We start from the raw sequence: 56984 nt of genomic DNA, 5'->3' as shown, positions 1-56984 counted from the left end.
CACCGCTGCGCCTCCAGCCCGGTCAGCGGCCCGCGCTCGGTGTCGTGGCTCTCGACGGTCACCCGGTAGAGGTGGCGGTCGGCGCCCCGCCAGTAGTACCGCAGCGTGCCCGCACCACCGGCCCGCCTGGCGTGGTCCACGAGGGCCTGGTTGTCCGTGAAGAAGGCGCCGGCGCCGGTGAGCACGCGCCCACCGGCGTCCACCGTGAGCCTGGCCCTGAACGGAGGCTCGGCTTCCAGACGTTTCCCCATTCAGCGACGATACCGGGCGAAGTGTCTCAGAAGGGATAGCGGGCGATGTCCCCCTGCATGGTGACCCACTGCGTCTCGGTGAAGGCGCCGGCGTTGGCCCCGGTCCCGCCGAACCGCGCGCCCGTCCCCGACGCGCCCATCCCGCCGAACGGGGCCACGGCCTCGTCGTCCACCGTCTGGTCGTTGATGTGCACGACGCCCGTAGGCACCAGGTCCGCCAGGGCCAGCCCCTTCATCACGTCCCGGGTGAGTATCCCCAGCGACAGCCCGTACGGCGAGCCGGCGGCCAGCGCCGCCGCCTCCTCCAGCGTGGAGAACGTCGTCACGGGCGCCACGGGCCCGAACACCTCCTCCGCGTACGCCGGCGCGCCGACCGGCACCTCCGCCAGCACCGTCGGCCGGTAGAACAGCCCCTCGTACGTCCCTCCGCACGCCAGCCGCGCCCCGGCCGACACGCTGTCGGTGACCAGCCGGTGCACCCGGTCCCGCTGCCCCGCGTCGATGAGCGGCCCGAGCGCGACCTGCCCGGTGGCCGGGTCGCCCACCGGCAGGGCGCTCGCCTTCGCGGCCAGGCGCGCGACGTACTCCTCGGCCACGGCGGCGTGCACCAGGTGCCGGCCCGAGGTCATGCAGATCTGCCCCTGGTGGAAGAACGACGCCCAGGCGCCCGCCGACACGGCCGGGTCGAGGTCGGCGTCGTCGAAGACGACCAGCGCGGAGTTGCCGCCCAGCTCCAGGTGCACCCGCTTGAGCGAGCGTGCGGCCAGCTCGCCGACCCTGCGCCCGGCGGCGGTCGAGCCGGTGAAGGAGATCACGGGGACGTTCGGGTCGGCGACCAGGGCCTGGCCGGCCTCGGGGCCGCCGGGCAGCACGTGCAGCAGGCCGCCGGGCAGCCCGGCCTCCTCGAAGACGCGGGCGATGGCGTACCCGCCGCAGACGGCGGTGCGCTGGTCCGGCTTGAACACCACCGCGTTGCCCAGCGCCAGAGCCGGGGCGACGGACCTGGTGCCGAGGATGAGCGGGAAGTTGAACGGCGCGATCACGCCCACGACGCCGACGGGCACCCGCCGGGCGAAGCTGAGCCGCTTGCGCGCCGTCGGCAGCACCTCGCCGAGCGGCTGCGAGGCCAGCGCCGCCGCCTCGTAGCACTCCTGCGCCGCCACGTGCGTCTCGAAGGCGGCCTTGCCCGGCACGCCGCCCGACTCGCGCACGATCCAGTCCTGGATCTCCTGCGCGTGCTCCTCGAACAGGCGCCCGGCCCGCCGCAGCAGCGCCGCCCGCTCCTCGTACGGGGTCGCCGCCCAGGCCGGCTGCTCCTGCCTGGCGCGTACGGCGGCGGCCGCCACGTCCGCGGCGCCGGCCGTGCCCGCGCGGCCCAGCTCGGCGCCGGTGGCGGGCTCGACGACGGGGACGTCACCGGTCCGCGAGGCGGTCCAGCCGCCGTCGAAGAGCGATCCCGTCCAGATCTTGGGGTCCAGGAACGTCATGATGAGCCTCCTCGGCACTAGGGATCCACGGTCACGACCACGTCGAGCAGCAGGGGGGTCTCGCGTGCGGCGAGCGTGGGCAGGACCTCGTCAAGGGCGCCGGTCAGGCCGGCGTACGTCTCGATCCGCTGCGCGGGGCAGCCGAGCGACCTGGCCAGCGCGCCCATGTCCACCTCGTCGAACGGCGGCCACGGGCCCTTGCCGCCGCCGTGCTTGTCGGCCAGGCCGTCCATGACGGCGTACCGGCCGTTGGCGAGCACCACGAACAGCGCGCCCACCCGGTAGTGGGCCGCGCTCCAGAGGGCCTGCACGCCGTACAGCGCCGAGCCGTCGCCGACGACGGCGACCACGGGCCGGCCGGGCTGCGCCATCCGCAGGCCCACCGCGGCGGGCACGCCGAACCCGAGCCCGCCGTTGGCCGCCGAGATGAAGCCGAACGAGGTCCTGGCCGGCACCATCGCGTGCAGGTCGGGACGCGCGGAAGGCGCCTCCTCGATGAGCGCGACGTCGTGCGGGAGCCGCGCGGCCAGCTCCCGCAGCACGTCCGTGGGCCGTAGCGGCCCGCCCGAGTACGGCTCGTGTCCTGACACCCGTGCCCAGACGCCGCCACGCCCGGGAGGGGGCAGCAGGTCGGCCAGGCGGGCGCAGACGGCCTCGGGAGCGGCCAGGTACGCCAGGTCGGCGGGGCTGCGATGCGCCACCGCGGGGTCGTCCGTCACCAGCGCGATCGTCGTGCCGGGCTCGACCAGCGCGCCCGGCTCGTAGGAGTACTGCCGGAACACCGGCGCCCCCACCGCCAGCACCACGTCGTGGGGCCGCAGCCGCTCCCGCAGCCCGCTCCGTCCCCCGGGCAGCACCCCTCCGTACTGCGGATGGTCCTGCGGGAACCCGGCCCGCCCGCCGAACGACTCCTGGTACACCGGGCACCCCAGCCGCTCGGCCAGCGCCACGAGCGCGAACCAGCCCGGCCCCACGCCCGCGCCCGACACGATCGCCGGGCTGCGCGCTCCGGCCAGCAGCTCCACCAGCGGCACGAGGTCGGCGTCGGCCACGGCGGCCGGGCGCAGCAGCCGCGCCGGAGCCGCCACGGTCTCCCCGTCGAAGGGCGCCTGCCAGTCGTCCATCGGCACCAGGACCAGCGCGGGCCCCCTGGACGTGGTCGCCTCGTGGACGGCCCTGGCCACGGCGCCCGGCACGTCCTGGGGCCGCACCGGCTGATCGGTGCGTACCGGGTAGTCGCCGGCCAGCCCCGCCAGCCGCCCGGCCAGGAACGGCTCCAGCGCCAGGTGCCGCCGGTCCTGCTGGCCGACGACGATCACCAGCGGCACCCGGTTCTCCCTGGCGGTGGCGATGGCGCTGACGGCGTTGCCCAGCCCGGCCACGCTGTGCAGGAGGGCCAGCGCTGGAGCCTCCCGCCCGATCGCCCAGCCGGTCGCCATGCCGACCACCGAGCCCTCGTGCAGGGCCAGCACGAACCGCAGGTCGTCGGGCAGCCCGGCGAGCAGCGGCACCTCGGTCGAGCCGGGATTGGCGAAGATCGTGGTCAGTTCGTGCTGCCGCAGGATGTCGAAGACGGCGTCCCTAACGGTCCTCACTGTGCCCCCTTGCTCGCTGGATCTGCCGGTAGACGTGCCCGCGCAGCTCCCCGAAGCGGGGCAGCGACCGCGTCGTGAGCTGGTCGCGCTCGGCGGGCAGGTCGATCTTCAGGTCCTCCATGACCGTGGTCGGCGAGGAGGACAGCACCACGACCCGCCGGCCGAGGTAGACGGCCTCGTCGATGTCGTGGGTGACGAACAGCGTGGTGATCTCGAAGTTCCGCCACAGCCGCAGGATCAGGTCCTCCAGGTCCGCCCTGGTCTGGGCGTCCACGGCGGCGAACGGCTCGTCCATCAGCAGCACCTGCGGCTCGTACGCCACCGCGCGGGCGATCGCGACCCGCTGCTGCATCCCGCCGGAGAGCTGCCAGGGATGGGCGTCGGCGGCGTCGGAGAGCCCGACGGCGCGCAGGGAGTCGGCCACGCACCGCAGTAGCGTGGTCTTGCCGCAGCCCGACGGGCCCACGACGCAGACCAGCTCGCCGGCGCGGACGCTCAGCGTGATCGAGCCGATGGCCTCGACCCGGCGGCCCGGGCTCTCGTACACCTTGCGCAGGTCGTGGATCTCAAGCACGGGCGGCTCCACTGCCGTAGTACCAGGCCAGCACCCGCCGCTCCACGCGGCGGAAGAGCAGCGACAGCCCGAGCCCGAGCAGGCCGAGCAGGAGGATCCCGCTCCACATCTCGGCGATCTGGAACTGCCGCTGGAACAGCACGATCGTGAACCCCAAGCCGCTGGAGCTGGCGAACATCTCGCTGATGACCATGAGGATGATCCCGATGGACAGCGCCTGCCGCAGCCCGGTCATGATCTGCGGGCTCGCGCCGCGCAGCACGAACCGCCGCATCCTGGACGCGCCCCTGATGCCGTACATGCGGCAGGTGTCGGCCAGCACCTCGTCCAGCGCCCGCACGCCCTCCACGGTGTTGAGCAGGATAGGCCAGAGGCAGCCCGAGACGATGACCAGCACCTTCATCGGGGTGTCGATGCCCGCCAGCAGCATGATCAGCGGGACCAGCACGGGCGGCGGGATGGCCCTGAAGAACTCCAGCACCGGCTCCAGCGTCGCCCGCAGCCGCCGCGACAGCCCGATCGGCACGCCCAGCGCCACGCCGAGCAGCCCGGCCACCGCGTAGCCCGCCAGCAGCCGGCCCACGCTGGGCAGCACGTCGTCCACGAGCCGCTCGGAGAACCACGTCTCGGCGAACGCCCGCCCCACGGCCGCCGGGCTCGGCAGGTAGAACGAGCTCCCGCTGACGGCCCACCAGACCAGCACCAGCAGCACCGGAAGGGCGAGCAGCCTGACCGCCTTCACGCCGCCACCTCCGAGCGCACCGCCGGATGCCAGGCCAGCACCCTGCGCTCCAGCAGCCGCACGGCCGCGTTCACCGCGATCCCGACCAGCCCCGCCAGCACGATCAGCGCGTACACGGCGGGCACCGCGCCGCTGCTCTGCGCCACCTGGATCTCCGCGCCCAGCCCCGGGCTGCCGATGACCAGCTCCGCGGTCACCGCCAGGATGAACGCGACCGCCGCCGCCAGCCGCAGCCCGGTCATCACGTACGGCAGCGCCGCCGGCCACACCAGGTGCCTGACCCGCGACCAGGCCGACAGCCGGTACGACCTGGCGGTGTCGAAGGCCACGGAGTCCACGGCCGCCACGCCGTACAGGACCTGGATGAGCACCTGCCAGAACGACGCGTAGCCGACCAGCATCAGCGTCGAGCCCAGCGACGGCCCGAACAGCAGCGTGGCCAGCGGCACCAGCGCCACCGACGGGATGGGCCGCAGGAACTCGACGGTCGAGCTCGTCAGCGCGCGCAGCCCCGGCACGATCCCGATGACCACCCCGGTCACGACCGCCGCGCAGAACGCCAGCGCCAGGCCGATCGCCCAGCCGCGCAGCGTCTCGCCCAGCGCGATCCACAACTCCGCCGTGCCGAGCTGCGCCCCCAGCGTGGCGAGGATCTCCGAGGCGGGCGGCAGGAACCGCTCGTCCACCAGGCCGAGCCGGGGCACGGCCTCCATCAGCAGCACCAGGCCGCCGAGCCCGGCGGCGCCGTACCCCAGCCGGGCGGCGCCGTCCCGCAGCCTGGGCGGCAGCCCGTCGCGTCGGATCACGGCACCAGCGCCGACACGTCGATCTTCTCCTTGAGCACCCCGTCCGCCACCGCCAGGTCGGCGGTGGTCTGCACGGACGCCTTGTTCACCTCGGCCGGCCACTTCGGCAGGTAGATCTTGGCGATCACGTCGGGCGCGATCTTCGTGTACGTCTTCAGCACCTCGCGCACCTCGTCCGGATGCGCGTCGGCGTACTCCAGCGACTTGCGGATCGCCGCAGTGAACCGCCGGGTCAGGTCGGCGTCCGTCCTGCCGGTGGTGAAGTACATGGCCACGGTCAGGTCGGAGGTGGCGTCGGCGAAGTTCCAGGCCACGGGGCGGGCGCCCTGGCTGATGGCCTGGCTGACGAACGGCTCCACCACCCAGATCGCGTCCACCCGGCCGCTCTGCAGCGCGGCGGGCGCGTCGGGGAAGGGCAGCTCGACGAACTCGATGCCGGTCGGATCGCCTCCGGCGTTGCGCACGGAGGCGCGTACGGTCGTGTCGCCGATGTTCCTGAGCTGGTTGACCGAGATCTTCCTGCCCGCCAGGTCCTTGGCCGCCCTGATCGGGCTGTCCGGCTTGACCAGCACCGCGCTGAAGTCCTTGCCCTGCTCGCCGGTCGAGGAGACGCCGTTGGCGACCACCTTCACGTCCAGCCCCTGCTGCTTGGCGGTCAGCAGCGAGGTGGTGTTGGCGAAGGCGAACTGGAACTGCCCGCTCACCGCGCCCGAGACGGCCGCCGCGCCGCCCTGGACCGGGGTGATGGTCAGGTCGATCCGCTGTTCGGTGAAGAATCCCTTGGCCTTGCCGAGGTGGATCGGCGCGGTGTCCACGATGGCGATCACCCCGGCGTTGACCTTGGTCAGGCCGGAACCGCCCTGGGCGGGCGCGCCGGGCTGGGTGCCGCCGCCGCAGGCGGTCACGAGTAGAGCGGCGAGGACCACGAGAGCGCGACGCACGGCATGCTCCTAGTTGTTCGCTCTGCGCACATGTATTCTCGGATCGAACAACCCCGTATCGCGGAAGCTACGCTCTTGTCGGCTCCTGTCAAGGGGATCACCATGGTGGACCACGTGCAGTCGCTGGCCCGCGGGCTCGCGGTGATCCGGGCGTTCAGCGCCGCCGAGCCCGAGCAGACGCTCAGCCAGGTGGCCCGCGCCACCGGGCTCAGCCGGGCGGCGGCCAGGCGGTTCCTCCTCACGCTGACCGAGCTCGGGTACGTGCGCAACGACGGGCGGCTGTTCGCGCTCACACCCCGGGTGCTGGAGCTGGGGTACGCCTACCTGTCCGGCCTGTCGCTGCCCGAGGTGGCCGACCCGCACCTCGAACGGCTGGCCGCCGAGGTGCGCGAGTCGGCGTCGGTGGCGGTGCTGGACGGGGAGGACGTCGTGTACGTGGCGCGGGTGGCCACGGCGCGGATCATGCGGGTCAGCATCAGCATCGGCACCCGGTTCCCGGCACACTGCACGTCGATGGGGCGGGTGCTGCTGTCCGCGCTGCCGCCGGAGGCGCTGGAGGCGTACCTTTCGCGGGCCTGCCTGCGGCGGCTCACCTCCCGCACGATCGTGCTGCCCGCCGCCCTGCGGGCCGAGCTGGACGAGGTGCGGGTGCGCGGGTGGGCGATGGTGGACCAGGAGCTGGAGGAGGGGCTGCGCTCGATCGCCGCCCCCATCCGGGACCGGACGGGGCGGACGGTGGCGGCGGTCAACGTCTCGACGCACGCCACCCGTACGAGCCTGGAGGCAGCCGAGCGCGACCTGCTGCCGCCGCTGCTGGCCACGGCGGGCAGGATCGAGGCCGACCTCGCCTCGCTGTCACCCGCCCGCAACTGAGCCACCCCTCTTCTTTCCGGCCTCTTCTCTCCGGAAGGACCCGACGGCGGGTCACCGGTTGCGGTATCGGTCCGTGGCCAGGCGCGTGGCCCGGATGGCCGCGTCCGCCGTGTCGTAGCGCCGCTGCGCCAGCCCCACGAAGATGCAGTCCACGATCAGCAGCTGGCTGATCCGGCTGGCCAGCGCCCCGGGCCGGAAGGCCGTCTCGCGTCCCGCCGACACCAGCGTGTGATCCGCCAGCGCGGCCAGCGACGACCGCGGGTTGTTCGTGATCCCCACGACCAGCGCCCCCGCCTCCGCCGCCGTACGCGCCGGCACCAGCACGTCGGGCGTCTCCCCGGTGCAGCTGATCGCCACCGCCACGTCCCCGGCCTTGAGCAGCGCCGCGCTGGTCAACGCCAGGTGGGCATCGCTGAACGGATGGCTGGACAGCCCGATCCGCAGCAGCTTCTGCGACATGTCGGCCGCCACCAGCCCCGACGCGGCCACGCCGTACACGTCCACCCGCCGTGCCTCCGAGATCGCGGTCACGACCTCCCCGAGCTGGTCGGGATCGAGCTGGGCGGCCGTGTCCGCCAGTGCCTCGGACTCGGCCCTGGCCACCTTGGCGATCACGTCCGTCAGCGGGTCGTCGGGGCCGAGGTCGCCGGGCACCAGCCGCTCGGGCTCCTTGGCCACGGCCGCCGCCAGCGCGAAGCGGAGCTGCGAGTACCCGGAGAAGCCCAGCGCCCGCGCCGTACGCACGACCGTCGCCTCGCTCGTCCCCGACACCACGCTGAACTCGGTGATCGTGCTCCGCACGACCAGCCCGGGGTCGTCCAGGATGAGCCGCGCGATGGACTGCGCCGCGGGCGTCAGCGAGGGCAGCACGGCGCGTACGGCCGCGACCGGGTTCGCGGGTTCGACGCTCATGCGAGCAACCATTCGGCCGCGGCGAGCGCGGAGACGCGGGAGATGCCGTGGGTGGCGACGTGGGTGGCGCCAGGGGGCGGGGCCGGGATGCCGGTGTCCACGATGATCGCGTCGGGCCGGGCGGTGAGGGCCTTGGCCACGATGTCGCGTACCCAGGGGTGCCGGGCGGCGTCGTGCACCACGAGCACGACGGGCCGGTCATCGAAGGCGGGCAGCTCCCCGTCGGGGCCGAGCCGGACGCTGCCGGTGTTCGGCAGCAGGGAGGCCAGCGCGGCCGTGACGCCGGTCTGCGTGGCGGGGTCCACGGCCTGGTTGAGCCGCGTGTTGATCTCGACGACCAGCGGCCCGCGGTCGAGCCCGGCGGTGCCCGTCGTGGTGAGCGCCCTGCGGGCGGCCCGCATGCCGACGCCCTCGTCGGCGTCGTCGTGGGCCTGCGCCCGCGCCTTGGCCTGGTCGGCGTACCAGCCGGACAGCGCGCGCACCCGGGCGGCGGCCTCCGCCAGCCGCTCCTCGGGCAGCCGGCCGTCGTGGACGGCGGCCACGATCGCGTCGCGCAGCTCCCGCAGCTCGTCCTCGGTGGTCAGCCCGGCGCAGATGGCGTCCACGCCGGCGGCGAGCGCGCGCACCGCGACCTCGCCGGGGCCGAACATGGCGGCCACCGCCCGCATCTCGATCGCGTCGGTGACGAGCATCCCGTCGAACCCGAGCTCGCCCCTGAGGAGTTCGGTCAGGACGGTACGGCTGAGCGTCGCCGGCATCGACGGATCGAGCGCGGGCACGAGCAGGTGGCCGGACATGATCGAGCGCACCCCGGCGTCGATCGCGGCCAGGAACGGCGGCAGGTCGCGCTCGGCCAGCACCTCCCGCGAGGCGTGCACGGTGGGCAGCGCCAGGTGCGAGTCGGTGACCGTGTCGCCGTGCCCGGGGAAGTGCTTGGCACAGGCGGCCACGCCCGCGCCCTGCACGCCGCGCACGTAGGCGGCGGTGTGGCGGGCGACGAGCTCCGGTTCCGGGCCGAACGAGCGCACGCCGATGACAGGGTTGGCGGGGTTCGCGTTCACGTCGGCGGAGGGCGCGTAGTTGAGCGTGATGTCGAGATCTGCGAGCATCCTGCCGATCTGGCGGCCCACCTGCTCGGTGAGCGCCACGTCGTCCACCACGCCCAGCGCCCGGTTGCCGGGAAAGGAGCTGCCGGCCATGACCTCCAGCCGGGTGACCGTGCCGCCTTCCTCGTCGATGGCGATCACGGTGCCGGGATGTTCCGCGCGTAGTTGCCGGACGAGCCGCGCGCTGACGGCGTTGCGGGCGAACAGCACCACGCCGCCGAGACCCTCGCCCAGCGCGCGGCGCAGCCAGTCGGGGGCGGAGGTCCCCTCGAACCCCGGATGCAGCACCGTCATCGCCAGTCTGTACAGGTCACCGCTCATCGGCATTTTCCTTCACAGTTGTTGATCTGAAGGTAATTTTCTGTCATCGTCGGCCTCGACACAACCACTTCCGAGAGGCCACCCCCCATGCCCAGCAGAAGGACTCTCCTGAAGGGTCTCGCCCTCGCCGCCGCTGCTTCCGCCGTTCCGCTGCCTGCGTTCGCTGAATCCGGATATGTCCCGCCGTTACGGCAGATGAGGGGCATGTGGATCGCGTCCGTGGTCAACATCAACTGGCCGTCCAAGCCCGGGCTGAGCGCCGAGGAGCAGAAGGCCGAGTACCTCGCCTGGCTGGACGTGGCCGTCCAGAGGAAGCTCAACTCGGTGTTCGTGCAGATCAGGCCGACCGCCGACGCGTTCTGGCCGTCACCGTACGAGCCGTGGTCGCAGTACCTGACCGGCACCCAGGGGCAGGACCCCGGCTACGACCCGCTCGGGTTCGCCGTGGAGGAGACGCACAAGCGCGGCCTGGCCTTCCACGCCTGGTTCAACCCGTACCGCGTCTCGATGCAGGCCGACCCGGCCAAGCTGCACCCCGACCACCCCGGCCGCAAGAACCCCGACTGGATCCTGCCGTTCGGCGGCAAGCTCTACTACAACCCGGGCATGCCGGAGGTCCGCAAGTTCTGCCAGGACGCGATGATGGACGCGGTCACCCGCTACGACATCGACGGCCTGCACTTCGACGACTACTTCTACCCGACCAACACCACGGCCTTCGACGACGCCGAGGAGTTCGCCAAGTACGGCGCCGGCTTCCCCGACCTGGCCGCCTGGCGGCGCAACAACGTCGACCTCATGGTGCAGGAGATGCAGCAGCGGGTGCTCGCCGAGAAGCCGGAGATCGCCTGGGGCATCAGCCCGTCCGGCATCTGGCGCAACAGGGGCACCGACCCGCTCGGCTCCGAGACCAACGGCGGGCAGTCGTACGACAACCTGCACGCCGACACCCGCGGCTGGGTCAAGAAGGGCTGGCTGGACTACATCGCGCCGCAGCTCTACTGGTACATCGGGCAGCCGCCGGCCGACTACTCCAAGCTCGTGCCGTGGTGGTCGGACGTGGCGAGCGGCACGAACACGCTGCTGTGGATCGGGCAGGCCGCGTACAAGGCGGGCGACCCCGCGCAGGCGCCCGAGTGGCAGGTGCCGGGCGAGCTGTCCAGGCACCTGACGCTCAACCGCGAGCACCCCGAGATCGGCGGCGACATCTGGTACAACGCCAACGACGTCAAGGTGGACCGGATCGGCTCCGTCTCCACCGCGGTCAACGACCACTACCAGCGGCCCGCGCTCGCGCCCGTGCTGCCCAGGCTGGCGGGCGGCGAGCCGCCGCGGCGGCCGGTGCTGGCCTACGCCAAGCGCGTGCACTCGGGCGGTGTCGAGGTGCGGGCGGTGGCCACCGGCAGGGACGAGCCGTTCCTGTTCGCCATCTTCCGCTTCGACCGGCACGCCGGCCCGGGAGACTTCGCCGACGCCCGCAACCTCGTCGCGGTCGTGCCGGGCGACCGGCAGATCCGCTGGACCGACCCCGACGGCAGGCGCGGCCACCACTACTACGCGGTGGCGGTCGACCGGGCCAACCGGACGAGCAGGCCGAGCAACGGTTTCCGGGCGATCTGATAGGTGCTACCCGGATGATTTGATCCGGGCGATTTGAGGAGTGCTGCCCGGATGAGCTGATCCGGGCGGCGACCTGATGGGTGCTGCCCGGATGATCTGAGAGGTCTGAGGGCGTGCTGCGCCTGCGCGCGTCGCCGGCCGGTTTCCTGACCGGCGACGAGCCCGGCACACGCCCTCCGGACGTGTCACCGCTGCTCGAATCCGTGCCGTGACCGGCACGGCGGGGGCTTGAGGGTCCGACGCTGCCGGAACCCCTCGCCGAAGCCCCGGTCGCGATCTCAGAAGCCCTGTTAAGACGCCCTGCGCCCAGCCGCCGAAGGCTGCTCGGCCGTGGCGGCCCCAGCCGCGCGCTGTGGCGGGACCACCGGGGTCGGGCGCACGAGTCCGAGCGCGACGACCTCGTTGGCCAGCCGGGTGCGCCGGTTGGTGCCTTCGGGGATCCTGAACTTCTGGTAGAGCCGCAGCAGATGCTGCTTGACCGCGGCCTCGGTCACGACCAGGTCGTCGGCGATCTCGCGTGCGGTCGCCGGAGCGACGAACGCCTCGTCCGACAGCGCCGGCCTGCAGAGCGAGGTCAGCACGTCGACCTCGCGCCTGGTCAGCTCGGGCGCGGCCGCCCTGCGCAGCTCGACCTCGGGGGTGAAGTCCTCTCGGGGGACTCCACCGATGCGACCCCGCGCCGCGCCGAACGAGACGACGTCGCCGTCGTCAAGGACCCTCCGGGCGATCGGCCTGCCGTTCACCCGTGTGCCGTTCCTGGACAAGCCCAGGTCCACGACGTACAGGTAGGGTCCTCGTCTGACGAACTCGGCATGGAGTCGAGACACGCTGGGGTCGGTGAGCCGGATGTCTACACCCCGGCCCCTTCCGACCGTCGTGATCTCGGGGCGCAACGGGACCACCTCGCCAGTGTCCTCGATGCGTATGAACGGCCCCTCCACGGCAGTTCCTCCCCAGGTAGCCCGCCGTAACTATTACTACAGCTCCGGCTTACCCAACCGAGGGGATGCGGAATCTCCTTTGCCGAAAGGAGAATCCGACGTGAAATTGGTCTGGACCTTTGCGGTCGGTTTTGCCTGCTCACGGGTAGACTTCGGACGACGATAAGCGGAGGAAACACTCATGGCGGACAAGCCCACGAAAGGTCTGGCCGATGTCGTCGCGGCGTCCACAGCGCTGAGTGACATCGACGGAAAGGCCGGTCGCCTCTTCTACCGTGGATACGACATCCACGACCTGGCCGGCCGCGCGACGTTCGAGGAGACCGCACACCTGCTCCAGCGTGGCAAGCTGCCCACCCGCTCCGAGCTCGACGCGTACGGCGACGAGCTGGCACGCGGCCGGGAGCTGGGCGCCCTGGTGTCCGCGAACATCGCCGAGATCGCCGAGAAACAGAAACCCATGGAGGCGCTGCGCTCGCTGGTCTCGCTGTCGGGCGCCGACGACCCCGACAAGGACTCCATCGCCCCCGACGCCAACCTGCGCAAGGCGGCCAGGCTGGTCGCCCAGCAGCCGCTGCTCGTCGCCCGCTACCACGCCGCCCGCACCGGCGCCGAGGCCCCCGAGCCTGACCCGTCGCTGAGCATCGCCGCGAACTTCCTGCTTCAGGTCACCGGCCGCACGCCCGGCCCGCGCGAGGTCGAGATCTTCGACGAGTGCCTGGTCCTGCACGCCGACCACACCATGAACGCCTCCACCTTCGCCGCCCGGGTGTGCGCCGCGACCCTGTCGGACATGCACTCCGCCATCGTCGCCGCCATCGGCACCCTCAAGGGCCCGCTGCACGGCGGGGCGAACGAGCAGGTCATGAAGACCCTGGAGTCGCTGTCGCCGGGAGGCGTGGCCCAGGCCGTACGCGACAAGCTGGCCGCCGGCGAGAAGATCATGGGCTTCGGTCACCGCGTCTACAAGACGGAGGACCCGCGCGCCACGCACCTGCGCAGGATGTCGGCCGAGCTGGGCGAGTCCAGCGGCGACGACACCTACTACCGGATGTCCAAGGAGATGGAGGAAGTCGTCTTCGAGACCAAGGGTCTCTACCCCAACGTCGACTTCTACGCCGCCTCGGTCTACCACTACCTGGGCATCCCGACCGACCTGTTCACGCCGGTCTTCTCCATCAGCCGCATGTCCGGCTGGACCGCTCACGTGATCGAGCAGCACGCCGACAACCGGCTGATCCGCCCCGACAGTGAGTACATCGGTGAGACCGACCAGAAGTGGAAGCCGATCGAAGAGCGTTGAGCAACCAAGGGACTGAGCAGCGCGAGACCTGGGGGCCGTATCCGCTGATCCTGGCGGGTGCGGCCGTCGGCGTGCTCGTGGTCTTCATCGTGAACCCGCGCTGGGGCGGGTTCGTGCTGGGCGCCGCCATCATGATCGCCGCCGCGCTGCGCTTCGCCGGGTACGGCGGGCAGCTCGCGCTGAGGAGCAAGAGGATCGACGTCATCACGCTGTCCGTGTTCGGATTCGTGCTGGTCCTGACCTCGCTCCTGCTTTACAACAACGAGCTGAAGGCGCTCATCCTGTCCCTTTTCGCACCGTGACCTGGCGGTCCGATAGCCTCAACGCATCCATTCATTGAAGGGGAACCATTCGCATGCCCAAGATCAAGGTGGAGGGCCCCGTCGTCGAGCTTGACGGCGACGAGATGACCCGGATCATCTGGCAGTTCATCAAGGACCAGCTGATCCTTCCCTACCTCGACGTCGACCTGAAGTACTACGACCTCGGCATCGAACACCGGGACGCCACGGACGACCAGGTCACCATCGACGCCGCGAACGCCATCAAGAAGTACGGCGTCGGTGTGAAGTGCGCCACCATCACCCCGGACGAGGCGCGCGTCGAGGAGTTCGGCCTCAAGAAGATGTGGAAGTCCCCCAACGGGACCATCCGCAACATCCTCGGCGGCGTGATCTTCCGCGAGCCGATTATCATGTCGAACGTGCCGCGGCTCGTCCCCGGCTGGACCAAGCCGATCGTCGTCGGCCGTCACGCCTTCGGCGACCAGTACCGCGCCACCGACCTGAAGATCCCCGGCGAGGGCACGCTGACCCTGACGTACACGCCGAAGGACGGCTCCGAGCCGATCGAGCTCGACGTGTACGACTTCCCCGGCAGCGGCATCGCGATGGCGATGTACAACCTGGACGAGTCGATCCGCGACTTCGCCCGCGCGTCGATGCGTTACGGCCTCAACCGCGGCTACCCGGTCTACCTCTCCACGAAGAACACGATCCTCAAGGCCTACGACGGCCGCTTCAAGGACATCTTCGCCGAGGTCTTCGAGACCGAGTTCAAGGACGAGTTCGACAAGGCCGGCCTGACCTACGAGCACCGCCTCATCGACGACATGGTCGCCGCGGCGCTGAAGTGGGAGGGCGGCTACGTCTGGGCCGCGAAGAACTACGACGGCGACGTCCAGTCCGACACGGTCGCCCAGGGCTTCGGCTCGCTCGGCCTGATGACCTCGGTCCTGATGACCCCCGACGGCCAGACCGTCGAGGCCGAGGCCGCGCACGGCACCGTGACCCGCCACTACCGCCAGCACCAGCAGGGCAACCCCACCTCCACCAACCCGATCGCCTCGATCTTCGCGTGGACGCGTGGCCTGGCGCACCGCGGCAAGCTCGACAACACCCCGGCGGTGACCGAGTTCGCCAACAAGCTGGAGCAGGTCTGCGTGGAGACCGTCGAGGGCGGTCAGATGACCAAGGACCTCGCGCTCCTCGTCGGCGGCGACGCCAAGTGGCTGACCACCCAGGACTTCCTGGCGGCTCTCGACGAGAACCTCAAGAAGAAGATGTCGGCTTAACCGCCGCTGAACACGGCCTCTACCTGCGGTTACCCCGCCTGGTAGAGGTCGTTCGGCTGTCTGCCGCCGCCTCGGGCGTGGTCAACTTTTTGGTGGTTTCCCACAAATCGGGCCGCGTAGCGTGCGCTGTGTACGACATGGGCGCCGCCGGTCGGCAGACGGGAGAGTTGATACTGCACGGGGCTGTCGTGCCGCAGGGCACATCGTTGGTCTACAGGAGGGCTCGGTCGGGTGTTCAGTCGTGTCGCCATCGTCAATCGTGGTGAGGCCGCCATGCGGCTCATCCACGCCGTACGGGACCTCGCCGCGGAGACCGGGACACGGATGGAGACCGTCGCCCTGTACACCGACGTCGACCGTACGTCGACCTTCGTCCGCGAGGCGGACCTGTCCTACGATCTCGGCCCCGCCTCGGCGCGCCCCTACCTCGACCTGAAGGTGCTGGAGCGCGCCCTGGTGGAGACGGGGGCCGACGCCGCGTGGGTCGGGTGGGGCTTCGTCGCCGAGGATCCCGCGTTCGCGGAGCTGTGCGAGCGGATCGGGGTCACCTTCGTCGGGCCTGGCCCGGACGCCATGCGCAAGCTGGGCGACAAGATCGGTGCCAAGCTGATCGCCGAGGAGGTCGGCGTGCCGGTCGCGCCGTGGAGCCGCGGCGCCGTCGAGAGCCTCGACGCCGCCAGGACGGCCGCGGCCGAGATCGGTTACCCGCTGATGCTGAAGGCCACCGCGGGCGGCGGCGGGCGCGGCATCCGCGTGATCACCAGCGAGGCCGAGCTGGACGACGCCTACGAGCGCACCAGCCAGGAGGCCGCGCGGGCGTTCGGCAGCGGCGTCGTGTTCCTGGAGCGGCTGGTCACCGGAGCCAGGCACGTCGAGGTGCAGGTGATCGCCGACGGCCAGGGCACCGCGTGGGCGCTCGGCGTCCGCGACTGCTCGGTGCAGCGGCGCAACCAGAAGGTCATCGAGGAGTCGGCCTCGCCGGTGCTCGCCCCCGAGCAGGCGGCCGAGCTCAAGGCGTCGGCCGAGCGGCTGGCCGTGGCGGTCGGCTACCGCGGCGCGGCGACCGTCGAGTTCCTCTACCACCCCGGCGAGCGGCTGTTCGCGTTCCTGGAGGTCAACACGCGCCTCCAGGTCGAGCACCCGATCACCGAGATCACGACCGGGTTCGACCTGGTCAAGGCGCAGCTGCACGTGGCGTCGGGCGGCCGGCTGGAAGGGGAGCCGCCGGCGGAGCGCGGCCACGCCATCGAGGCCCGGCTGAACGCCGAGGACCCCGACCGCGACTTCGCGCCGTCCCCCGGCCGCATCGCCCGGCTGGACCTGCCCGCCGGGCCGGGCATCCGGGTCGACACCGGCGTCAGCGAGGGCGACACCATCCCCGCCGACTTCGACTCCATGATCGCCAAGATCATCGCCTACGGCCGCGACCGCGAGGAGGCCCTCGGCAGGCTGCGCCGGGCGATGGCCCGCACCTCGGTGATCATCGAGGGCGGCGCCACGAACAAGAGCTTCGTGCTCGACCTGCTCGACCAGCCCGAGGTGATCGACGCCGGCGCCGACACCGGCTGGATCGACCGCGTCCGCGGCGAGGGCAGGCTGGTCTCGCACCGCCACTCCGGTGTCGCGCTGGCGGCCGCCGCCATCGAGGCGTACGAGGAGGAGGAGCGCGCCGAGCGGCAGCGGCTGCTCGCGACCGCGTTCGGCGGGCGCCCGCAGGTGCAGCACAAGAGCAGCCGGCCGCTGGACCTCAAGCTGCGTGGCGCCGGCTACCGCGTGCGCGTCGCGCGGGTCGGCGCGCACCGGTTCCGCGTCGCCGTCGAGGCGGGCGGCGAGATGCGTACCGCCGACGTCGAGCTCGACCGCTTCGACCGCTACACCGGGCAGATCGTCGTCAACGGCTGCCGCTACCGCCTGCTCATCGGCACGCACGGGGCCACCCACCTGATCGAGGTGGACGGCGTGGCACACCGCGTCAGCCGCGACGAGGGCGGCGTCGTCCGCTCGCCCGCGCCCGCCCTGGTCGTCGCCACGCCGCTGGCGGTCGGCGCCGAGGTCGAGGCGGGCGCGCCGGTCCTGGTGCTGGAGTCCATGAAGATGGAGACGGTGCTGCGGGCGCCGTTCAAGGCCCGGCTGAAGGAGATCTCCGTCTCCGTGGGCAGCCAGGTGGAGACGGGCGCGCCGCTGCTGCGGCTGGAGCCGCTGGCCGACGACTCCGCCGCCACGCTCGACGAGGCGGTCGGCGCCGCCGAGCTGGACCTGCCCCCGGCGCCCGGCGAGCTGCCGGCGCGGGAGCGCGCCAGGCGCGGCCAGGAGGGCCTGCGCAGCCTGCTGCTGGGCTACGACCTCGACCCGCACGACGAGCGCCGGGTGCTCGACGACTACCTGGCCGCGCGCCGTACGGTCATCGAGGACGGTCACCGGCCGCTGGCCGAGGAGCTGGAGCTCTTCGAGGCGTTCGCCGACCTGGCCGAGCTGAGCCGCAACCGGCCCGCGGGCGAGGACGGCGACGAGCACGTGCACAGCCCGCGCGAGTACTTCCACACCTACCTGCAGAGCCTCGACGTCGAGCGGGCCGGGCTGCCGGACTCGTTCCAGGCCAAGCTCGCCAAGGCGCTGCGGCACTACGGGGTCGCCGAGCTGGAGCGCACCGGCGAGCTGGAAGGGGCGGTGTTCCGCATCTTCCTGGCCCAGCAGCGCGCCTCCGCCGATGTCGCGGTGCTGGCAACCCTGCTGCGCTCCTGGCTGCGCGAGCCGCCGCCGGACGAGGCGCTGCGCGAGCCAGCCGGGCTCGTGCTGGAGCGGCTGCTGGCCGCCACGCAGGTCCGCTACCCGGTGATCTCCGACCTGGCGCGGGGCGTGGTGTTCGCCTGGTTCGGGCAGCCGCTGCTGCGCCGCAACCGCGCCCGCGTCTACGCCGGCGTGCGCAGGCACCTGCGCCACCTCGACGCGCACCCCGGCTCGCCCGACCGCGCCGAGCGCATCGCCGAGATGGTCCGCAGCACCGAGCCGCTGGTGCGGCTGCTCGGCCAGCGCCTGGTCCGCGAGAACCTGGACAACGCGGTCATGCTGGAGGTGCTGACCCGGCGGTACTACGGCAACAAGCCGCTCATCGCCGTCCGCACCAGCGAGGTGGCGGGCTGCACGTTCGTCATCGCCGAGCGCGCGGGGTCGAGCGTGGTCTCCGCCGCGGTGAGCTTCGAGGCGCTGGGCAGCGCGCTGCGCGGCCTGGCCGAGCTGGCCGGCGCCGGCGAGGACGTCGTGGACGCCGACATCTACCTCGTCTGGGAGGGCCAGCCCGAGGACTCCGACGCGGCCGCGGCAGCGCTGCACGAGGTCGTCGCCGCGCACCCGCTGCCCGCGCAGGTACGCAGGATCACCGCCACCGTCGCCGGGCGCGGCGGCGCGGTCATGCACCACCACTTCACCTTCCGCCCGTCGGCCGAGGGCATGGCGGAGGAGCGGCTGATTCGGGGCCTGCACCCGTACATCGCCGAGCGCATGCAGCTGGAGCGGCTGAACAAGTTCGACCTCACCCGGCTCCCGTCGTCGGACGAGGAGGTCTACCTCTTCCAGTGCGTGGCGCGGGAGAACCCGTCCGACGACAGGCTCATCGCCTTCGCCCAGGTACGCGACCTGACCGAGCTGCGCGAGCACGACGGCAGGCTCGTCGCGCTACCAACAGCCGAGGACATCATCGCCGCCTGCGTCGACTCCATCCGCCGCGCCCAGGCCAGGCGGCCGTCGAAGAAGCGGCTCAACACCAACCGGATCGTGATCTACGTCTGGCCGCCCAGCAACCTCACCCGCGCCGAGATCGAGATGCTCGCCCGGCGCGTGCTGCCGACGACCGCGGGGGCCGGGCTGGAGGAGACGCTGTTCATCGCGCGGCAGCGCGACCCGGAGACCGGCGCGCTGACCAAGGTCGCCGTGCGCATCTCCCTGGACGCCACCGGCGCCCCCAAGCTGACCATCAGCCAGCCGTCGGACGCGCCGATCGAGCCGCTGGACGACTACCGGCAGAAGGTGCTGCGCGCCAGCAGCCGCAACACCGTCTACCCGTACGAGCTGACCGGCATGCTCGGCGACTTCGCCGAGCACGACCTCGACGACGACCACCGGCTAGTGCCGGTCGAGCGGCCGAAGGGCCGCAACACCGCGGCGCTCGTCGCGGGCGTGGTCACCACGCGGACCAGGCGGCACCCCGAGGGCATCACCAGGGTCGTGCTGCTCGGCGACCCGACCAAGTCGCTCGGCGCGCTGTCGGAGCCCGAGTGCCGCCGCGTGATCGCCGCGCTGGACCTGGCCGAGCGGATGCGGGTGCCGCTGGAGTGGTACGCGCTGTCGGCCGGCGCCCGGATCTCCATGGAGTCGGGCACGGAGAACATGGACTGGGTGGCCGCGGCGCTCAAGCGCATCGTGGAGTTCACCCAGGACGGCGGCGAGATCAACATCGTGGTCGCGGGCATCAACGTCGGCGCGCAGCCGTACTGGAACGCCGAGGCGACGATGCTCATGCACACCAAGGGCATCCTGGTGATGACGCCGGACTCGGCGATGGTGCTCACCGGCAAGCAGTCGCTCGACTTCTCCGGCGGCGTCTCGGCGGAGGACAACTTCGGCATCGGCGGCTACGACCGGGTGATGGGCCCGAACGGGCAGGCCCAGTACTGGGCGCCGAACCTGTCCGCCGCCCGCGACGTGCTGATGTCGCACTACGACCACACCTACGTCGCCCCCGGCGAATCGGGGCCGCGGCGGGTGCGGACCAGCGACCCCGTCGACCGCGACATCTCCGACTTCCCGCACATCGTGGAGGGCAGCGACTTCTCCACGGTCGGCGAGATCTTCTCCAGCACGGCCAACCCCGACCGCAAGAAGCCGTTCGACATCCGCACGGTGATGCGGGCGCTGTCCGACCAGGACCACCCGGTGCTGGAGCGCTGGGCGGGCATGGCCGACGCGGAGACCGCGGTGGTGCAGGACGTGCACCTCGGCGGCATGCCGGTGTGCCTGCTCGGCATCGAGTCGCGGTCGGTGCCGCGGCGCGGCTTCCCGCCCACCGACGGCCCCGACACCTACACGGCCGGCACGCTGTTCCCGCGCTCGTCGAAGAAGGCCGCGCGGGCGATCAACGCGGCCAGCGGCAACCGGCCGCTGGTGGTGCTGGCGAACCTGTCCGGCTTCGACGGCTCGCCGGAGTCGATGCGGAAGCTGCAGCTCGAGTACGGCGCCGAGATCGGCCGCGCGATCGTGAACTTCCAAGGGCCCATCGTGTTCTGCGTGATCTCGCGGTATCACGGTGGCGCGTTCGTGGTGTTCTCCAAGGCGCTGAACCCGAACATGACCGTGCTGGCGCTGGAGGGCTCGTTCGCCTCGGTGCTCGGTGGCGCTCCGGCCGCCGCGGTCGTCTTCTCCGGCGAGGTCAATGCCAGGACGGCGGCCGACGCGCGCGTACAGGACCTGGAGGCGCGCGTGGCGGCGGCGGCCGGGGCCGACCGTGCGGCGCTGACCGCCGAGCTGGACGAGCTGCGCGCGTCGGTGCGGGCGGAGAAGCTCGGCGAGGTGGCCGCGGAGTTCGACCGGGTGCACAACATCCGGCGCGCGGTCGAGGTCGGCTCCGTGGACGCCGTCATCCGCGCCGCGGAGCTGCGGCCGAAGGTGATCGAGGCCATCGAGGCGCGCCTGAAGTAGCCGGAGGAGGGCCGTCCCGTCCCCGGGGACGGCCCTTTCCCATGTCTTGACGTGTACGGCGGCGTGGCACTGTTGATCACGTGGGTATGAGGCAGCTCAGAACAGTCGTACGCGTTTCGGGGGGTTCGGATGCGACTGAGAATTCTGAGTGGGCTGGGGGCGCTCACCGCCGCCGCGATCCTGTCCGGCTGCGACTCTCAGCCGGACACCACCAAGCTGGCCGACACCAAGGTCGACGCCGCCACGAAGCTCAAGGCGACCAAGGCGGCCAAGGTCAAGAACGCCGCCAAGGTGAGGGCGAACGAGCTCGGGCAGATCCCGGTGCTGATGTTCCACCGGATCGTGCCGAAGCCGCAGACGACGGACGACAGGTCGCCGCAGCAGTTCAGGGCCGACCTGGAGCGGCTGGTGAAGGAGGACTACGTGCCGATCACGGCCGCCGAGATGGTGGCCGGCAAGATCGACATCCCTGCCGGCAAGCACCCCGTGGTGCTGACGTTCGACGACTCCTCGCCCTCGCAGCTCACGCTGAACCAGATGGGCGAGCCGCAGAAGGACACCGCGGTCGCGATACTCAAGGAGGTCGCCGCCGCGAACCCGGGCTGGAAGCCCAAGGCCACGTTCTACGTGACGCGCGACATGTTCGGCAAGACCACGCGCGAGGAGCAGGCGCAGATGCTGCTCTGGCTCAAGGACAACGGCTTCGAGATCGGCAACCACACCAGCGACCACCTGAACCTGCGGGGCCGCTCGCACAAGGAGGTCGAGGAGCAGATCGGCAAGATCGCCGCGCAGATCAACTCCTTGTCCTACACCAAGCCCACCACCATCGCCCTGCCGTACGGCAACCAGCCGAACAAGAAGGACTGGGCGATGCGCGGCAAGCTCTACAACCACCAGGGCGCCTTCCTGGCCGGCTACACGCCCGCGCCGGCGCCCTTCAGCAAGTCGTACGACCCGGCCGGCATCCCGCGGATCAAGGCCATGGAGAAGAAGGGCGACTGCGCGCAGTTCTGCTCGCACGCCTGGCTCGACTGGCTCAAGAAGAACCCGGACATGCGTTACACCTCGGACGGGGACGTCAGCACGGTGGCCTATCCCAAGTACAAGGCGCCGTACCTGCGCAAGTCCTTCACCACCTGGAGCCTGCCCTACTGATCGAGCACCCTGAAGGTGATCCCCGCGCGGTGCAGGCGGTCGATGAGGGGCTGCCCCATGGCCGAGGCCGTGGTGAGCTGGCCCGCGCGGCCGGGGACGTCGTCGAAGGCCAGGCAGAGGGCCGACTCGGCGAGCATCTTGGCGGTCTCGTCGTAGCCGGGGTCGCCGCCCGCGACCTGCGTGACCACGCGCTCGCCGCCGCCCTCGCCCAGGAACGTGACCTTGAACCAGCTCCTGGCCCGCCGCGCGGGTGACGGCCCCTCGCCGGGTCGCACCCGGCTCTGCATCCAGCGGCGCGCCGGCGGGAGCTGGGCCAGAGCCGCGAACGCGCCCGCGCCCGCCACCGTGGCCAGCGCCCGCGGCAGGGTGCGGACCGCGTAGTGCTGGCGGTAGGCGAAGTCGGGGCCGTAGCGGTCGAGCAGGCGGGCGGAGTAGCCGACGACGTGCGGGTCGATGCTGGGCATGGGCAGGGCCCAGCCGCCCACGTAACGCAGCCCGCCGGGCCCGGAGCTGACCGTGCGGCCCTTGGGCCTGGGCTCGGCCGAGCGGCGCTGGGTGCCCTGCGCGACGGCCTGGCGGGCGCGGCCCATGACGGCCAGCACGGTGGCCGCCGTGCCGCCCGACGGGCGCCCGCTGACCCGCAGGAAGCCGCTGACCCTGAGCGGGACGCCCTCGGGGAGCCGGCCGACCGTGTGCAGGACGCCGAGGTCGTACGGGATCGAGTCGAAGCCGCAGGCGTGCACCAGCTTGGCGCCGCTCCTGACCGCCCGGTCGTGGTAGTACACGTACACGCGGTCCATGAACTCCTGCTCGCCCGTGAGGTCGAGGTAGTGGGTGCCGGCGTCGGCGCAGGCGGCGACCAGGGGCTCGCCGCGCAGGACGTACGGGCCGACCGTGGTGGCCAGGACCCGCGTCTGGCGGACGAGCGCCGCGAGCGAGGCCGCGTCGGTGGCGTCAGCGGTGAGGACCGGCACGTCGAGCCCGAGGCGTTCCAGCTTGGCCCGGTCGCGTCCGGCCAGCGCCCAGCGGGTGCCGGGGCCCGCGGCCCTGGCGAGGTAGGCGGCCGTCAGGGCGCCGGTGAACCCGCTCGCGCCGAACAGCACGATGTCATAGGGGCGATCCATGATCCTGAGGCTTCCCGGAACGGGGTGCGGGCGCAAGATGCAGGGCCCGATTCACGAAAGACACGAAGCCGTGACGTAGCCTAACCTTAACCGATCCCTGAGAAGTTGCTGAGCGTCGTAAAGTTTGCGTCGATGGGGTTCAGTACACGTGGGGATGACGAATGCCGCAAATCTCGCCGCTGGTCGCCGGCGATCCCACCGAGCTTGGCTCCTTCCGGCTGTCCGGGCGGATCGGCGAAGGTGGCCAGGGCATCGTCTACCTGGGCGTCAACGACAAGGACGAGCGTGCCGCGATCAAGCTGCTGCACGTCAAGTTCAGCGGCGACACCATCGCCAGGTCACGCTTCGCCAGGGAGCTGAAGGCGGCGCAGCGGGTCGCGTCGTTCTGCACCGCCCGGGTGATGGAGGCCGATCTCGACGGCGACACGCCGTACATCGCCAGCGAGTACATCGACGGCCGGCCGCTGCGCGAGGTCGTCGAGACCGACGGGCCGCTGACCGGCACGGTGCTCGACCGGCTGGCCATCGGCACCGCCACCGCGCTCACCGCGATCCACCACGCCTCGATCGTGCACCGCGACTTCAAGCCCGACAACGTGCTGATCGCCGCCGACGGGCCGCGCGTGGTCGACTTCGGCATCGCCCGCATCATCGACTCCACCGGTACGATCACCAGCCGCGCCATCGGCACCCCCGCCTACATGGCGCCCGAGCAGATCGCCGGTGACGACATCGGGCCCTTCACGGACGTCTTCTCGTGGGGGGCGACGATCGCCTTCGCCGCGACGGGGAACGTGGTCTTCGAGGGCAAGTCCATCGCGACGGTGCTCAACCGCATCCTCAACCACGAGGTCGACGTCTCCATGCTGCACGAGCCGCTGCGCAGCGTGGTGCGCGAGGCGCTGGCCAAGTCGCCGGCCGAGCGGCCGTCGGCCGACCAGATCCTGCTGCGGCTGCTGGGGCAGTCGTCCACGGCGGGGGCGTCCACGGCGGTGCTCAGCAGGGGCGTTCAGGTGGCCAGCGAGGACACCACGCCGTTCATCAGGGTGTCGACGCGGTCGATCACCGAACAGCCGGGGCGCAAGGGCTCCGTGGTGCCGCCCTCGCAGACCGGCGCCTCCCAGGTCCCGGTGCCGTCCGCTCAGACGGGTGCCTCTCCGCTGCCGTCCGTTCCCTCCGAGGTGGCGCCGCAGGACCTGCAGCACACCGGCGGACAGCACACCGCAGGACAGCACACCGCAGGACAGCACACCGCCGGGCAGCGGGCCATGACAGCGCCGTCGGGAGGACCCGCGGGCACGGTCCCGCCGCGAGGGGGCGGGGCGCCGTACCCGATGCCCGAGCCCGCCCCGCCGGCGCGGCGGCGGCGGGCGAAGGTCTGGCTGGGGCTGGCCACCGCGCTCGTGCTGATCGCCGCCGCGGCGATCGCGCTGGTGCTGAACGGCAACCTGGCCAACCTGACGTTCCTGCCGGGCTCGGACCCGGCCGAGGACACGCCCGAGCCCGCCACCAGCTTCGCCACGGTGGCCGACAAGGTGGCGCAGACCGGGAAGATCGTGATCGGCGTCAAGGGCGACCTGCCGGGCGTCGCGCTGCAGAACGGCGGCGAGTTCGAGGGCTTCGACATCGAGATCGCCAAGCGGATCGCGACCGAGCTGGGGGCCAAGGAGACGACGTTCGTCCAGGTCGGCAGGTACGACCGCGAGCCCGCCCTGGCCGAGGGCCGGGTGGACCTGGTCGTGGCCACCTACTCGATCGACCAGAGCCGGACGCAGTTCGCCGGGCCGTACTACCTGGCCCACCAGGACCTCCTGGTACGCGCGGGCGACGGCATCGAGAAGATCGGCGACCTGAAGGGCAAGCGGATCTGCGCGCCCAACAGCCCGTCGGTCGGCGCCGTGCAGGACCGGGTGAAGGTCATACCGGTCACGGCCAGCGACTACGCCGCCTGCATGGACCTGCTCAGGAGCGGCAAGGTGAGCGCGGTGCCCGGCGACGACCTGATCCTGGCGGGCTTCGCGGCCAGGGAGAACATGCGCTACAAGATCCTCGGCGCCAAGCTCACCAACGAGCGTTACGGCGTCGGCATCAGGAGCGGCGACGTGCGGACCTGCCAGGCGGTGGAGGCGGTCATCGCCGACTTCTACGCCAGGGGCTACATCCAGCAGCTCCTGACCAGGTACTTCGAGAAGGTGGAGTTCGACGCGGAGCTGAAGGTGCCCGCGATGGAAACCTGCTGATGACGAGCGGGTAACATCCCAGGCGTCAACGATTCTTGCTGGGAGTTAGGGGTAGGCCATGGCGTCGTCAGCCACTGTGCCCGTAAAGGTGACCGTCACCGGAGCCGCCGGCCAGATCGGCTACGCACTGCTGTTCCGCATCGCGTCGGGGCAGCTGCTCGGCGCCGACGTCCCGGTCAAGCTCAGCCTGCTGGAGATCCCGCAGGCGGTGAAGGCGGCCGAGGGCACGGCGATGGAGCTGGACGACTGCGCGTTCCCGCTGCTGTCCGGCATCGAGATCACCGACGACCCCAACGTCGCCTTCGCCGGGGCCAACGTGGCGCTGCTGGTCGGCGCCATGCCGCGTAAGGCCGGCATGGAGCGCGGCGACCTGCTCGGCGCCAACGGCGGCATCTTCGGCCCGCAGGGCAAGGCCATCAACGACCACGCCGCCGACGACATCAAGGTCCTGGTCGTGGGCAACCCGGCCAACACCAACGCGCTCATCGCCCAGCGGAACGCGCCCGACGTGCCGGCCGACCGCTTCACCGCGATGACCAGGCTCGACCACAACCGCGCGCTGTCCCAGCTCGCCGCCAAGCTGCAGGTGCCGGTCGCCGAGATCAAGAAGATGACGATCTGGGGCAACCACTCCGCCACGCAGTACCCCGACCTGTTCCACGCCGAGGTGGGCGGCAAGGTCGCGGCCGAGCAGGTCGACACCGAGTGGCTGCGCGACACGTTCATCCCGACGGTGGCCAAGCGCGGCGCCGCCATCATCGACGCCCGCGGCGCCTCCTCGGCCGCCTCGGCCGCCAACGCCGCGATCGACCACGTCTACGACTGGGTCAACGGCACCGACTGGACCTCGGCTGCCGTGGTCTCCGACGGCTCCTACGGCGTGCCGGAGGGCCTCATCTCGTCGTTCCCGGTGCGGGCGGCGGGCGGCAAGTTCGAGATCATCCAGGGTCTCGAGATCGACGGGTTCTCCCGCGAGCGCATCGACGCCAGCGTGCGCGAGCTGGAGGAGGAGCGCCAGGCCGTTCAGGAGCTGGGCCTCATCTGAGCCGCCGCACCGAACGCGCGCCCTCCACGGCGGGGGCGCGCGTTTCGCTTCCCGGGATGGTCTACGGGGGCACCGCGTCGGGGCAGGAGGTCGGCTGGGTGGCCGGAGCGGGCTGCGGGGTGGCGAAGAGCACGCCGGCCGCCGCCAGCGCGCTGCACACCACGATGAGGGCACCGAAGATCAGCTTCGTGACCCTTGGTGAAAAGCTCCTCACATTTCGGTATCACAGCACATATTGACGCTCCGTATGGTCATTTCGCGGAAAGCGCTCCCCAGGCGTCGGCGACGATGTCGCGCAGCGCCGCCCGCTCCGGCTTCCAGCCCAGCTCGCGCTGGATCCTGGCGGACGAGGCGACCAGCACGGCCGGATCGCCGGGCCGCCGGTCGCCGACGACGGCGGGGATCTCGTGCCCGGTGACCTCGCGGCAGACCGAGATCACCTCCTGCACGGAGAAGCCGGTGCCGCTGCCCAGGTTGTAGACGCGGTGCTCGCCGGGGGTGGTCGCGTCCAGTGCCAGCAGGTGGGCCCTGGCCAGGTCGGCGACGTGGATGTAGTCGCGGACGCAGGTGCCGTCGGCCGTGGGGTAGTCGGTGCCGAACACGCTGACCGACTCGCGCTCGCCGGTCGCCACCTTCAGCACGTTCGGGATGAGGTGGGTCTCGATCGTGTGCCGCTCGCGGAACCGCCCGTAGGCGCCGGCCACGTTGAAGTACCGCAGGCTCACCGCGCCCAGCCCGCGCTGCCGCGCGTACGCGCTGAGCGCGGTGTCCACGGCCAGCTTGGAGGCGCCGTACGGGTTGGTCGGCCGGGTCGGGTCGTCCTCCTCGATCGGCGAGCGCTCCGGCTCCCCGTACGTGGCAGCCGTCGAGGAGAACACGATCCGCCCCACGCCCTTGTCGCGCATCGCGTCCAGCAGCCCCAGAGTGCCGCCCAGGTTGTTGGCCCAGTAGAGACCCGGCTTCTGCACCGACTCGCCCACCAGCGACTTGGCCGCGAAGTGCAGCACCGCGTCCACGCCGTCGAGCGCCTGCCCGGCCTCGGTGATGTCCGCCCGGACGAAACGCGCACCCTCCGGCACCGCGTCCTCATGCCCGGTTGACAGGTCGTCGAGTACGGTCACCTCGTGCCCCGCCTCGATGAGCTGCGCCGCGACCACGCTTCCGACGTACCCGGCGCCTCCGGTGACCAGTAGCCTCATGTGTACTCCTGTTCGTATATGTTTGATTTTGTCAGGCTTGCCGTTCAGCATACGCGGGAAAGCCGACGAGTACGCTGCCAACCACCATGTTTGACACCGTCGCGGCCAACATCGCCCTGGTCCTGCTGTTCATCCTGATCGGGGGTTTCTTCGCGGCCGCAGAAATCGCCATGGTCTCCCTGCGCGACAGCCAGGTCCGCAAACTCTCGCAACGGGGACGTCGCGGTGAGCGCGTGGCCAAGCTGGCCCGCGACCCCAACAGGTTCCTGTCCGCCGTCCAGATCGGCGTGACCGTGGCCACCATGTTGTCGGCCGCGTTCGGCGCCGACCGGCTCGCGGCGCAGCTCGTGCCCGTGCTGGAGGGCTGGGGGGTGCCGGGGGCCGTGGCGCCCGTGCTGGCCCTGGTCCTGGTCACGCTGGCCATCTCGTACGTGTCGCTGGTGCTCGGGGAGCTGGCGCCCAAGCGGCTGGCGCTGCAGCGGGCCGAGGGGCTGTCGCTGTACGTGGCGCCGTTCCTGGACCGGATCGCCTCCCTGTCGCGCCCGATCATCTGGATGTTGTCCAAGTCCACCGACGGCGTGGTCCGGCTGCTCGGCGGCAACCCGCAGGCCGACAGGGAGGAGGTCACCACTGAGGAGCTGCGCGACATGGTGGTGGGGCACACCGACCTGACCGCCGACGAGCGCAAGCTCATCGGCGAGGTGTTCGCCGCGGGCAAGCGGCAGCTCAGGGAGGTGATGCTGCCGCGCACCGAGGTCGAGTTCATGGAGGCCGACACGCCGCTGACGCAGGCCGCCCGGCTGGCCGCCACGCTCCCGCACTCGCGCTTCCCTGTCTACCGCGACACCTACGACGAGGTCATCGGGTTCGTGCACGTCCGCGACCTGCTGGATCCCGAGCTGACCGGCCGCACCGAGCCGATCAGCGCCGTCGTGCCGATCAGGGCCGCCAAGTTCGTGCCCGCCTCCAAGCGCCTGCTCACCACGCTGAACGAGATGCGCGACGAGGGCCAGCACCTGGCCATCGTGGTGGACGAGTACGGCGGCACGGCCGGCATCGTCACCATGGAGGACCTGGTCGAGGAGCTGATCGGCGACATCAGGGACGAGTACGACGTCGAGGAGGACGTCGTGATCCTGCCCGCGGGCGAGATCGAGATCGACGGCCTGACGAACCTCAACGACTTCGCCACCGAGACCGGCATCCGCCTGCCCGACGGCCCGTACGAGACGCTGGCCGGCTTCGTCATGGCGATGCTGGGGCACGTGCCCGCCGTGGGGGAGCGGGTGGAGTTCTCCGGCTTCGAGCTGGCCGTCACCGAGCTGGACGGCCGCCGGATCGCCCGGGTGAGGGTGAAACGCCGACCGGCCGTCGAGTCGCCGCCGGAGCAGGATTCCTGACACAATTGCCTGCTATGGCCAGACCTCGTGTACTCTCCGGCATCCAGCCCACCGCGGACTCCTTCCACCTGGGCAACTACCTGGGTGCGGTCCGCCAGTGGGTCACCATGCAGGAGACCCACGACGCGTTCTACTGCGTGGTCGATCTTCACGCGATCACCGTGCCGACCGAGCCCGACGCGCTGCGCCGCCGCAGCCGCGTGGCCGCGGCCCAGCTCTTCGCCGCCGGGCTCGACCCGGAGCGTTCCACCGTCTTCGTGCAGTCGCACGTGCGCGAGCACACCGAGCTGGCGTGGGTGCTGATCTGCCTCACCGGCATGGGCGAGGCGGGGCGGATGACGCAGTTCAAGGACAAGTCGGCCAAGTTCGGGGAGAGCGCGGCCAGCGTGGGCCTGTTCACCTACCCGATCCTCCAGGCCGCCGACATCCTGCTCTACCAGGCCAACCTGGTGCCGGTCGGGGCCGACCAGAAGCAGCACCTGGAGCTCACCCGCGACCTGGGCCAGCGGTTCAACCACCGCTTCGGTGACACGTTCACGCTGCCGGACCCGTACATCCTCAAGGAGGTCGAGAAGATCACCGACCTCCAGGATCCGACGGCGAAGATGTCGAAGTCGTCATCCAGCCCCGCGGGCATCCTCGACGTGCTGGAGCAGCCGGGGCCGCTGCGCAAGAAGGTCATGCGGGCGGTGACCGACACGGGCTCGGAGGTCCTGTTCGACGAGGCGAACAAGCCGGGCATCTCCAACCTGCTGCGCATCCAGTCGGCGCTGACCGGCACGCCCATCCCCGAGCTGGTCGCCCGCTACGAGGGGCAGGGGTACGGCACGTTCAAGAAGGACGTCGCCGAGGCCGTCGAGCAGACGTTCGCGCCGATCAGGGAGCGTACGGAGAAGCTGCTGGCCGACGAGAAGGAGCTCGACCGGATGCTGGCGATCGGTGCCGAGCGGGCGTCGGCGGTGGCGAAGGAGACGATGGCGCAGGTGCGCGATCGGGTGGGCTTCCTGCCCAAGCTGTAAGGACCCACTCGAAAGGCCGGGCTCGTGCGGCCCGGCCTTTTTTCATGCCCTCGCGAGGAGCGTCGTTCGCTCATTTGCGCTGGCGGCCACCGTCGCGGGCGACCCGGCGCAGCTCATCGCGGCCCGCGCGGTGATGGGCGCCGGCGGCGCGCTGATCATGACCCTGGTGGACGGGGGCCTGCTGGAGCTGGACGCGAAGGTCGTGGACGTGCTGCCCGAGTTCGGCACCCCCGGCCCCGGGGTCACCGCGACGATCACCGGCAGGCAGCTCCTCTCGCACACCGGTGGCGTGGCCAACGACTTCACCTACGACTCGGGCCGCGGCTGGACCCTGTACGACCGGACGGCGTCACCGGCTACGGCCACGACGGCGCCGCCATCGGCCAGTACGGCAACCTGCGCGTCGTCCCCCAGGCCGGCGTGGCCGTGGTCCTGCTCACCAACGGCGGCTCCGCCCGCCGCCTGTACGCCGACCTGTTCGCCGAGCTGCTCGGCGAGCTGGCCGGGGTCCGCATATGGCGCCCGTCACGGAGACGGTGTTCGCCGCCTCCGGCGCGGGACCGTCCTTCAGCGAGGACTACATGCCCGTCGTCTTCTCCACCCCCGCCGACGGCACCCGGTGCGTCTACGTCGGCATGCGGGCCCCGCCGGAAGTCACGGCCTGACCGGGACCCGGGTACCGCCCGCGGTTCCTCCTCGCGCCCGACGACCGCGGCCCTCGCCGCCGACAGGCTGGAAGGGCGGGATCGCGGAGCGGAGGAGGGATGGCGGTGGTGTGGCCGGCAGTCAGGCTGGCAGTGTGGCTGGCAGTGTGGCTGGCAGGGCGGACGTTGCGCCGGCACCCGGGGAGCGCGCTGGGCGCGCTGGTGACCCTGGTGGTGGCCGCGGCCATGGTGAGCGCGTTCTGGTTCGTCATCGACTCGGCCGAGCGGGCGCGGCCCCCCGTCGAGCGGTACGCGGGCGTGCCCCTGGTCGTCGGGACCGGTGGCGTCGCCGGGGCGATCCCGCCGGAGCTGGTCGCGGCCGTCAAGGAGCTGCCGGAGGTGGGCGCGGCCGTCCCCGAGATCACGTTCCCCGTCGGGCCCGGGGCCGGAGGGCACGGGTGGTCCAGCGCCCGGCTGACACCGTTCCGGCTGGTCGCGGGCCGGCCGCCGAGGGCGGCGGGTGAGGTGGTCGTGGACACCACCACGCCGGAGACCGATGTCGGTGACCGCGTCACGGTCGAGCCGGTCGGCGTCGGAGACCAGGTCAAGGTCGAGGCGGCCGGCGTCGTACGGTCTCACCGGGTCGTCGGCGTGGCCGCGGCGGCCGGGCCGTGGCGGCACCAGCGGGCGCTGTTCTTCACCGACGACCACGCCGCCGCGCTGGCGGGCCGCGGCACGGGCGTGGACGCGCTCGGCGTGTACCCGCGCCCCGGCGTCGGGATGGCGGCGCTGGAGGCGGTGGTCGGGCGGGCCGTGGCGCCGTACGCGGGGGGCGGCGTGCGGATCGCCACCGGCGCGGCCCGCGCCCTGGAGGAGGGCAACGGCCTGGCCACCGGCTCGCTGAACGCCCCCTGGTTCCTGCTGGGCACCACGGTGCTCGTCGCGACCGGCATGGTGGCGGCCGCCCTGGGCCTGTCGGTACGGCGGCGCGGCAGGGAGCTGGCCGTCCTGCGGGCCATCGGCGCCTACCCCCGGCAGCTCAGGCGCATGCTGCTCGCCGAGGGACTGATCCTCGCGGCGGTCGCCACGGCGGGGGGCGTCCCGCTCGGCGCCCTGGCCGCGCCGGTGATCGCGGACCGGCTCCGCGATTTCGGCACGCTCGGCACGGCGTTCGAGCTGACCTACCGGCCGCAGCCGGCCCTGTGGACGCTGGCCTTCACCGTGGCCGTCGCGCTGGCGGCGAGCCTCATGGCCGGAGCGCGGACCTCGCGGATCCGCCCGGGCGACGCGCTCGGCGAGGCGCCCCAGGAGGGCCGGCGCATCGGCAGGGGCCGGCTGCTGACGGGGCTGGCGCTGGCCGCCGTGGCCACCGTGCTGTCCGCGCTCCAGCTCGGGCAGGTGACGGACTTCGGCGGGCAGGTCGGGACGCTGCTCGCGCAGTTCCTCATGTTCGCCCTGGTCGTGGCCGCCGCCGGGCTGGTGGCGCCGTGGGCCGTGCTCGCCGCGGGCCGGCTCGTGCGCGGTGCCGTGGGGCGCGTGTCCCGGGTGGGCGGCTTCCTCGCCACGGCCAACGTGCTGTTCAACCACCGCAGGTTCGCCGGGGCGGTGGGGGCGATCACGCTCGGCGTGACGCTGGCCGGCGTGGTCACCGGCACCCAGTCGTTCTACGACTGGCGCGCGGCCGCCCGGGCGGCCGGGGAGATCACCGCCGGTCACGTGCTGCTGTCGGACACCGGGCTCTCGCCGGAGCTGCTCAGGGACGGCGCCGTCGGGCTGCGCGCGATGCCCGTCACGATGGACGGCCGCACCACGGACGCCACGGTGGTCACCGGGGACGTCACCCGGGCGCTCGGCCTGCCCGTGCGCGGCCGGCCGCTGAACGACCTGCGCGAGGGCGAGGTCGCCCTCCGCGAGTCGCTGGCGGCCAGGACCGGCGCCGCGCCGGGCACCCGGGTCCGGATCCGCTTCCCCGGCTCCCGCGAGCCCGCCACGTACACGGTGGCGGCCGTCTACCGGGACACGTCCGAGCTGGCGTCCCTGCTGTTCCCCGGCCTCGACGGCACCGCCGCCCACCTGGCGGGCGGGCCGTACTTGCGGATCTACACGCACGGCGAGGCCGCGCACCCGGCGGCGCTGACCCGGCAGGAGTACGTCGGGCACAAGGCGCTCGAGAACGCCGGGCGCAACCGCGTGCTGCCCTACGTCGCCGTGCTGATCGCGCTGTTCAGCCTGGTGGCGGCCGTCAACGGCCTCTGCCTGGCGCTGTTCGACCGCGGGCGCGAGTTCGTCGGTATGCGGCGGCTCGGCATGGGCCGCGGCCAGGTCACGCGGATGGCCTGCTGGGAGAGCGTGCTCACCGTCGTCCCCGTGCTCGTCCTGGCCCTGGCCGCGACCGTCTGGACCGTGCTGGTGTGCGCGGCGAGCGAGCCGGGCGGCCTGGCCGCCCTGGTGTCCTTCATCCCCTTCGGCTGGCTGGCGCCGCTGGGTGCCGGCGCGATCCTGGCCGCGCTGGCGGGCTCGGTCCTCGCCGTACGCGCGGCGATGCGCGACGAGAGGCAGGCACTTCTGTGAACGCGGTACGGCTCGACCACGTCACCAAGGTCTACGGCACGGGCGCGTCCGCCGTCACCGCGCTGGAGGACGTCAGCCACGGCTTCGCCCGCGGCTCGTTCACCGCGGTGACGGGGCCGTCGGGGTCCGGCAAGAGCACGCTGCTGCAGTGCGCCGCCGGGCTGGTCCGCCCCACCTCGGGCGCGGTCAGCGTGGGCGGCGACGACCTCGGGGCGCTTGGGGAGCACGAGCTGACGACCCTGCGCAGGGAGCGGATCGGGTTCGTCTTCCAGACGTACAACCTGCTGCCCGCGCTCACGGCCAGGGAGAACATCGAGCTGCCGCCCCGGCTCGCGGGCCGCGCGGCTGAGCGGGGCTGGGTGGCGGAGCTGATCGGCAGGACCGGCCTCGCCGGCCACGTGGACCGGCGCCCGCACGAGCTGTCAGGCGGCCAGCAGCAGCGAGTGGCGATCTGCCGCGCCCTGGTGTCCAGGCCCGACGTCGTCTTCGCCGACGAGCCGACGGGCAACCTCGACAGCAGGTCGGGCCGGGAGATCCTGGCCCTGCTCCGCCTCGTCGTGGACACGCTGGGGCAGACCGTCATCATGGTGACGCACGACGCGCAGGCCGCCTCGCACGCCGACCGCGTGCTCGTGCTCGGCGACGGGCGGGTGGTGGAGCCGGCCCCGCGTCAGGGCTCGCCGGGGGTGACCAGCCCGGCCTCGTAGGCGGCGATCACGGCCTGGGCTCGGTCCCGCACCCCGAGCTTGCCGAACAGGTCGCTCACCCGGTTCTTCACCGTCGAGACCGACAGCCCCAGCTCGGCGGCGATCTGCGTGTTGGACAGCCCGCGCGCGATCAGCTCCAGCACCTGCCGGTCCCGCCCGGTGAGGCCGGTCAGCGGCCCGGCCTTGACGGCTCTCGGCCTGGCCGGGCGGACGAACGTCTCGATCAGGCCGACCAGCAGCCGGGGCGCCACCGCCGCCTCACCCCGGTGCACCACCCTGATGCCCTCGATCAGCTCCTCCGGCGAGGAGTCCTTGGGCAGGAACCCCGACGCGCCCGCGCGCAGCGCCGCCACCACGTGCTCCTCCAGGTCGAACGTGCTCAGCGCGAGCACCCTGACCTCCGGCAGCTCCGCGGTGATCCGCTCGGTCGCGGCCACGCCGTCCATCCCGGGCAGGTACAGGTCCATCAGCACCACGTCCGGGCGCAGGGCGTGGCACCGGCGTACCGCCTCGGCGCCGTCACCCGCCTCGCCCACCGTGGTCAGGCCGGGCGCGGTCTCCAGCAGCAGCCGCAGCCCGGTGCGGACGACGGTGTGGTCGTCCACGATCAGCACCTTGATCACGTCCTGAGCGGTCATGGCCTCTCCACAAGCGGGATCCGGGCGTGCACCACGAACCCTCCGCGCGGCGACGGCCCCGCGCGCAGCTCGCCCCCGCACAGCGACACCCTCTCGGCCATCCCCGCCAGCCCCAACCCCACGCCGACGTCGCCGGGCCTGGGCTGCCCGTCGTCGCCGACCTCCACCTCGACCAGCCCCGGCTGGTACGTCAGCAGCACCCGCGACCGGGCGCCCGCCGCGTGCTTGCGGGTGTTGGTGAGCGCCTCCTGGACGATGCGGTACACCGCGTGGTCCACGGTCGTCGGCAGCTCGACGGCCTCGCCGGCGACCTCCAGCGTGGCGTTGCCCGACTCCTCGACCAGCGCGGGCAGCCGTGCCACGCCGACGTCCGCCTGGTCGTCCACCGGCTCCCCGTCGGTACGCAGCACGTCGAGCAGGTGCCGCATCTCCGCCATCGCCTGCCGGGCGGTGTCCTCGCCGGTGCGCAGGGTCTCCTCGGCACGCCCGGGGTCGAGGGGGATCGTGCGCCTGGCCACGCCCATGTAGAGGGACATCACGCTGACGTGGTGGGCGATCACGTCGTGCAGCTCGCGGGCGATGCGGCGGCGCTCCTCCCGTACCGCGAGCTCCGCCGCCTGCTGCTGGCGCCTGTGGAGCAGCTCGGCACGCAGCCGTACGATGTGCCCGGCCGCCACCGGCGCCGCGGGGCTGAGCCCGACGGTCAGGACCGAGGCCAGTGACGCGCCTTCCCAGCCGGCTCCTGAGCGCACCGCGCCGACCATCACGGCCAGCGCCCCGATGCCGATCGCCAGCCGGCCGGAGGCGTGGCGGCCCACGCTGTAGAGGGCGATCAGCGCGGAGCTGACGGGAGCGTCGTACTCGGGTGGCTGGGTGCCGATCAGGTAGAGCACCCCCGCCATCACGGCCACCGAGGCCGGGTAACGGCGCCGCAGCAGCATGAGACCCGCGCCCGCCACGGCGAGCAGCACCACCCTGGCGCCGAGCCCGTAGCTCGCCAGCCCCAGCTCCGCCGCCAGCACGACCGCGGCGGCTCCGGCGTCGCTCGCCCAGGCGGGTAAGCGCCACCGCCCGCGTACGGCCCCGACGATCACACCCCCAACATAACCCGCCGTTGCCAGCGCTCCTTAGCGGCGCTAAATTGCACTTAGCATCGCTAAGGAGCCTGGCCATGATCATCACAGCGAAGGCAGCCGACGGGACGGAGGCGCGGGCCGTCGACGAGGGCGGCGGACCCGCCGTCCTGGTCCTGCACCCGGGCCTGGACGACGGGACCTCCTGGAAGGCGGTGGCCGCGCGGCTGGCCCCGCACCACCGGGTCGTCCGCCTCCACCGCCGCCGCTACCGGCTGGACCTGGACCAGCGGGCCCCCTGCACGGTCGCGCAGGAGGTCGAGCACGTCCTCGCGATGGCGGAGGCGATCGGCGGCGGGCCGGTGCTGCTGGCGGGGCACTCCTCGGGCGCGGTGATCGCGCTGGAGGCCATGGTGGCGGCGCCGTCCGCCTTCGCGGGCGCGGTGCTCTACGAGCCCCCGGCCGTCATCGGCCCGCCCCTGGGAGGTCCGGGCGGCGAGGTCCACCGCCGCGCCCGCGCCGCCATCGCCGCGGGCCGCCCCGGCCGGGCCATGCGCATCTTCGTCCGCGACACGGTGGGGCTGCCCGGCTGGGCGGCGCTGCTGGCGGGCTGGTTCGTGGCCGTGACGCCCCGGATGCGCGCCCTGGCTCCGCGCCAGATCGAGGACAACGTCGCCATGGACGCGCTCGGGGTCCGCCTGGACGCGTACGCGGGCATCCGGGCGCCGGTGGTGCTGCTGGGCGGCGACCGCAGCCCGGCACACCTGGGGGAGCGGCTGGACGCACTGGAACGCACCCTTCCGCACCCCCGCCGGGTGCTCCTGCCAGGCCAGGGCCACTCGGCCCACGCCAAGGCCCCGGACCGCGTCGCCGCCGTCATCGCCTCCCTCGCCGCCGAGGTGTACGGCGAGTCATAGGCGGGGGCTCATGATCTCCTGGCTGCCCGGTGCACGCGCAGCAGGGCACGCAGGGCGGCCAGGCTGGGCCTGGTGAGGCGGGTCTCGTCATGGACGGCGGTCCATCCGGAATGATCTCGTGCGAACGACCACCCGGGGAACTCTCGCGTGGCCTCCTGAAGCAGTCGTTCCATGACGAAATCGGCACTCGGCGCTCTGGTCATGGACGCAGAGTCGCACCGGCACGGCGCTCCGTGACGAACTCTGGCGAAAGATCTCCCCGTTCGTATCGCGCGAACTCAGAGTTCGCAGCGGTCATCAGAGTTCGCAGTGGTCAGATGGGGATGTCGTGCCGCTCGGCGAGATAACGCACCTCCGGCGCCCAGGACGGCCTGGCCCGCCGCGCCAGCGACCGGACCATCTCGCGCAGCAGCAGCTTGTGGTCGAGCTCCTCGGGGCACTCGCGCTCGATGCGCAGGAGGTGCAGCAGGCTGGCGGCGTCGTCGCCGGTGTCCTCGCAGGCGCGGGCGACGTGGCCGAGGTGGGTGGTGCGGCGCTCGATGGACGGCGTGCGGCGCAGGTCGATGTCGTCGGCCAGGTGCAGCACCGCCTCGGGCCGGCCGGTGTCGTTCTCGATGCTGGCCATGTGGATGGCGACGTTGGTGGGGCCGAAGAAGGCCAGGTCGTACACGCCGGAGGAGTCCTCGACGCGCTCGGCCAGGCGTGCCGCCGGGCCGCGTATCCGCTCCCTGGCCTGGTCGTCGGCCCCCATGCGGGCCTCGCCGATGGCGGCGAGCAGGTGCAGCGCGCCGAGCGCCTTGACGTGGCGCTCGTCGCCGTCCCCGACGTGCGGTTCGAGCTGCTCGATGGCGCGCCGGGCCACGTCGTACGCGATCTGGTGCATGTCGTCCGACAACATCGACTGCCCCAGGTTCCAGTACGCCCACGCGATCATCAGCGGATCGGCGGACTCCTCGGCGAAGCGCATCGCCCGGTCGGCGGCCAGATGCGCCAGATCCACCCGCCGCAGGTGCTTGAGCACCCCTCTGGCCAGCAGGTACGCGTCCGTCGCCACGCTGTACGACCGGTGCGTGCGCTCCAGGGCGAGGCTCTCGGCGTCGGTGACGAGCGACGGCAGCGCGGCCATGAGGATCGAGTAGCGCCGCTGCGAGGTGAACCAGGCGTTGCGGGCCGCCGCCACCCGTTCGGAGACCTGCTCGGCGTCGGGCGGCTCGATGTCGGGCCGCAGCGTCGAGCTGGTGAACAGGGCCCGCTCGATGTCGCTGATCTGCGGCCTGCTGGGCTCGTGGGAGTCGCGCGGGGTCTCACCCAGCAGCACGGCGGTGCGTACGCCCAGGACCTTGGCGATCTCCCGCAGTAAGGGGAGCGAGGGTGTTCTCTTGCCGTGCTCGATCAGCTCGATGTGCCTGGGGGTGCAGCCGGACTGGGTGGCCAGCGCGGTGGTGCTCATTCCCCGGCGCTCGCGCTGGAGCCTGACCATCTGCCCGGTGCTGATTTCGGCCATGGGCGTGACGCCTCCTGGATCGGTCCCAACTGCACTCAGGCTAGGGCTCCCGATGTGCGCCCGCAGTGGTTTCCGCCCTGCTCAGGCCCGCGAATGATGGGCCCACAGCCGGGCGAGCAAAGCGGAGAACTGTTCACGTTCCGGTCCGGTCAGTGGCGCGAGCAGGTCGTCCTGAAGGTCGGCGACGAGCCGGTCGAGCCGTTCCAGGTGGCGGCGGCCCGAGGCGGTCATGGTGATGACGTTGCGGCGGCGGTCGGCGGGGTCCGGCGCGCGCTCGACGTGGCCGTGCTCCTCCAGCTCGTTGAGTACGGCGACCATGTCGCTGCGGTAGATGCCGGTGCGCCTGCTCAGCTCGGCCTGGCTCGCGGGGCCTGACGCGTGCAGCGCGACGAGTGCCGCGTAGTGCCACTTGCGGGCGCCCACCGCGCCGAGGCGCTCGCCGGCGAGCCGGTCGCTGTACATCGCCACCTGCGTCAGCATCCGGCTGGGCAGCGCGCGGAGCTGCTCGGGGGTGGACTGCTCGTCCATCTCGTACGTCACAGCCGCGATCCTACCGTTGCGTTAGTGGCACTAACGATGTAGCTTCGTTAGCGGCACGAACGTTAGTTACTCGAACGGATTGGGAACCATCATGCCGAAGATCGACGTGCTCGACTCCGAGATGTACTACGAGGAATCCGGAGAGGGTGTCCCCTTTGTCTTCCTGCACGGCAACCCCGCCTCCTCGCACATCTGGCGCGAGGTGCTGCCGGGCGTGGCCGGGCCGGGCCGCCGCCTGCTCGCCCCCGACCTGATCGGCATGGGCCGCTCGGGCAAGCCCGGCCTGGCCTACCGGTTCGCCGACCACGCCCGGTACCTCGACGCCTGGTTCGACGCGCTGGGGCTCGACGAGGCGGTGCTGGTCGGTCACGACTGGGGCGGCGCCCTGGCCTTCGACCGGGCGGCCCGCCACCCGGGGCGGGTGCGCGGCGTGGCGTTCCTGGAGACCTTCGTGCGGCCGCTGAGCTGGGCGGAGCTGGGCGACGGGCCGCGGGCCAGGGCTGAGACGATCAGGAGCGCCGACGGCGAGTCGCTGGTGCTCGACAAGAACCTCCTGCTGGAGACCGCGTTCACCGGAGGCGTGCTGCACCCGCTGAGCGAGCGGGAGCGGCGGCCGTACCTGGAGCCGTACCCGACGCGGGAGAGCCGGCGGCCGCTGCTGGAGTGGGCGCGCTCGCAGCCGATCGGTGGCGAGCCCGCCGACGTGGTCGAGCGGATCGAGGCCTACGGCAGGTGGCTGGCGGGCAGCGGTGACGTGCCCAAGCTGCTGCTCACCTTCGACTCCTCGCCGACGCTGCTCATCACCGAGCGGATGGCGGCCTGGTGCGCGGAGAACATCGCCGCCCTGGAGATCGAGCACTGCGGCCCGGCGGGCCACCACGCGCCGGAGGACAGCCCTGGCGCCATCGCCACCGCCGTCGCGGCCTGGGCCGCCCGGCAGGGACTGTGAGGCCGTCCCCGCAGGTCAGCGGTAGCGGCGGCGGCTCAGGTGGGTGAGGATCTCGCGCAGCGCGTCGGCCGCCTGCCGGACGGCCTCCTCGGGGACTCCCGCGCTGACGTCGTGGTAGGCGCCGGCGGTGGTCTCCAGCGCGGCCTCCGCCATGCGGCGCCCCTCGCCGGTGAGCCGTACCCAGCGGCTGCGCGCGTCGCCCTCGTCCGCCTCGCGCTCGACGTACCCGGCCGCGCTCAGCCGCTGCAGCACGTTGCTGATGCCGCCCGAGGTGAGGAAGAGCGACTTGGCCAGCTCGCTGGGCCGCATCCGGCAGGACGGCGCCCGCAGCAGTGCCGCCAGCACGTCGAACTCCGCGTACGTCAGCCCCAGCTCCGCCAGATCGGCCTTGATCGCCTGCTCGAACAGCTGGTTGAGCCGCGAGACGCGCTTGCCCAGCTCCAGGGTGGCGATGAGCGACGACGACAGGCCCGCTTCCTGCCAGCGGGGCACCATCGCGTCGATCTCGTCCGGTTTCACGGGATCGAGGATACCCATCAGGGGATTGCTTTCTTAAAAGCTTCTTTCTAAGCTTTCAGGCATGACATCCACCATCCTGATCAAGAACGGGGTCGTCATCGACACCGAGCCCGAGCCCGTGGTGCTGGGCCGGGTGGACGTACGCGTGGACGGCGGCACGATCACCGCGGTCGGTCCCGGCCTGCCCGCCGAGCCGGGCGCCGAGGTGATCGACGCGACCGGGCGGCTCGTGCTGCCCGGGTTCGTCGACACGCACCGCCACACCTGGCAGGCCGGCATCAGGGCGGTCGCGCCCGACGTCGACTTCGGCGGCTACATGCGCCGGATCATCACCGAGCTCGCCCCCCGCCACCGCCCGCGCGACCTCTACGCGGGCAACCTGGCCGGCGCCCTGGAGTGCCTCGACTCCGGCGTCACCACGCTGCTCGACTGGTCCCACGCCCAGTTCAGCCCCGAGCACACCGAGGCCGCCGTACGGGCGCTGCGCGAGTCCGGCATCAGGGCCGTCTTCGGCTACTGCTACGGCGGCCGGAACGGCGGGGTGGCAGAGGAGACCCGGCGCGTCCGCGAGACCCTGTTCGACACGCCCGGCCTGGTCACGATGGCGGTCGCGGCCATCGGGCCGGAGATCGCGGGCGAGAAGCGCGCCCTGGCGGAGTGGCGCGTGGCCGCCGAGCTGGGCCTGCCGGTCACCGCGCACCTGGGCGGGCACGGCGGCGAGAGCGCCGCCAGAGGGCTGGCCTTCCTGGAGGACAACGGGCTGCTGTCCACCCCGACCACGTTCGTGCACGCCCTGCACTACACCGACGAGCAGCTCAAGCGCATCGCCGCCACCGGCGCCACCGCCTCGGTCTCGCCCGTGGACGAGATGAGCCTCGGCCTCGGCTACCCCACCACCGGCAGCCTCAGGGCGGCGGGCATCCCGACCGGGCTCAGCGCCGACACGGTGGTGTGCTCGCCCGGCGACATGTTCAGCCAGATGCGCACCGCCCACCTGCTCGAACGCGGCCGCCCCGGCGGCGCGGGCCTCGGCTTCACCACCCGCGACGCGCTGCGCATGGCCACCATCGAGGGCGCGCAGGTGGTCGGGCTCGGCGACGTTGTCGGCTCGCTGCGGCCGGGCAAGCAGGCCGACCTGCAGCTCCTGCGTACGGACACGCTCGGCATGGCCGCCGCGCACGACCCCATCGGCGCGATCGTGCTGAACGCCGACACCGGTTGCGTGGACACGGTCATGGTCGCGGGGCGTGTGCTGAAGAGAGGTGGGCAGATGCTCCATCAGGACCTGGCATCGGTCCTGGCGGCCCTGGCGGAGACCGCCGGGGCGGTGGTCGCCGTGTGATCGCCGCCGCGGGAAGAGGGGTGTGATGGCGAGTCTTACCGAACGCGTCGCTTCGGTGAAGGCCTGGGGCCGCGTCAAGCTGGACCACTGGCGGGTACGCAGGCTCTCGCTCGACCATCTCGTCCGGGCGGCCCAGCGCTACCAGCTCCAGTCCGGCGACCGGCTGGCCGGTGCGGTCACCTACTTCGCGTTCCTGTCCTTCTTCCCCCTGCTGGTGCTGGGGTACTCGGTGCTCGGCTTCGTGGTGGCCACCAGCCAGGCCACCCGCGAGGCGATGAACCAGGCGATCACCGAGCGGCTGCCGGGCATCATGGACAAGCTGAACTTCGACCTGGAGCAGATCGCCCAGGCCAAGACGACCGCGGGCATCATCGGCCTGCTCGGCCTGCTCTACGCCGGGCTCGGCGCGCTGGACGCGCTGCGCGGGGCGCTGCGCGAGATGTCGATGACCACCGCGCCGCCGCTCGACTTCTTCCTCGGCAAGCTGCGCGACCTGGCCTCGCTGATCCTGCTGGGCGTCACGGCGATCTCGTCCGTGCTGGTCGCGGGGTTCGCCACGACCGCCACCGACCACGTCATGAAGCTCGTGTTCGGCGGGGACTCGCTGGCAGGCTGGCTGACGCTGCGGGTCGCCGGGGTGACGGCGAGCGTGGGGGCCGACTGGCTGCTGTTCGTGATCCTGCTCGGCTGGGTGGCCAGGCCCACCCAGCCGTTCCGGGTGATCGCCAAGGGCGCCCTGCTGGGCGCGATCCTGTTCGGGGTGCTCAAGCAGATCGCCACGCTGCTGCTGGCCAGCACGATGGGCAACGTGGTGTACGGCGCGTTCGCCGCCATCGCCGGCCTGCTGGTCTGGATGAACTTCTCGGCCCGGCTCATCCTCTTCGTCGCCGCCTGGACGGCCACCGCCGGGCTCTGCCCGCCGCCGTCCCCGTCGCCGATCCCGTCCACGGAGGTGGACGGCCCGCCGGGGGACGGCCCGGCGCCCGGGCCGGCGCCGTCGCGGCGGTCAGAGGCGTGAGCGGCCGCGCTTGCGGCGGATGCCGTACCCGAGCCAGATCAGCCCGAACAGCAGGCCCCCGCCGATCACCAGCGAGCCGACCGTCCTGGTGGAGTCGGTCTGCTTGGAGGCTGCGGTGTCCAGCAGCGGCGGCTGGGCGGCCGGCGTGACGGAGACGCCGGGCGAGGCCGACGCGTTCGGCGCGCCCGGCGCGCCGGACGGCTGGGGCGCGGCGAGCGCCGAGGCCGGCAGCGGGTCCACGAGCCGGCCGACCGGGGTGGTCTTGCCGCGCACCGAGAAGCCCCAGTCGAGGAGCTGGGTCACCTCGTCCCAGAAGCCGCCCTCGTGCCGCATGATGCTCACCACGATCGTGTGGCCGCCGCGGGTGGCCGCGCCGACGAAGCTGGCCTGCGCCTTCGAGGTCCAGCCGTTCTTCACGCCGACCATGCCGTCGTAGCGCCAGAGCAGCTTGTTGTGGTTGCTGATCTCGTAGTACCCCTTGGGCGCCGGGAACTTGGCGGTCTTCGTGCTGATGTAGCGGCGGAAGTCGGGGTTGGCCAGCCCCGCGCGGGCGATCAGCGCCAGGTCGTACGCCGAGCTGCTCTGCCCCGGCTTGTCCAGCCCGCTGGGCGTCTTGGCCACGGTGTCGTTCGCCTGCAGCCGCTTGGCCTCGGCGTTCATGTCGCTCATGGTCTTGGCCAGGCTGCCGTTCGTCTCGGCCAGTGCCATGGCGGCGTCGTTGCCCGACGACATCATCAGCGCCCTGAACAGGTCCTCGACCTTGTACGTGGCCTTCGGCGACAGGCCGACCGCGCTGCCCTCCTGGTTGCAGGCGTTGTGGCTGGGCCGGATCCTGCGGTTCTTGTCGAGCTTGGGGATCAGGGTGATCGCGGTCAGCGTCTTCAGCGTGCTGGCCGGCAGGTATCGCCCGTGAGGATCCTTGGCGGCGAGCACCTCACCCGTGTCGGCGTCCGCGATGACGTACGAAGTAGCCTTGCTCTTGGGTGGCTTCTTGACGCCCGCAGGGGCGATCAGGCCGCGGCTGCCCAGCGCCTCGCCGCCGACCGGCGTCGTCGGTTCGGCGTACGCGGTCCCGCCGGTGAGCGTGACCGAGGCGATGAGTGCCGCGACCGGCACGAGTTTCGTCCACATGGCGGTCTCAGCGTAGCTCCGTGTTAATGCGCATGTGGCGACACATCCCCCGAAGATCCACGTTCGATGCTAGAGAGGTACATGTGTCACGAAAGATCGCCGTTTTCCTCATCGTTCTCGGCGCGTTCATGATCTTCGAGTGGGTGAACCTGGGGTTTAACTTGGCCGATGGGCACCCGACCGCCTTCTACGTGGTGCACGGCGTGCTGATCGTGGTCAACGTCGTCCTCGGCGCCGTGCTGGCGGTGATCGGCTGGCGCGGGCTGCGCCAGGTCAGGGACCGCACAGGAGCCGCCGGGTGAGTGCGTGCAGCTCGTCGGCCTCCTCCCGCGAGTCGCCGATCGAGGTGAAGCCCAGCTTGCCGTGCTCGGGGATGGCGCCGAGCAGGTGGAAGACGTTGCCGGTGCGCCGCTCGGCGTCGAAGCCGAGGCCGAGCCGGTCGGCCGTCCGCATCACCTCACCGGGCGTACGCCCGCGAAGGCAGCCGGAAGCGCAGTTGTCGGTGGCGGTGTAGAACTTCGGCTGGTCACCGGACATGAGCTGGCCGGTGGCCGGATCGTATCTGGCCCCGGTCGTCAGTACGGCGGCGCCGAACGGATGCGTGGTGCCGCCGATCCGCAGGTTGATCTCGCACAGCAGCGCCGCGTACCCGGCGTCGGCCTTCAGCGCGAAGAAGTCCATCCCGAACAGCCCGACCACGCCGCGCTCCGCCAGGACCCCCGCGATCCGCGCGGCCGACTCGCCGACCTCGGCGCGGTACTCGGGCGCCGCGGGGAACGTGCAGCCCTGGTAGACGTGCCCGTTGAGGCCGCCGAGCACCTGGTCGTGCGTGGCGAGCACCTGGGCCTGTCCGCCCGGCGTGATTTGAGCCAGCGCGCTGGGGTAGTAGAGCGGCCTATGCTCGATGAACTCCTCCACCACCGCGCCGCGCTCCCTGATCTTGCGCAGGTAGTCGGCCCAGGTCTCTCCCGCCGCGGAGAAGTTGACCAGCGATCGGTCCGCCTTCGTGACGATCGCGTTGCCGAGGCCCGAGTAGGCGTCGTTCAGCTTGACGATCACCCGCTCGCCGGGGAGCGCCTCCACCGCCTCCTCGATCTGGAGCTCGGAGCGGATGTCGCCGAAACCCCGCGCCATCGGCACGCCGGCCTCATGTCCCACCTCCCGTGCCCCGCTCTTGGAGCCGTAATAGGAAAGGGACGTGGCGGGACCGTAGAGGGGAACGTTGAGTAGCGAGGCGAGCTCCTCCTCGAGCTCGCTCAGCACGAACGGGACGAGCCAAGCGTCGCCGTCGATCGCCGCACGCAGTTGCTCGATCACATCGGGCCGGTCGAGCAGGGTCCTGGTCAACGGCTGGGACCAGGGGTCGTCGAGGCTGATCAGCGTCAGACGCTTGGCCGCGTCATCCGGATCGGGCAGGAAGGCGAAGTAGTAGTCGATGATGTCGGGATCGACGGGTGCGGAGGACAGGTAGACCACCTTGACCCCGGGCTCGCGGAGCGTGAGCAGGAGGAACAGCAGGCGTTCCTCGTACGACCTGGCTCCCGTGATCCGGCGGAGCTCGTCCTGCGGAAGGGAGAGCGAGGGCACGACCACCAGGGTCCCCTCACTCGGCTCGAAGATGCTCAACCCAGCACTCTTCTCCCCGAACGGGATATTAGTGATCATACAGCGAGTGAAACACGCATTCTTCTCAAATGCAGCCATCGCTGAAGTGTGATGACCATGACAGAAGGTGACAGGATTCGGAATCGCTGACCACGTTTGAACTGACAGCATCGGGTCACGATCTACTGATCCCTTGTGACTATTTCCGGATCAGGCGCATGCCTACGGAACGTGACCCACCTGCGGTTACGGTCCTGCAGTCAGGCAACTTTTGGGGTATCTGCCGCCGCGAAGCCGCACGGTAGCGATAAAGTCGAAGCATCGCCATCGGGCTCACGGCCGACCGCTGTGCTCCCGGGCTGCAGCGGCACTCGCGACAGTTGACTGCGAAGCCCGTGCTGACGATCTCGCGCACCGAAACCAGTGGGTGTGTCTTTTGATTTCGCCGAGCGGCCGCTCAACCCGGGTGGCCACCGCGGGATGGAGAGTTTTCTTGGAGCGCACGAGCCGCGATGGCCAGCACGTGTGGGGCTCGCGGCATGGGACGGGACGGTGACATATGCGGGGACGTGAGCTTCGGGGGGAACTCGACGCGTTCCTGGCGGAGACCGAGCAGGACCTGGTGGCATTCCGCCGCGACCTGCACATGCACCCCGAGCTGGCCTTCGCCGAATATCGCACGACACAGCGGATCGCCGAGCGGCTCACCGCCGCCGGGCTGACGCCCTCGGTGCTGCCCAGGGGCACGGGCCTCATCTGCGACGTGGGCAACGGCGACGGGCCGACCGTCGCGTTGCGCGCCGACATCGACGCGCTGCCCCTGCAGGACGAGAAGGACGCGCCCTACCGCTCGACCGTGGCCGGAGCCTGCCACGCCTGCGGGCACGACGTGCACACCACGGTCCTGCTCGGCACCTCGCTCTTCCTGGCCCAGCAGGCCGCCGCGGGCCTGCTCCCCGGCCGGGTACGCCTGATCTTCCAGCCCGCCGAGGAGCTTCCCGGCGGCGCGCTGGAGGTCATGGCCCAGGGCGGCATCAGCGGCGTCGACCGCATCTTCGGCCTCCACTGCGACCCGCGCGTGGACGTGGGGCAGGTCGGCCTCAGGAGCGGCCCCATCACCTCCGCCTGTGACAAGATCGTCGTCCGCGTCTCCGGGCCCGGCGGCCACACCGCCCGCCCCCACCTCACCGCCGACCTCGTCTTCGCGCTGGCCAAGATCCTCACCGAGCTGCCCGCCGCGCTGTCGCGCCGCGTCGACCCGCGCTCGTCGCTCAGCCTCGTCTGGGGCCGCGTCGAGGCCGGCTCGGCCGCCAACGCGATCCCCGACGACGGCGTGGCCGAGGGCACGGTCCGCTGCCTCGACGAGAACGCCTGGCACGCCGCCCCCGACCTGATCAAGTCGCTGCTGGAGTCGGTGGCCGGCGCCTACGGCGTCGAGGCCACGATGGACTACACCCGCGGGGTGCCGCCGGTGGTCAACGACGAGGTCAGCGTGGAGATGCTGGCCGAGGCGGCCGAGCGGGCCCTCGGCGCGGGCGCCGTCGTCCCCACCCAGCAGTCGCTGGGCGGGGAGGACTTCGCGTGGTACCTGGAGTCGATCCCCGGCGCGTTCGCCCGGCTGGGCACCAGGTCGCCCGACGGGGTGACGTACGACATCCACCAGGGCACGTTCGACGTGGACGAGAAGGCGATCTCGATGGGCGTGCGGGTGATGGCCACCACGGCGCTGACGGCGCTGTGGGAGGTCGGCCCGCTCGACTCGATCACCTCCGCCATGGCCTGATCGGCCTCCCGGTTTCCCGGACCCCCGCCGTACTCCGGCGGGGGTCCTTTTGGGATGAGGGCGCCCCGCTCTGGCGGGGCGGTCGGCTACGGCAGCCTGCCGAGCACCACCGGGAGCCGCAGGGCCGACTTGCCCGGCGACACGGTGACCTTGGTGCCCGGCGGGTAGCGCAGGGTGTAGTCGTAGTCGGTGGAGATGATCACCAGGCCCAGCCGGTGACCCTTCTTGAACAGGTAGTCAGTCGGCTGGAAGTCCCAGGTGAAGGAGTACTCCTTGCCGGGGCGCACCGGCTCGGACCGGTCCTCGCGGTGGCGGTTGCGGACGTCGAGCCACCCCCTGGTGACGATCTTGTACGGGGTGGTGGCGGTGCCGAGCGTCCTGAGCGTGGTGCAGCCCGTGTCACCGGGCACCCCCTGCCCGTAGCAGTAGCTCTGCCCGGTGGAGACCAGGGTCCCGTTCGGGCGCACGTCCGTGCCGTAGTCCACCAGCAGCGCCGTCAGGTACGGCGAGGCCCCGTCCTTGAACGAGGCCCGCACCGAGACCGTCGGCGTCCCCGAGATCCGCACGTCCGCGGGCAGTGCCCCGGTCGTGTACGCCAGCCGGTTCGGATCGGCCCCCGTCGCCTCCACGAGCTGCTCGGCCGTGCGGACCTTCTGGTCCACGAACGTCTCGGGCGCCGACCGGGGACGCGGGACCAGGCCGAGCGACGAGCCCGAGCCCGGGTAGAGCGGGACGGTGGCCGAGCCGGGCAGCGGCCACGAGGCGTGCCTGGCCCACTGGCCGGGCCCGATCTCCACGTCCGCCTGCGGCTCGCGCATGATGCCCGAGTCGATCCCGTACAGCCAGTGGTCGAACCAGCCGTGCAGCTGGCGCAGCCACTCGGCGGTGCGCAGGTTGAAGGGGCTCATGTGGGTGCCCTGGTGCAGCCAGATCTTGCGCGGCACGTGCCGCTTGGACAGCGCGTACCACCACTGCGCGAACTGCTTGGTCTTGACGTTCCAGTCGTTGAGCCCGTGCACGACGAAGACGCTGGCCTTCACCTTGCGCACGTCGTTGAGGTAGTTGCGCTCGTCCCAGAGCCGGCTGTAGTCGCCGGTGATGCGGTCCTGGCCCGCGGTCAGCGCGTCGACCACCCCGCCGCACGCCTCCTGGCCGTTCTGCCTGGTCAGTACGTACTTGGCGAGCACGTCCAGGTCCTCGCCCTGGAAGCCGCCCGGGGCGACGACGCCGCCGTTGGCGCGGTAGTAGTCGTACCAGCTGGAGATCGCGGCGATCGGCACGATCGTCTCCAGGCCCTCGACGCCGGTCGCGGCGACGGCGTTGGGCAGCGTGCCGTTGTACGAGACGCCGATCATGCCGACCTTGCCCGTGGACCAGGTGGCCTCGACGGGGTTGCCGGTGGCGTCGAAGCCCTTGGCGCGGCCGTTCAGCCAGTCGATCGCGGCCTTCGGGCCCGCGGTCTCGTTCGGGCCGCCCGAGGTGGGGCAGCCGGTGGCGCGGGCGCTGCCGAGGTTCTCCACCAGCGCGATGGCGTAGCCGCGGGGCAGGAAGTAGTTGTCGTAGTAACTGTCGAAGGGGCCGGCGGCGTCGAGCTTGGCCGACAGCGCGGTCATGGCGGGCAGGGGGACGCCGTTCTCGTCCACGTCCACGGGATGGTTGGCGACGTCGTTGCCGGGGGCGTAGTAGGGGCTCGCCTCCATGATCACGGGGACCTTGAGCCCCTGGTCGGTCTCCTTGGGGCGCAGGATGTCCACGGCGACCCTGTCGGCGGCGCCGTCGTTGTCACTGTCGGTTCCCGCGACCTCGACGAACACGGTCTGCAGGATGGCGTCCGCCCTGGAGAAGACCGGCTGGGTCGCGTTGTTCTCGATCTTCACGGCCGGGGTGTCGGCTGTGGCGGGGGTGGTGCCGGTCAAGGTCGCCACGAGTAAGGCGGCCAGCGGCACGGAGAGGGCTCTCCACGGGTGCATGCGGGTCTCCGATACGAAGATTTCCACCGTCGGTGGGAATCTCCGTCACGATGGGGCTCCAGGGCAAGGGGTGATCGACCACCAAAGTTGGGCAAATCTTTCCGAAGGTGTCCGAAGTGCCTGTATCGCGATTCAGGTCACGGACGCGAGTGATGTCGATAACGGAGCGGTTGCGACCCTGTGTCCCGGTTTGGTTGTCCCTGGTCAAGCAACTATCTTCCGTGCAGGTGCCGTACGTTCTGTCGCGCCTGCGACCAAATCGGCGGCGGGGAAATGGAAGGGAGTCGCCTTGCTCGGCAAGCGATTCAACAGTGTGGCGCTCGGTTCGGTCGCCGGTGTCCTGCTCATGGCGGCGGCGGCGTGCGGCGGTGGCGGTGGGGGGACCACGGCCAGCCAGGAGCCGACCGGCGCGGCGAGCAGCGAGGCGTCGAAGAGCGCCCTCAAGGTGGGTCTCGCGTTCGACATCGGCGGACGCGGTGACAAGTCCTTCAACGACTCGGCCTACGCCGGCCTGGAGAAGGCCAAGACGGAGCTCGGCGCGGAGATCAAGGAGCTGAGCCCGGCCTCCGACGGCTCCAACCGCGGTGACCTGCTGCGTCAGCTCGCGGACGCGGGCTACAACCCGATCATCGGTGTCGGCTTCGCCTACGCCGAGGACGTCAAGAAGGCGGCCGAGGAGTACCCGGACATCGAGTTCGCGGTCGTCGACTCGGCCTCCAACGCCCCCAACGTGACCGGCCTGCTGTTCGCCGAGGAGCAGGGCTCCTACCTGGCGGGCGTCGCGGCGGCGACCAAGTCCGAGAGCGGCCACGTCGGCTTCGTCGGCGGCGTCGAGAACGACCTGATCAAGAAGTTCGAGGCGGGCTTCGTGGCGGGCGTGAAGTCCGTCAAGGCCGACGCCAAGATCGACGTCAAGTACCTCACCCCCGACGGCGACTTCTCCGGCTTCAAGGCTCCCGACAAGGGCAAGCTCGCGGCCGAGAGCATGTACCAGAGCGGCGCGGACATCATCTACCACGCCTCCGGCGACTCCGGCCTCGGCGTGTTCCAGGCGGCGGCCGCGGCCAAGAAGAAGGCCATCGGCGTCGACTCCGACCAGCGGCAGACGGTCAAGGAGACCGACCTGCAGTCGGTGATCATGACCTCGATGCTCAAGCGCGTCGACGTCGGCGTCTTCGAGTTCATCAAGGCCTTCCAGGGCGGCGCCAAGGGCGGCACGAACACCACGTACGACCTGAAGGTCGACGGCGTGGGCCTGTCCACCACCGGTGGCGAGATCGACGACATCAAGGACAAGCTCGACGCTGCCAAGAAGGACATCGTCGACGGCAAGATCACGGTTCCTGCCAAGCCGTAAACGGGGTAGGAGAGACAGCTGAGGGCCCGGAGTCCTGACTTCGGGCCTTCTGTCTATGCCGCCCCCTGTAGGAGAGGCGAAATGAGTGCTGACACCCTGGCCACGGTGAAACCCGCCGTAGAGCTGGAGGGCATCACCAAGCGTTTCCCCGGTGTCGTCGCGAACCACGACATCCGCATCACCGTCCAGCCCGGCACGGTGCACGCCATCGTCGGGGAGAACGGCGCGGGCAAATCCACCCTGATGAAGATCCTCTACGGCATGCAGAAGCCGGACGAGGGGACGATCAAGGTCAACGGCGCGGAGGTCAGCTTCCGCACGCCGAGCGACGCCATCGCGGTCGGGATCGGCATGGTGCACCAGCACTTCATGCTCGCCGACAACTTCACGGTCCTGGAGAACATCGTCCTCGGGGCCGAGCCGAAGCGGCTGGGCACGCTCGACACCGCCGCCGCCCGCCGGCGCATCACGCAACTGGCCGAGACCCACGGCCTGCGGGTCGACCCCGACCGGCTCGTGGAGGACCTCGGCGTCGGCGACCGCCAGCGCGTGGAGATCCTCAAGGTGCTCTACCGGGGCGCCCGCATCCTCATCCTCGACGAGCCGACGGCCGTGCTCGTGCCGCAGGAGGTCGAGGAGCTCTTCCAGAACCTGCGCGAGCTGAAGGCCGAGGGCCTGACGGTCATCTTCATCTCGCACAAGCTCGACGAGGTGCTCGACATCGCCGACGCGATCACCGTGATCCGGCGCGGCACCACGGTCGCCAGCGTGAGCCCGTCCGACGTCACCGCGCGGCAGCTCGCCGAGCTGATGGTCGGCAGCGAGCTGCCCACGCCCGAGACCCGCGAGTCCACCGTGACCGACACGGTCATGCTGAAGGTCTCCGAGCTGACCATGCCCGGCGAGGGCGAGCGCCTGCTCCTCGACGACGTCTCGTTCGAGATCCACAAGGGCGAGATCCTCGGCATCGCCGGTGTCGAGGGCAACGGCCAGTCGGAGCTGATCGAGGCCATCATGGGCATCCGCCCCGCCCAGGGCCGTATCGAGCTGGACACCCAGGACATCACCACCTGGTCCACCCTCAAGCGCCGCGAGTCCGGCATCGGCTACATCCCCGAGGACCGCCACCGCCAGGGTCTGCTCCTGGAGGCGTCGCTGTGGGAGAACCGGGTCCTCGGCCACCAGACCAGGAAGCCCGCGCGCAGGGGCATCTGGATCGACCGGCGGGCGTCCAGGGCCGACACCGAGCGCATCGTCAAGGAGTACGACGTCCGCACGCCCGGCGTGGACACCCTGGCCCTGGCCCTGTCGGGCGGCAACCAGCAGAAGCTGATCGTGGGCAGGGAGATGAGCGGCGACCCCGTCTTCCTCATCGCCGCCCACCCCACCCGCGGCGTGGACGTCGGCGCCCAGGCCGCCATCTGGGACCACCTGCGCAACGCCCGCGCCGCCGGGCTCGCCGTGCTGCTCATCTCCGCCGACCTCGACGAGCTGATCGGGCTCTCCGACACGATCCAGGTCATCTACCGGGGGCGGCTCGTGGCCGCGCTCGATCCTTCCGACATCACGCCCGAACGGCTGGGCGGCTATATGACCGGCGCCATCGCCGGTACTGAGGAGACGTGATGCCCGCCGGGCTCAACCGGGCGCTGCTCACCGTCGCCGGCGCCATCGTCGCCGTCATCCTGGCGATCGCGATCTGCAGCGTGGCGATCATCGCGGCGGGCGGAGGCCCGCTCGACGCGCTCGCCGCCTTCTTCAACTTCGGCGCGACAGAGCGGGCGCACTCGAACGGCGTCGCGGCGTTCATCGATCGGGCGATTCCCCTGTACATCGCCGGGCTGGCCGTAGCCGTCGGTTTCCGGATGAACCTTTTCAACATCGGCGTCGAGGGCCAGTACCGCCTGGCCGCCATCTGCGCGGCCTACGTGGGCTCGACGTTCGTGGCGCCCCCGGTGATCCAGATCGGGGTGATCATCATCGTCGCGGCGCTGGTCGGCGGCCTCTACGCGCTGATTCCCGCGGTCATGAAGGTGACCAGGGGCGTGAACGAGGTCATCTCCACGATCATGCTGAACTACATCGCGCTCAACCTGACCGCCTACCTGGTCCAGGGGCCGTTCAGCGGTCAGCGCGAGGGGCAGCTCACGACCACGACGCCAGAGCTGCCCGAGTCGGCGATGTTCCCCGACCTGAACTTCGTCTTCGAGTGGTTCGGGATGCTCGCACCGACCCGCGCGGGCGGCCTGTGGGGGTTCCTGCTGGTGGCGATCGTCCTGGGCGTGGTGGTCTGGCTCGTGCTGGAGCGGACCCGCTTCGGCTTCGACATCAAGGCCAGCGGGCTCAACGGCCCGGCGGCGCTGGCCTCGGGCGTCGGCCCCAAGAAGATGATCATCGCGGCGATGGTGATGTCCGGTGCGATCGCCGGGCTGATCGGTCTGCCGGAGATCCTCGGCGACAGGGGCGCCTTCAACTCCAACTTCACCGCCGGACTGGGCTTCCTCGGCATCGCGGTCGCCCTGCTCGGGCGGAACAAGCCCGGCGGCATCGCGATCGCCGCGCTGCTGTTCGCCTTTCTCGACCGGGCGCAGGGACCGCTGCAGGAAGCGAACGTGCCGGCCTCCGTGGTCACGATCATCCAGGGCACCATCGTCCTGCTCGTCGTGATCGCCAATGAGATCACCAAGCGCCTGGCGCTCCGGATCGAGGAGCGCAGGGCCGCCCAGCAGCTCGGCACGAACGCACCGGCAGAGGTGGCAGCATGACCAGGGTCGGCAAGTACCACGTGGCGCTCCTCGCCGTTGCCGCGCTCATCCTGCTGATGTCGCTGGTCCGGGTCGTCACCGGCCAGGACATCATCACCTCCTCCGGCACGATCGCCGCGGCCCTGACACTCGCGATACCGATCGCGCTGGCCGGTCTCGGCGGCCTGTGGGCCGAGCGGGCCGGCGTGGTCAACATCGGTCTCGAAGGCATGATGGTGCTCGGCACCTGGTTCGCCGGCTGGGCCGGATACCAGTGGGGGCCGGTGGCCGCACTGGTGGCCGGGCTGCTCGGTGGCGCCCTGGGCGGCCTGCTGCACGCCATCGCCACCGTGACGTTCGGCGTGGACCACATCATCAGCGGCGTGGCCATCAACCTGCTCGGCCCCGGCATCACCCGGTTCCTGTCGGAGGTGCTCTACAAGGAGGGCACCCCGGCCAACGAGGCCGGCGCGGGCATCACCACGTCACCCTCCATCGGCAAGCCCACCGAGGTCAGCTTCCCCCTGCTCTCCGACGGCCCCGACCTACTCGGCAAGCTGGAGAGCACCCACTGGTTCCTGCTGTCGGACGTGGCGGGCATTCTGCGCGGGCTCACGCACAACGTCAACGTGCTGGTGATCCTGGCCGTTCTGCTGATGCCGCTGACCTTCTTCGTGCTCTGGCGCACGGCGTTCGGCCTGCGGTTGCGCTCGGCGGGCGAGAACCCGTGGGCGGCCGAGTCGCTGGGCGTGAACGTCTACCGGATCAAGTACCTCGCCGTCGTCATCTCCGGCGCGTTCGCCGGACTCGGTGGCGCGCTTCTGGTCATCTCCGCCACCAAGTACGTCGAGGGCCAGACGAACGGGCGCGGCTTCATCGGCCTGGCCGCCATGATCTTCGGTAACTGGCGGCCCGGCGGGCTCGCGGTCGGCGCCTCCCTGTTCGGTTACGCCGACGGCCTGCAAGTGCGCAGCACCGGCGCGATCACTTCGTTCTTCCTGTTCGGCGCGCTCCTGCTGCTGATCTACCTGGGCATGCAGATCCGCCGCCTGACGTCAGCCGAGCTGGAGGCCAGGGGTGTCAAGCAGTACACCGTGATGGCCGCGGCCGCCCTGGGCACGGTCATCTTGCTCTGGCTCTGGCTGACCGTCGACAAGTTGCCGGACAACTTGGTCCATATGACACCACACGTGCTCACGCTGCTCGTGCTCTTGGCCGCTTCGCAGCGCCTGCGGATGCCCAAGGCCGACGGCGTCGTCTACCGCCGGGGGGAACAACATTGAACATCGACTGGAACGGCCTGCGTGACGAGGCGACCGAGGCCATGCGGCACGCGTACGCGCCGTACTCCAAGTTCCCCGTCGGCGCGGCCGCGCTGGTGGACGACGGGCGGATCGTCACCGGCTGCAACGTCGAGAACGCCTCCTACGGCCTGGGCCTGTGCGCCGAGTGCGGCCTGGTCTCGGCGCTGCAGCGCTCGGGCGGCGGCCGGCTGGTGGCCTTCACCTGCGTGGACGGCCATGGCGAGCTGCTGATGCCGTGCGGCCGCTGCCGCCAGCTCCTGTACGAGTTCGGCGGCGAGGACCTGCTGGTCGAGACCGAGGACGGGCCCAAGCGCATGGCAGAGATCCTGCCGTACGCGTTCGGCCCGCAGGACCTCAGCAGGAGCGCGTGATGGACGCCATCGAGGTCATCCGCGCCAAGCGTGACCGGGGCGAGCTGACCACGGCCCAGATCGACTGGGTGATCGACGCGTACACGCGCGGCGACGTGGCGGACGAGCAGATGTCGGCGCTGGCCATGGCGATCCTGCTGAACGGCATGGACCGGCGCGAGATCGCCGACTGGACCCAGGCCATGATCCGCTCGGGCGAGCGCATGGAGTGGTCCGCCCTCGACCGGCCCACGGCCGACAAGCACTCGACGGGCGGCGTCGGCGACAAGATCACCCTGCCGCTGGCCCCGCTCGTGGCGGCGTGCGGCGCGTACGTGCCGCAACTGTCCGGGCGCGGGCTCGGGCACACGGGCGGCACCCTCGACAAGCTGGAGTCCATCTCCGGCTGGCGGGCCTCGCTCTCCAACGCCGAGATGCTGGACGTGCTGCGCTCGGCCGGGGCCGTGGTGTGCGCGGCCGGGTCGGGCCTGGCGCCGGCCGACAAGAAGCTGTACGCGCTGCGGGACGTCACCGGCACCGTCGAGTCGATCCCGCTCATCGCCTCCTCGATCATGTCGAAGAAGATCGCCGAGGGGACGGGGTCGCTGGTCCTGGACGTGAAGGTCGGGTCGGGGGCGTTCATGAAGACCGTCCCGGCGGCTCGCGAGCTGGCCGAGACCATGGTCGCGCTCGGCACCGACGCAGGGGTGCGCACCGTCGCGCTGATGACCGCCATGGACCGGCCGCTGGGCCGGGCCGTGGGCAACGCGCTGGAGGTCGCCGAGTCGGTCGAGGTGCTGGCCGGCGGCGGGCCCGCCGACGTGGTGGAGCTGACCGTGCGGCTGGCGCGGGAGATGCTGGAGGCCGCCGGGGTCACCGCCGGGAAGGACCCGGAGAAGGCGCTGGAGGACGGGTCCGCCATGGACGCGTGGCGCCGCATGATCTCGGCCCAGGGCGGGGATCCGGACGCGCTGCTGCCCCGGGCCGCCGAGACCATGACGGTGGAGGTGCCCGAGTCCGGGGTGCTGACCCGGCTGGACGCGTACGCCGTGGGGCTGGCCGCCTGGCGGCTGGGCGCCGGGCGGGCACGCAAGGAGGACCCGGTCTCGTTCGGGGCCGGGATCGAGCTGCACGCCAAGCCCGGGGACCTGGTGCGGGCCGGGCAGCCGCTGATGACGCTGCACGCCGACGAGACGTCCCGCTTCGAGCGGGCGCTGGAGGCGCTGGACGGCGGCTACGCGGTGGGCGAGGCGGCCGGGGAGCGGCTTCCCCTGGTCATCGACCGCATCACGGCCCCGTAGCGAGGGTCAGGGGACGGGGACCGGGGCGTCGGCGAAGACCTCGGCCAGCACCGCCCGCTGCGTCGGCAGGGCTTCGGCGTGGCGGGCGCGGCCCTCGTCCGTGATGCACACGAACACCCCGCGCCGGTCGCTGTCGCACACGCCGCGCGTCACCAGCGCGGCCTTCTCCAGGCGGGCCACCACCCGCGACAGCGCGCTCTGGCTCAGGTGGACCTCGTCGCACAGCTCCTGGATGCGGAGCTTCCTGTCGTGGTGCACGATCCGATCCAGCACCTCGAACTCGCTGGGGCCGAGCCCGTGCCGGTCGCCCAGCTCGCGCTCCAGCTGGCACATGGCCTTGGCATGTTTGGCCAGGACGTAATGCCAGGTGGCCACCACGAACTGCTCGTCCATGTCGCGGAGGTTACCACTTCGGGAAAACTCATGCAACGGCATTAAATGCGCTTGCATTAGATGTGCGTGCATGTATTGTTCTGACCCATGTCCTCTTCCTCATCCCGCTGGGGCGCGCTCGCCGTGCTCTGCGCTGTGATCTTTCTTGATGCCCTCGACGTCTCGATGGTCGGTGTCGCCCTGCCCGCCATCCAGCACGACCTGGGCCTGACGACGTCCTCCTTGCAATGGGTGGTCAGTGGCTACGTGCTCGGCTATGGCGGTCTTCTGTTGCTCGGGGGCAGGACCGCCGACCTGCTGGGGCGGCGCAGGGTGTTCCTGGCCGCTCTTGGCGTGTTCGCCGTGGCGTCGTTGCTGGGCGGTGTGGTGGACGACGGCGGGTTGCTGATCGCGGCCAGGTTCGTCAAGGGTGTGGCCGCCGCGTTCACCGCACCCGCCGCCTTGTCGATCATCACCACGACCTTTCCCGAGGGCCCGGAGCGCAACAGGGCGTTGAGCATCTTCACCGCCTGCGGCGCGAGCGGGTACTCGCTCGGCCTGGTGCTGTCCGGGCTGCTGACCGAGATCGGCTGGCGGTGGACGCTGCTCATGCCGGTGCCCGTCGCGGTGATCGCGCTGGTGGCCGCGTTGAAGCTGCTGCCGAAGGGCCGGGAGGAGCGGGCCGAGGGTGGTCACGACCTGATCGGCGCCGTGACGATCACCG

General features: G+C 71.4%; 50 protein-coding genes and 1 pseudogene (2 of these 51 running past the window's edge). 28 read left to right on the top strand and 23 right to left on the bottom strand.

The annotated features are described in order from the left end of the window. The 7 genes in view from HD593_RS51545 to HD593_RS51515 are tightly spaced (at most 26 nt apart) and all read right to left on the bottom strand, a layout consistent with a single transcriptional unit that may run on beyond the window. A protein-coding gene (locus HD593_RS51545) for an ABC transporter substrate-binding protein (RefSeq protein ID WP_185110183.1) crosses the window boundary here: on the bottom strand, positions 1 to 251 show its 5' end (the start). Its footprint begins 1522 nt before the window's first position; 251 of the gene's 1773 nt are visible here — the first part of the coding sequence; the start codon lies at positions 249 to 251; its stop codon lies off the left edge, out of view. Positions 252 to 277: 26 nt separating this feature from the next. Next, positions 278 to 1738 carry a benzaldehyde dehydrogenase gene (locus tag HD593_RS51540; RefSeq protein ID WP_185110182.1) on the bottom strand — a complete coding sequence of 487 codons (1461 nt, stop codon included), beginning with the start codon at positions 1736 to 1738 and terminating at the stop codon, positions 278 to 280. 17 nt (positions 1739 to 1755) lie between these two features. Beyond that, positions 1756 to 3333 (bottom strand): thiamine pyrophosphate-dependent enzyme, encoded by a 1578-nt coding sequence (locus HD593_RS51535; RefSeq protein WP_185110181.1) that lies wholly within the window; start codon positions 3331 to 3333, stop codon positions 1756 to 1758. Then, positions 3320 to 3907 (bottom strand): ABC transporter ATP-binding protein, encoded by a 588-nt coding sequence (locus tag HD593_RS51530; RefSeq protein WP_185110180.1) that lies wholly within the window; start codon positions 3905 to 3907, stop codon positions 3320 to 3322. Before HD593_RS51530 ends, HD593_RS51535 begins: the two co-directional genes overlap by 14 nt. Continuing rightward, a complete protein-coding gene (locus tag HD593_RS51525) occupies positions 3900 to 4649 on the bottom strand; it encodes an ABC transporter permease (RefSeq protein ID WP_312904349.1) in 750 nt (249 codons plus the stop codon). Before HD593_RS51525 ends, HD593_RS51530 begins: the two co-directional genes overlap by 8 nt. Further along, positions 4646 to 5455: an ABC transporter permease gene (locus tag HD593_RS51520; RefSeq protein ID WP_312904348.1), complete on the bottom strand. Its 810-nt coding sequence runs from the start codon at positions 5453 to 5455 to the stop codon at positions 4646 to 4648. The genes HD593_RS51525 and HD593_RS51520 overlap by 4 nt, the downstream gene beginning before the upstream one ends. Next, positions 5452 to 6396 carry an ABC transporter substrate-binding protein gene (locus HD593_RS51515; protein WP_185110179.1) on the bottom strand — a complete coding sequence of 315 codons (945 nt, stop codon included), beginning with the start codon at positions 6394 to 6396 and terminating at the stop codon, positions 5452 to 5454. Before HD593_RS51515 ends, HD593_RS51520 begins: the two co-directional genes overlap by 4 nt. A 102-nt stretch (positions 6397 to 6498) precedes the next feature. Here HD593_RS51515 and HD593_RS51510 point away from each other — a divergent pair, with 102 nt between their 5' ends. Next, positions 6499 to 7269, top strand: a complete 771-nt coding sequence (locus HD593_RS51510) for an IclR family transcriptional regulator domain-containing protein (RefSeq protein WP_185110178.1) — start codon at positions 6499 to 6501, stop codon at positions 7267 to 7269. Between the two features lie 51 nt (positions 7270 to 7320). Here the strand turns inward: HD593_RS51510 and HD593_RS51505 are convergent, their stop codons facing one another. Together HD593_RS51505 and HD593_RS51500 are read right to left on the bottom strand one after the other, a co-directional pair. Further along, entirely contained in the window at positions 7321 to 8181 is an 861-nt protein-coding gene (locus tag HD593_RS51505; protein ID WP_246547197.1) for a MurR/RpiR family transcriptional regulator, read from the bottom strand. Continuing rightward, positions 8178 to 9608 (bottom strand): glycoside hydrolase family 3 protein, encoded by a 1431-nt coding sequence (locus HD593_RS51500; protein WP_185110176.1) that lies wholly within the window; start codon positions 9606 to 9608, stop codon positions 8178 to 8180. The genes HD593_RS51505 and HD593_RS51500 overlap by 4 nt, the downstream gene beginning before the upstream one ends. A 204-nt stretch (positions 9609 to 9812) precedes the next feature. Between HD593_RS51500 and HD593_RS51495 the strand changes: the two genes are divergently transcribed. Continuing rightward, positions 9813 to 11228: a glycoside hydrolase family 10-like protein gene (locus HD593_RS51495; protein WP_246547196.1), complete on the top strand. Its 1416-nt coding sequence runs from the start codon at positions 9813 to 9815 to the stop codon at positions 11226 to 11228. A 290-nt stretch (positions 11229 to 11518) separates the two neighbouring features. On the opposite strand, the gene HD593_RS51490 is transcribed toward HD593_RS51495, so the two are convergent. Then, a complete protein-coding gene (locus HD593_RS51490) occupies positions 11519 to 12169 on the bottom strand; it encodes an FHA domain-containing protein (protein WP_185110174.1) in 651 nt (216 codons plus the stop codon). A gap of 181 nt (positions 12170 to 12350) precedes the next feature. Between HD593_RS51490 and HD593_RS51485 the strand changes: the two genes are divergently transcribed. The 5 genes from HD593_RS51485 to HD593_RS51465 all read left to right on the top strand — a co-directional run bounded on the left by HD593_RS51485 (position 12351) and on the right by HD593_RS51465 (position 21894). Further along, positions 12351 to 13472, top strand: coding sequence for a citrate/2-methylcitrate synthase (locus HD593_RS51485; protein WP_185110173.1), 1122 nt, complete (start codon positions 12351 to 12353; stop codon positions 13470 to 13472). Beyond that, positions 13469 to 13774: a DUF3017 domain-containing protein gene (locus HD593_RS51480; protein WP_185110172.1), complete on the top strand. Its 306-nt coding sequence runs from the start codon at positions 13469 to 13471 to the stop codon at positions 13772 to 13774. The genes HD593_RS51485 and HD593_RS51480 overlap by 4 nt, the downstream gene beginning before the upstream one ends. A gap of 53 nt (positions 13775 to 13827) precedes the next feature. Further along, positions 13828 to 15045 (top strand): NADP-dependent isocitrate dehydrogenase, encoded by a 1218-nt coding sequence (locus tag HD593_RS51475; protein ID WP_185110171.1) that lies wholly within the window; start codon positions 13828 to 13830, stop codon positions 15043 to 15045. A 231-nt stretch (positions 15046 to 15276) separates the two neighbouring features. Beyond that, positions 15277 to 20736, top strand: a complete 5460-nt coding sequence (locus HD593_RS51470) for an ATP-binding protein (protein WP_185110170.1) — start codon at positions 15277 to 15279, stop codon at positions 20734 to 20736. A 129-nt stretch (positions 20737 to 20865) separates the two neighbouring features. Continuing rightward, on the top strand, positions 20866 to 21894 hold the full coding sequence (locus HD593_RS51465) for a polysaccharide deacetylase family protein (protein WP_185110169.1): 1029 nt from the start codon (positions 20866 to 20868) through the stop codon (positions 21892 to 21894). Here the strand turns inward: HD593_RS51465 and HD593_RS51460 are convergent. Beyond that, positions 21888 to 23018 carry a saccharopine dehydrogenase family protein gene (locus HD593_RS51460; RefSeq protein ID WP_185110168.1) on the bottom strand — a complete coding sequence of 377 codons (1131 nt, stop codon included), beginning with the start codon at positions 23016 to 23018 and terminating at the stop codon, positions 21888 to 21890. The genes HD593_RS51465 and HD593_RS51460 overlap by 7 nt on opposite strands. Before the next feature lie 161 nt (positions 23019 to 23179). Between HD593_RS51460 and HD593_RS51455 the strand changes: the two genes are divergently transcribed. Further along, entirely contained in the window at positions 23180 to 25258 is a 2079-nt protein-coding gene (locus tag HD593_RS51455; protein WP_185110167.1) for a serine/threonine-protein kinase, read from the top strand. Between the two features lie 58 nt (positions 25259 to 25316). Then, positions 25317 to 26303, top strand: coding sequence for a malate dehydrogenase (locus HD593_RS51450; RefSeq protein ID WP_185110166.1), 987 nt, complete (start codon positions 25317 to 25319; stop codon positions 26301 to 26303). A gap of 61 nt (positions 26304 to 26364) precedes the next feature. Here the strand turns inward: HD593_RS51450 and HD593_RS51445 are convergent, their stop codons facing one another. Continuing rightward, positions 26365 to 26517 (bottom strand): hypothetical protein, encoded by a 153-nt coding sequence (locus HD593_RS51445; RefSeq protein ID WP_185110165.1) that lies wholly within the window; start codon positions 26515 to 26517, stop codon positions 26365 to 26367. Between the two features lie 37 nt (positions 26518 to 26554). Further along, positions 26555 to 27502 carry a UDP-glucose 4-epimerase GalE gene (gene galE, locus HD593_RS51440; protein ID WP_185110164.1) on the bottom strand — a complete coding sequence of 316 codons (948 nt, stop codon included), beginning with the start codon at positions 27500 to 27502 and terminating at the stop codon, positions 26555 to 26557. A gap of 86 nt (positions 27503 to 27588) precedes the next feature. Between galE and HD593_RS51435 the strand changes: the two genes are divergently transcribed. From HD593_RS51435 to HD593_RS51415, 6 genes and pseudogenes are all read left to right on the top strand, one after another. Continuing rightward, complete coding sequence (locus tag HD593_RS51435; protein ID WP_185110163.1) at positions 27589 to 28902, top strand: hemolysin family protein; 1314 nt, start codon at positions 27589 to 27591, stop codon at positions 28900 to 28902. Positions 28903 to 28916: 14 nt separating this feature from the next. After that, a complete protein-coding gene (gene trpS / locus HD593_RS51430) occupies positions 28917 to 29921 on the top strand; it encodes a tryptophan--tRNA ligase (RefSeq protein ID WP_185110162.1) in 1005 nt (334 codons plus the stop codon). A gap of 133 nt (positions 29922 to 30054) precedes the next feature. After that, positions 30055 to 30177, top strand: a pseudogene (locus HD593_RS64875) (hypothetical protein); the annotation flags it as partial. Positions 30178 to 30436: 259 nt separating this feature from the next. Continuing rightward, positions 30437 to 30586 carry a hypothetical protein gene (locus HD593_RS64870; protein WP_312904347.1) on the top strand — a complete coding sequence of 50 codons (150 nt, stop codon included), beginning with the start codon at positions 30437 to 30439 and terminating at the stop codon, positions 30584 to 30586. A 105-nt stretch (positions 30587 to 30691) separates the two neighbouring features. Next, complete coding sequence (locus HD593_RS62865) at positions 30692 to 33136, top strand: FtsX-like permease family protein (protein WP_185110161.1); 2445 nt, start codon at positions 30692 to 30694, stop codon at positions 33134 to 33136. Continuing rightward, positions 33133 to 33843, top strand: a complete 711-nt coding sequence (locus HD593_RS51415) for an ABC transporter ATP-binding protein (protein ID WP_312904346.1) — start codon at positions 33133 to 33135, stop codon at positions 33841 to 33843. Before HD593_RS62865 ends, HD593_RS51415 begins: the two co-directional genes overlap by 4 nt. Here HD593_RS51415 and HD593_RS51410 read toward each other — a convergent pair. Both HD593_RS51410 and HD593_RS62860 read right to left on the bottom strand, forming a co-directional pair. Next, positions 33807 to 34481, bottom strand: a complete 675-nt coding sequence (locus HD593_RS51410) for a response regulator (RefSeq protein ID WP_185110160.1) — start codon at positions 34479 to 34481, stop codon at positions 33807 to 33809. The genes HD593_RS51415 and HD593_RS51410 overlap by 37 nt on opposite strands. Beyond that, complete coding sequence (locus HD593_RS62860; protein ID WP_185110159.1) at positions 34478 to 35575, bottom strand: sensor histidine kinase; 1098 nt, start codon at positions 35573 to 35575, stop codon at positions 34478 to 34480. The genes HD593_RS51410 and HD593_RS62860 overlap by 4 nt, the downstream gene beginning before the upstream one ends. Positions 35576 to 35652: 77 nt before the next feature. Between HD593_RS62860 and HD593_RS51400 the strand changes: the two genes are divergently transcribed. Then, a complete protein-coding gene (locus tag HD593_RS51400) occupies positions 35653 to 36471 on the top strand; it encodes an alpha/beta fold hydrolase (RefSeq protein ID WP_221525379.1) in 819 nt (272 codons plus the stop codon). Between the two features lie 8 nt (positions 36472 to 36479). On the opposite strand, the gene HD593_RS51395 is transcribed toward HD593_RS51400, so the two are convergent. The 3 genes from HD593_RS51395 to HD593_RS51385 form a co-directional block, all read right to left on the bottom strand. Continuing rightward, positions 36480 to 36644: a hypothetical protein gene (locus HD593_RS51395; RefSeq protein WP_185110158.1), complete on the bottom strand. Its 165-nt coding sequence runs from the start codon at positions 36642 to 36644 to the stop codon at positions 36480 to 36482. A 140-nt stretch (positions 36645 to 36784) separates the two neighbouring features. Further along, on the bottom strand, positions 36785 to 37975 hold the full coding sequence (locus HD593_RS51390; protein WP_185110157.1) for a helix-turn-helix domain-containing protein: 1191 nt from the start codon (positions 37973 to 37975) through the stop codon (positions 36785 to 36787). Positions 37976 to 38056: 81 nt separating this feature from the next. Then, entirely contained in the window at positions 38057 to 38515 is a 459-nt protein-coding gene (locus HD593_RS51385) for a MarR family winged helix-turn-helix transcriptional regulator (RefSeq protein ID WP_312904345.1), read from the bottom strand. 91 nt (positions 38516 to 38606) lie between these two features. Here HD593_RS51385 and HD593_RS51380 point away from each other — a divergent pair, with 91 nt between their 5' ends. Continuing rightward, complete coding sequence (locus HD593_RS51380) at positions 38607 to 39464, top strand: haloalkane dehalogenase (protein WP_185110156.1); 858 nt, start codon at positions 38607 to 38609, stop codon at positions 39462 to 39464. Between the two features lie 15 nt (positions 39465 to 39479). On the opposite strand, the gene HD593_RS51375 is transcribed toward HD593_RS51380, so the two are convergent. Further along, a complete protein-coding gene (locus tag HD593_RS51375) occupies positions 39480 to 39983 on the bottom strand; it encodes a MarR family winged helix-turn-helix transcriptional regulator (RefSeq protein WP_185110155.1) in 504 nt (167 codons plus the stop codon). A gap of 61 nt (positions 39984 to 40044) precedes the next feature. On the opposite strand from HD593_RS51375, the gene HD593_RS51370 reads away from it, so the two are divergent. Continuing rightward, complete coding sequence (locus HD593_RS51370) at positions 40045 to 41325, top strand: amidohydrolase family protein (RefSeq protein WP_185110154.1); 1281 nt, start codon at positions 40045 to 40047, stop codon at positions 41323 to 41325. A 25-nt stretch (positions 41326 to 41350) separates the two neighbouring features. Then, positions 41351 to 42343, top strand: a complete 993-nt coding sequence (locus HD593_RS51365) for a YihY/virulence factor BrkB family protein (protein ID WP_185110153.1) — start codon at positions 41351 to 41353, stop codon at positions 42341 to 42343. On the opposite strand, the gene HD593_RS51360 is transcribed toward HD593_RS51365, so the two are convergent. Beyond that, the gene (locus HD593_RS51360) at positions 42332 to 43474 is read right to left on the bottom strand and encodes a D-alanyl-D-alanine carboxypeptidase family protein (protein ID WP_185110152.1); all 1143 of its coding nucleotides are present in this window, start codon (positions 43472 to 43474) and stop codon (positions 42332 to 42334) included. The two genes, HD593_RS51365 and HD593_RS51360, sit on opposite strands and share 12 nt — an antisense overlap. An 83-nt stretch (positions 43475 to 43557) precedes the next feature. On the opposite strand from HD593_RS51360, the gene HD593_RS51355 reads away from it, so the two are divergent. Then, the gene (locus tag HD593_RS51355) at positions 43558 to 43776 is read left to right on the top strand and encodes an SCO4848 family membrane protein (protein ID WP_312904344.1); all 219 of its coding nucleotides are present in this window, start codon (positions 43558 to 43560) and stop codon (positions 43774 to 43776) included. Here HD593_RS51355 and HD593_RS51350 read toward each other — a convergent pair. Beyond that, positions 43748 to 45100, bottom strand: a complete 1353-nt coding sequence (locus tag HD593_RS51350) for a peptide ligase PGM1-related protein (RefSeq protein ID WP_246547191.1) — start codon at positions 45098 to 45100, stop codon at positions 43748 to 43750. The genes HD593_RS51355 and HD593_RS51350 overlap by 29 nt on opposite strands. Before the next feature lie 538 nt (positions 45101 to 45638). On the opposite strand from HD593_RS51350, the gene HD593_RS51345 reads away from it, so the two are divergent. Continuing rightward, positions 45639 to 46862, top strand: a complete 1224-nt coding sequence (locus HD593_RS51345) for a M20 family metallopeptidase (protein WP_185110149.1) — start codon at positions 45639 to 45641, stop codon at positions 46860 to 46862. A gap of 86 nt (positions 46863 to 46948) precedes the next feature. Here the strand turns inward: HD593_RS51345 and HD593_RS51340 are convergent, their stop codons facing one another. Beyond that, entirely contained in the window at positions 46949 to 48832 is a 1884-nt protein-coding gene (locus tag HD593_RS51340) for a Xaa-Pro dipeptidyl-peptidase (RefSeq protein ID WP_185110148.1), read from the bottom strand. Positions 48833 to 49121: 289 nt separating this feature from the next. On the opposite strand from HD593_RS51340, the gene HD593_RS51335 reads away from it, so the two are divergent. The 6 genes from HD593_RS51335 to HD593_RS51310 all read left to right on the top strand — a co-directional run bounded on the left by HD593_RS51335 (position 49122) and on the right by HD593_RS51310 (position 55888). Next, complete coding sequence (locus HD593_RS51335; protein ID WP_185110147.1) at positions 49122 to 50189, top strand: BMP family lipoprotein; 1068 nt, start codon at positions 49122 to 49124, stop codon at positions 50187 to 50189. 81 nt (positions 50190 to 50270) lie between these two features. Beyond that, entirely contained in the window at positions 50271 to 51815 is a 1545-nt protein-coding gene (locus HD593_RS51330; RefSeq protein WP_185110146.1) for an ABC transporter ATP-binding protein, read from the top strand. Then, positions 51815 to 52954 carry an ABC transporter permease gene (locus HD593_RS51325; protein WP_185110145.1) on the top strand — a complete coding sequence of 380 codons (1140 nt, stop codon included), beginning with the start codon at positions 51815 to 51817 and terminating at the stop codon, positions 52952 to 52954. The genes HD593_RS51330 and HD593_RS51325 overlap by 1 nt, the downstream gene beginning before the upstream one ends. After that, positions 52951 to 54216, top strand: coding sequence for an ABC transporter permease (locus HD593_RS51320; protein ID WP_185110144.1), 1266 nt, complete (start codon positions 52951 to 52953; stop codon positions 54214 to 54216). Before HD593_RS51325 ends, HD593_RS51320 begins: the two co-directional genes overlap by 4 nt. Continuing rightward, entirely contained in the window at positions 54213 to 54608 is a 396-nt protein-coding gene (locus tag HD593_RS51315; RefSeq protein WP_185110143.1) for a cytidine deaminase, read from the top strand. Before HD593_RS51320 ends, HD593_RS51315 begins: the two co-directional genes overlap by 4 nt. Beyond that, a complete protein-coding gene (locus tag HD593_RS51310) occupies positions 54608 to 55888 on the top strand; it encodes a thymidine phosphorylase (protein WP_185110142.1) in 1281 nt (426 codons plus the stop codon). Before HD593_RS51315 ends, HD593_RS51310 begins: the two co-directional genes overlap by 1 nt. Positions 55889 to 55894: 6 nt before the next feature. Here HD593_RS51310 and HD593_RS51305 read toward each other — a convergent pair whose 3' ends face one another. Beyond that, complete coding sequence (locus HD593_RS51305; protein ID WP_185110141.1) at positions 55895 to 56281, bottom strand: MarR family winged helix-turn-helix transcriptional regulator; 387 nt, start codon at positions 56279 to 56281, stop codon at positions 55895 to 55897. Between the two features lie 87 nt (positions 56282 to 56368). Here HD593_RS51305 and HD593_RS51300 point away from each other — a divergent pair, with 87 nt between their 5' ends. After that, on the top strand, positions 56369 to 56984 hold the 5' end (the start) of the coding sequence (locus tag HD593_RS51300; protein WP_185110140.1) for an MFS transporter. Its footprint extends 794 nt past the window's final position; the window shows 616 of its 1410 coding nt (coding positions 1-616); it begins with the start codon at positions 56369 to 56371; the stop codon falls past the right edge of the window.

Origin of the sequence: Nonomuraea rubra, assembly GCF_014207985.1 — a bacterium.
Taxonomy (GTDB): domain Bacteria; phylum Actinomycetota; class Actinomycetes; order Streptosporangiales; family Streptosporangiaceae; genus Nonomuraea; species Nonomuraea rubra.
The sequence above is the reverse complement of the archived record's forward strand: the minus strand, read 5'-3'. Positions and strand labels throughout refer to the sequence as shown.

What these genes read in the sequence shown, in the direction of transcription:
- HD593_RS51540 (WP_185110182.1), bottom strand. Translation starts at nt 1,738, where the DNA reads ATGACGTTCCTGGACCCCAAGATCTGGACGGGATCGCTCTTCGACGGC.
- HD593_RS51510 (WP_185110178.1), top strand. Translation starts at nt 6,499, where the DNA reads ATGGTGGACCACGTGCAGTCGCTGGCCCGCGGGCTCGCGGTGATCCGG.
- HD593_RS51505 (WP_246547197.1), bottom strand. Translation starts at nt 8,181, where the DNA reads ATGAGCGTCGAACCCGCGAACCCGGTCGCGGCCGTACGCGCCGTGCTG.
- HD593_RS51500 (WP_185110176.1), bottom strand. Translation starts at nt 9,608, where the DNA reads ATGAGCGGTGACCTGTACAGACTGGCGATGACGGTGCTGCATCCGGGG.
- HD593_RS51495 (WP_246547196.1), top strand. Translation starts at nt 9,813, where the DNA reads ATGTGGATCGCGTCCGTGGTCAACATCAACTGGCCGTCCAAGCCCGGG.
- HD593_RS51485 (WP_185110173.1), top strand. Translation starts at nt 12,351, where the DNA reads ATGGCGGACAAGCCCACGAAAGGTCTGGCCGATGTCGTCGCGGCGTCC.
- HD593_RS51475 (WP_185110171.1), top strand. Translation starts at nt 13,828, where the DNA reads ATGCCCAAGATCAAGGTGGAGGGCCCCGTCGTCGAGCTTGACGGCGAC.
- HD593_RS51465 (WP_185110169.1), top strand. Translation starts at nt 20,866, where the DNA reads ATGCGACTGAGAATTCTGAGTGGGCTGGGGGCGCTCACCGCCGCCGCG.
- HD593_RS51460 (WP_185110168.1), bottom strand. Translation starts at nt 23,018, where the DNA reads ATGGATCGCCCCTATGACATCGTGCTGTTCGGCGCGAGCGGGTTCACC.
- HD593_RS51455 (WP_185110167.1), top strand. Translation starts at nt 23,180, where the DNA reads ATGCCGCAAATCTCGCCGCTGGTCGCCGGCGATCCCACCGAGCTTGGC.
- HD593_RS51450 (WP_185110166.1), top strand. Translation starts at nt 25,317, where the DNA reads ATGGCGTCGTCAGCCACTGTGCCCGTAAAGGTGACCGTCACCGGAGCC.
- galE (WP_185110164.1), bottom strand. Translation starts at nt 27,502, where the DNA reads ATGAGGCTACTGGTCACCGGAGGCGCCGGGTACGTCGGAAGCGTGGTC.
- HD593_RS51435 (WP_185110163.1), top strand. Translation starts at nt 27,589, where the DNA reads ATGTTTGACACCGTCGCGGCCAACATCGCCCTGGTCCTGCTGTTCATC.
- trpS (WP_185110162.1), top strand. Translation starts at nt 28,917, where the DNA reads ATGGCCAGACCTCGTGTACTCTCCGGCATCCAGCCCACCGCGGACTCC.
- HD593_RS64870 (WP_312904347.1), top strand. Translation starts at nt 30,437, where the DNA reads ATGGCGCCCGTCACGGAGACGGTGTTCGCCGCCTCCGGCGCGGGACCG.
- HD593_RS51410 (WP_185110160.1), bottom strand. Translation starts at nt 34,481, where the DNA reads ATGACCGCTCAGGACGTGATCAAGGTGCTGATCGTGGACGACCACACC.
- HD593_RS51400 (WP_221525379.1), top strand. Translation starts at nt 35,653, where the DNA reads ATGATCATCACAGCGAAGGCAGCCGACGGGACGGAGGCGCGGGCCGTC.
- HD593_RS51395 (WP_185110158.1), bottom strand. Translation starts at nt 36,644, where the DNA reads ATGGAACGACTGCTTCAGGAGGCCACGCGAGAGTTCCCCGGGTGGTCG.
- HD593_RS51390 (WP_185110157.1), bottom strand. Translation starts at nt 37,975, where the DNA reads ATGGCCGAAATCAGCACCGGGCAGATGGTCAGGCTCCAGCGCGAGCGC.
- HD593_RS51380 (WP_185110156.1), top strand. Translation starts at nt 38,607, where the DNA reads ATGCCGAAGATCGACGTGCTCGACTCCGAGATGTACTACGAGGAATCC.
- HD593_RS51370 (WP_185110154.1), top strand. Translation starts at nt 40,045, where the DNA reads ATGACATCCACCATCCTGATCAAGAACGGGGTCGTCATCGACACCGAG.
- HD593_RS51365 (WP_185110153.1), top strand. Translation starts at nt 41,351, where the DNA reads ATGGCGAGTCTTACCGAACGCGTCGCTTCGGTGAAGGCCTGGGGCCGC.
- HD593_RS51360 (WP_185110152.1), bottom strand. Translation starts at nt 43,474, where the DNA reads ATGTGGACGAAACTCGTGCCGGTCGCGGCACTCATCGCCTCGGTCACG.
- HD593_RS51345 (WP_185110149.1), top strand. Translation starts at nt 45,639, where the DNA reads ATGCGGGGACGTGAGCTTCGGGGGGAACTCGACGCGTTCCTGGCGGAG.
- HD593_RS51340 (WP_185110148.1), bottom strand. Translation starts at nt 48,832, where the DNA reads ATGCACCCGTGGAGAGCCCTCTCCGTGCCGCTGGCCGCCTTACTCGTG.
- HD593_RS51330 (WP_185110146.1), top strand. Translation starts at nt 50,271, where the DNA reads ATGAGTGCTGACACCCTGGCCACGGTGAAACCCGCCGTAGAGCTGGAG.
- HD593_RS51325 (WP_185110145.1), top strand. Translation starts at nt 51,815, where the DNA reads ATGCCCGCCGGGCTCAACCGGGCGCTGCTCACCGTCGCCGGCGCCATC.
- HD593_RS51320 (WP_185110144.1), top strand. Translation starts at nt 52,951, where the DNA reads ATGACCAGGGTCGGCAAGTACCACGTGGCGCTCCTCGCCGTTGCCGCG.
- HD593_RS51310 (WP_185110142.1), top strand. Translation starts at nt 54,608, where the DNA reads ATGGACGCCATCGAGGTCATCCGCGCCAAGCGTGACCGGGGCGAGCTG.
- HD593_RS51305 (WP_185110141.1), bottom strand. Translation starts at nt 56,281, where the DNA reads ATGGACGAGCAGTTCGTGGTGGCCACCTGGCATTACGTCCTGGCCAAA.